Source organism: Roseibium hamelinense (assembly GCF_007830545.1).
GTDB lineage: Bacteria > Pseudomonadota > Alphaproteobacteria > Rhizobiales > Stappiaceae > Roseibium > Roseibium hamelinense.
On the sequence record NZ_VLLF01000007.1, the window covers coordinates 173,015 to 229,583 of the forward strand.

Genomic DNA, 56,569 nt, shown 5'->3' on the forward strand with positions numbered 1-56,569 from the left:
TTACCGATGAGACGCTGACACTGTCGAATGTGCCACGCTTACGCGATGTGGCCCAGCTCACCCATATCCTTTCCAACCACGGCGTCGACTATGCCGTGAACGGCAAACGCAACGGCCAGCACCAGCTGGAGGGCCAAACGGTCAACCTGACGGCGCGCGAGATCGTCGACACTACCGCGCCCTACGAACTGGTTTCGAAAATGCGCGCCAGTTTTTGGGTGATTGGTCCGCTCGTGGCGCGCATGCGCGAGGCGCGGGTGTCGTTGCCTGGTGGTTGCGCGATCGGAACGCGTCCAGTCGACTTTTTCATCGACGGCCTGTCGGCGCTGGGCGCGGATATCGAGATTGAGGGCGGCTATGTGGTTGTCAAAGCGCCAAGCGGTCTGAAAGGGGCGCGTATCGAGTTTCCCCGTGTGTCGGTCGGCGCAACGCATACCATCATGATGGCGGCCGCCCTCGCTCAGGGGGAAACCGAAATCGTCAATGCTGCCCGGGAGCCCGAAGTGGTGGATCTGGCAAAATGTCTGAAAGCCATGGGCGCCAAGATCGAGGGAGAGGGCACGTCGACAATCAGGATCCAGGGTGTGAAGCGCCTGCATGGCGCGCATCATGCGGTCGTCCCGGACCGCATCGAGACGGGCACTTACGCAATGGCGGTTGCCATGACAGGAGGTGATGTTCTGTTGCAGGGCGCCCGCGAAGACCTTTTAGACAAGGCCCTTGAAACATTGCGGCAGGCAGGGACGGAAATCACGCAAACCGATGCGGGCATCAAAGTTTATCGGAACGGCAATGGAATTCAGCCGGTTGATGTGACGACCGAGCCGTTTCCAGGGTTCCCCACAGATCTGCAAGCCCAGTTTATGGCGCTGATGACAAAAGCTGGCGGTTCCAGCCAGATCACCGAGACCATCTTTGAAAACCGGTTCATGCATGTTCAGGAGCTTGCGCGCCTCGGTGCCAAAATCCATGTCGACGGACGCACGGCCACGATTGACGGAGTTTCGGAGTTGCGCGGGGCTCCGGTCATGGCAACGGATCTGAGAGCATCCGTATCGCTGGTAATCGCCGGGCTTGCGGCAGAAGGCGAAACCACAGTCAGCCGGGTGTATCATCTCGATCGCGGATTTGAGCGGCTTGAAGACAAGTTGACCAATTGCGGCGCAATAATCGAGCGGATCAGCGCCTAAAGACCGCCCGAAGATCTGGGCTGTTCCTTTGACGGGCGCAGCCGTCTCATTGCAAAAATCTGAAATCCCGGCTAGGGGATCGCTCTTGGAAAAACAGACAAGAGCGCCGAAGGAGTTGGGCCATCTGGCCATATCCCGACGCCTTGAAACCAGTTTGGATTGGGGAATAGATCTTGACGGCTTCAGACCAGCTCAAACTAGCGGCACTTGACGCGGAAGACTTGCAAGTTCTCTCGGCTTATTTGCAAGATGCAGTGATGATGGTTGGCGACATCCGCTACCTTCCTGCTGAAAACAAGGCAGTTTTCATCATGAACCGTTTCGTTTGGGAACGGCCGGAAGACAAGCGGACGAAAACACATGAACGGCGGCGCACTGCGCTTGCCTTCACACAGGTCAATGCGATGAAAGCGGCTCAGATTCGGCAGGATGCCAAGGATGGCGTGCTCGAGCTGCTGGCCATCCGTTATGAAGCGGTGGACGAGCCGTCTGGCCATATTCAGTTGGATTTTGCTGGCGGCGGGTCAGTGCGCCTTGATGTAGAATGTATTGAGGCACAATTAGCAGACCTCGGCGCTGCGTGGTCCACGCCGAACAAGCCTGCGCATGACCTTGACTGATCGCCCGCCGCTTTCCGAGATGTTTGAATACTGTTAGGAGCTCGTTTTGTCCCGACGTCTGTCCACTCAAGATGCCGACTTTGATATCCGTTTTGCTGAACTTCTTGGTGCGAAGCGGGAGGTATCCGAAGACGTTGATCAGGTCGTGCGCGAAATCCTGGATAATGTGCGCATCCATGGTGACGGTGCGCTTGTCGAGTACACGAAGAAATTCGACCGGTTGGAAGCGTCCTCGGTTGATGACCTGGTTGTAACCGACCGAGAGATGGATGCAGCACTCGAGAAGGTGCCGCTCGATACCCTGAACGCGTTGAAGTTGGCGGCGGACCGGATTCGAGCGCACCATCAAAAACAGCTGCCAAAAAACGACCGGTATAAAGACCATTTGGGCGTAGAACTCGGTTCCAGGTGGACGGCGATTGAAGCCGCGGGTCTCTATGTTCCCGGCGGTTTGGCCAGTTACCCCAGCTCGGTTCTGATGAATGCAATTCCGGCGGTGGTTGCGGGCGTCGAGCGGATTGCCATGGTCGTGCCAAGTCCCGGCGGGATATTGAACCCGCAGGTCCTGGCAGCAGCCCACATCGCAGGTGTTTCCGAAATTTATCGGATCGGTGGCGCCCAGGCTGTTGCAGCTCTTGCGTATGGAACCCAGTCGATCGAGCCTGTGTCAAAAATTGTTGGACCGGGCAACGCCTATGTTGCGGCGGCGAAGCGCCGGGTGTTTGGTACCGTCGGCATCGATATGATTGCCGGACCGTCCGAAGTGCTGATCATCGCAGATGGCCACAGCAATCCTGACTGGGTTGCGGCCGACCTTCTGGCGCAGGCTGAACATGATCCGTCGGCTCAGTCCATCTTGATCACAAATGACGAGCCGCTTGCAGACGCGGTTGCTCAGGCCGTTGAACGCCAACTGACAACCCTGCCGCGCCAGGACGTAGCCCGGGCAAGCTGGCAGGATTTCGGTGCAATTATCTGCGTAAAAACCCTTGAAGAAGCCATGCCGCTTGCGAACCGGATAGCTGCCGAGCATTTGGAACTTGCAGTTGCCGACCCGGAAAAACTCCTTGAGAAGGTCAGAAATGCGGGGGCGGTGTTCCTGGGGCATCATACACCGGAAGCAATCGGCGACTACGTTGGTGGGTCGAACCACGTCTTGCCAACCGCTCGGTCTGCGAAATTTTCTTCGGGTCTATCGGTTCTCGATTTCATCAAAAGGACATCAATCCTCAAGTGTACACCTGACAGTCTTCGGGCTTTGGGCCCAGCGGCGATCACTCTTGGTGAAGCTGAGGGGTTGACGGCGCACGCACGATCAGTAGCGATAAGGCTCAATCTCTAAAGAGGGGTAGACGCCTGACATGGACGAGGTGCGCGACGAGACCACGCAAACTGCTGGCGGCAAATTGGTGGACGTCATTCTCGACGAGGCGTCGATTGCCCGATCCACACCGGATGTGGAGCATGACCGGGCCGTTGCGATCTATGATTTGATCGAGGAAAATCATTTCCAGCCGGTTGGCCATCCGGTTGCGGAATACGTGTTGCGTTTGTCGGTTATCGAAAAGAAGCTGGTGTTTGAAATCCGGGATGGTCGCGGCGAAGCCGTGGTCACACATGTTCTTTCCCTGTCGCCCTTGCGCAAGATCGTCAAGGACTACGACATGATCTGTCAAAGCTACTACGAAGCCATCCGTCACGCCACGCCCAGTCAGATCGAGGCAATCGATATGGGACGGCGCGGTGTGCACAATGAGGGATCAACGATCCTGATGGAGCGCTTGGACGGAAAAGTTACGGTCGATATGCCGACGGCCCGCAGGCTGTTTACCCTCGTCTACGCATTGCACTGGAAGGGCTGACGCGGGTGGCCGGGCCGGGCACACGTCCGACGGCGGTTCTTTTTGCTTGCGGCATGAATGCCGTGCGCTCTCCCATGGCTGCCGGTATCACAGAGAAGCTGTTTCCCGGACAGGTTTATGTGCGGTCTGCTGGAGTCAGGCAAGGAAAGCTGGATCCGTTCGTTGACGCCGTGATGGCTGAAATTGGCATAGACATGAGCAGTCACTATCCGAAAACTTTCGAAGAGCTGGATGAATCCGGTTTCGATCTGGTTGTTACACTCGCGCCGGAGGCTCACCACAAGGCGCTTGATTTGACCCGAACCGAAGCTGTGGACGTCGAATACTGGCCAACAATGGATCCAACGCTTGCCAGCGGCAGCAGGGAGCAAATTATGGATTCTTACCGGTCCATCCGGGATCAGTTGATGATGCGCATCAAAAAGCGATTGAACTGGACACCGCCGCCAAGCGGGTGATACGCGGTGCCGGTTTGAACCGGGAGTTGAAATGTCCGAGCCTGTAGCGCCAATCCGAACACAGCGGCTTTTGTTGCGTCCCTTTGTGCACAGCGACGCGGATGCCTTGTTTGATTACCAGTCGCTGGAGGAGGTGGCCCGCTATCACTACTGGGAACCGCGGACCAGGGAAGAGATCCATCGGAAGTTGGACGACTGGGTGGAGATGAACGCGCTCAGTGGCGAGGGAACGCTGGGGTTCGCCATTTGCCGTGCGGACGGGGGCGGTCTGATCGGCGATATCTCCTTGCGGATTACCAACGCCGAGGCCGGCCAGGCGGAAATCGGTTTCTCGCTGCATCCAGGCCGTCAGGGCAAGGGCTATGCATTTGAAGCCGCGTCCGCTTTCCTGGAATTCGGATTCGGAACCCTGAAGCTTTTTCGGTCGATGCGACGCGCGTAACAACGGCTCCTGGAAGTTGATGGAACGCCTGGGAATGCGGCGCGAAGCGCATTTTAAGGAACATGCTCTTTTCAAGGGCAGTTGGGATGAAGAGTACTATTACGCGCTCTTGGCGCGCGAATGGGCAGCGGGCAACTGTCAAACCGCGTTTTCGACTGCGGTTGCAGAGCCTGGAACGTCTTTCAAACAGCCCTAAGAGTTTTCTCGGATAGGTTTGAAAGAATGGTTCACTTTCGAAGTCTAATCCGTTAGGTTCCGCGGCACCCGCGGGTTAGCCCGCAATATTCAGGATAAAATATGGCCAAAGAAGAAGCTCTGGAGTTTCCGGGCGTCGTGACAGAACTGTTGCCGAACGCGACGTTTCGGGTGAAACTTGAAAACGATCACGAGATTATCGCACACACCGCCGGCCGCATGCGCAAAAACCGCATCCGCGTTCTCGCTGGCGACAAAGTCCTTGTCGAGATGACGCCATACGATCTCACCAAGGGCCGCATCACCTATCGCTTCAAATAGGATTGCAGGCAACGTGCGCGTTGACCGCTTGACCGAGACATGACTGACGTGCCGCCCCTCATTCTGGCCTCGGCATCGCCACGCCGTTTGGCTCTTTTGCAGCAAATCGGCCTTGATCCAGACCATTTGATGCCGACCAATATCGACGAAACACCGTCGAAGTTGGAGACACCGCGCGCTCTCGCTCTCCGCTTGGCACGTGAAAAGGCGCTCGCTGCCCGCGAAATCGCTGATGCCGATATTGAAATGCGCCCATCGCTCATCCTTTCAGCCGACACGGTTGTTTCGGTAGGGCGGCGCATTTTGCCGAAGACTGAGTTGACGGACCAGGCGCTTGCTTGCCTGTCTCTGCTGTCTGGGCGCGGGCACCGCGTTTTCACGGGGCTCGCACTCAGCGAGCCCGGCGGCAAAATCAGGTCGAAGGTGATTGAGACCCGGGTGCGGTTCAAGCGTTTGTCGCGCAAAGATATGGACGACTACATTGCCTCTGGCGAGTGGCGCGGCAAGGCCGGCGGCTATGCAATTCAGGGCCTCGCCGGAAGTTTCGTCATCAAATTGGTCGGTTCTTACACCAGTGTTGTCGGTCTGCCCGTTGCCGAAACTGCGGCAATGCTGGAGGGTGCCGGATATCCGGTGCGCCGGAAGTGGACGGAAGCTGTTGTCTGATCGGCATGACGCTCCTGGACAGCGTTTGAATGTGTGTATCGCGGGAAAAGACCGATGACTGAGAAGACCCCGCAACGGCGGATGCGGCCCTGTCCGATTTGTTCGAAATTATCGACGCCGGAGGACTATCCCTTCTGCTCGGACAGGTGCGCCAAAATTGACCTGAATCGCTGGTTCAATCAGGGCTATACAATCCCTGTCGTCGAAACAGACGATATAGAAGACATAGAAGACCCCAACGAATAACCACCTTTCTCCGCCCGGGGCGGTATTGCGCTTGCCAAGCAATCTTCATTGGATTGTACTGATGCCGGGCAAACGGTGCGTTGGAAATCGGGTGCGCTTATCGTCAGAATTGCGTATCGTAGTCAACGTTAAGTTTTAATTGTGCAATCTGCGCGCGCCAGGGGCTCCGAGGGTGGCGCGCCGGATCGCTATTGTACGGTGAGGAAGCATGAAAACAGGTGTATTGGGCGTCGCAGCGTTGGTGACTTCAACGTTTCTGACAACGGCCGCGATAGCCGACTACTCCATCACTATATTGCATATCAATGATCTGCATTCGCGCATTGAGCCAATCAACAAATATGATTCGACTTGCGGTGCCGAGGATGATGCAGAAGGCAAGTGCTTTGGTGGCATCGCGCGCATCAAGACGATGATCGACCAGCGACGTGATGCACTGTATGCGGAGGGCCGCAACACGATTGTGATGGACGCGGGGGATCAGTTCCAAGGATCGCTGTTTTACACAACCTATAAAGGCACTGCCGCGGTCGAGTTCATGAATGACATCGGCTTCGATGTCATGGCTGTCGGCAACCACGAGTTCGATGATGGGCCAAACGGCCTCGCGAATTTTGTCGATGCGGCTCAGTTTCCGGTTGTTTCCGGAAACATCGATGTTGAAAACGAGCCGTCTTTGAAAGGCAAGGTTTCAGGAGTTTTGATTCTCGAAAAGGGCGGCGAGAAAATCGGCATCGTGTCGGCCCTTGCCGAAGATACTGATGAAACATCGGCACCGGGAGATGGCGTGCGGTTCATTCAGGCCGAGGACTACCTGAAAGGTGCGGTCGAAGCACTTGAAGCGGCGGGCATCAACAAGATTATCGCCGTCAACCACACAGGTTTGAACCGCGACGTGAAAATCGCCACCAGTGTTCCAGGCATTGATGTAATCGTTGGCGGGCATTCCCACACACTGCTTTCCAACACGCAGGACCGTGCCTCTGGTCCGTACCCGGTCATGGTCGAAAATCCGCGCGGGCAAATGGTGCCGATCGTGCAGGCCTACGCCTATGGCAAGTTCTTGGGTGAACTGGAAGTCACCTTCGATGATGATGGCAATGTTGTTTCCGCGCAGGGTGAGCCGATTCTTCTTGATGCGTCAGTCGCAGCGAATGAAGCCTTCACTCAGCGCGTGGGGGAGCTTGGTGCGCCGATCGAAGTCCTTAAGGCAAAGGTCATCGGTTCAACAAATGCAGCGATTGACGGAGCGCGCACGAGTTGCAGGGCAGGGGAATGCCAAATGGGCAATCTGGTAGCCGACGCAATGCTTGATCGTGTCAGGGATCAGGGCATTCAGATTGCGATTCAAAATGGTGGTGGGCTCAGATCCTCAATCGACGCCGGGGACGTCACCATGGGCGAAGTTCTGACTGTTCTGCCATTCCAGAATACACTGTCGACCTTTCAGTTGAAGGGGGCGGACATCATTGCAGCACTTGAAAACGGTGTTTCCCAGGTGGAAGACGGTGCGGGACGGTTCCCGCAGGTCGCTGGTTTGAAATTCAGCTGGACCCGCAAAAAAACGGCTGGCGAAGGCCGTATTCTCGTTGTCGAGGTGATGGAAGATGGTGCGTGGGTAACTCTTGACCCTGAAAAAACCTACGGCGTTGTTTCAAACAACTATATGCGGTCCGGTGGCGACGGGTACGATGTTTTCGCCAGCAACGCGATCAGTGCTTATGACTTCGGTCCAGGGTTGGAAAAGGTTCTTGCCGACTATATCGCTTCACATCAAGGATACGCTCCCTACACGGACGGGCGGATATCAGAGCAATGACCTCCTGAGTTCGCTGATTTTGCGATCCGGAAAAGGCGCGCCGCCCGGGTGCGCTTTTTTGTTTCCATTCGGCAACAGATGGGAGCGCAAGTTACCTGCTGGTATGGTTGTACCTCGACAACCCTGCGATTCCCTTTTAACAATCTTGGGTTAACAGCCGTGAGGTTTTTCGTGAGGGTAGCGATCCGCCACATGAATCAGCGTTTTCGGACAAGGGTCGGGTTTGCAGGCTTTCTGCGCGGCGCAGTGCTGGGGCTCATCGCCTGCGCTGGCGGAGGCGCGTTACTTAACGTTGCCTATGCTCAAGACGGAACCGGTGAGCAACAGACCCTAACCGCCGACGCGCTTGAAGCCCGGCAAGCAGCCTTGCTTCAGGTCATGCTCGAGAACCCTGCCGATCTTGATACGGCCTTCGATTATGCCGCCATTGCCGCACAAAACGGCGACTTCGAAGCGGCTATCAGCACTTATGAACGCATGCTGATCTATGCACCCGGTCTGGCTCGGGTTCAGCTTGAACTTGGCGTGCTTTATTACCGCTTGGGATCCTTTGAGACAGCCCGAAACTATTTTTTTTCTGCGCTAAGCGCGCCGAACGTCCCGCCAGAAGTCCAGCAGCGCGTTGAGACCTATCTGGCCGCTATCGATCAGCAGGATCGCAGGGCTCAATTCCGGGCCACGGTGGTTGCCGGTGCGCGTTACCAAACCAATGCGAATGCTGCCCCGGGCAGCCGCCGGGTCGATCTGAATGGGGGGACATTCATACTGGATGAAACCTCTACAGGCCGGGCCGACTATAACGGGTTTCTGGCTGGAAATGCCTATGCGTCTTATGACCTTGGCGCTCAGGGCGACTTACTTGAGGCGGATCTGATTTTTTACGGCGCCCGGTATGCCGATATCTCCCGGCTAGACACCGGCCTTGCTGAATTTACTGTCGGGCCTTCATTGAATATGAAGCGGTTTCGGTTCGATAATGGCCGCCTCGGGATCTACGGGATTTTCTCGGGAATACGGCTCAACCACGCCAACTATTCTGGAGCATTGGGTGCTGGAACCCGTCTGGCTTACGCGTTCGATCCGCTGACGTTGTTCGACGGAAAGCTCGAGTATCGCCGCCGCTGGTACAATGACACGGCAGAGTATCCAACGGTTTCCGACCGCAACGGGTATCAGATCAAGACCGCTATAACGGTGACCCGGCAGCTTTCTGGCTCATTCACGGCAAGAACACTGCTACTGGCAGACTTCGAGGAAACCGAAAAAGCCTGGACGCAAAGCTGGGAGGTGGGAGTCGGCTTTGGTGGGACCTATCAGTTTGCTTCGCCAATTGAAGCGTTGCCGAACCGGTGGTCGATCGACGTCGAGGCTGGCTACATCTATCGGAGCTACGACGGGCCCGACCCCTTAATCGATCCGACCGAAAGTCAAACCGACAACGAAGGCTGGATGCGGGCGGTATTGGCCGTGCCGCTGCGCAATGACGTGACGTTGGGCCTTACGGGCGAATTGCGGCGTCAGCAAAGCAATTATGATTTGGCAACTTACAACAATGCGTCGGCCATGGTGACCATCGCAAAATCCTTTTAGGGTGTCTCATGCAAGCCGCTCTTAGTCCTTTCCGTTTGCTGATCGTGGCTGCCGTGTGCTCCGCCGCTTGGTCCGCCCCACACAGTGCCTCGGCCCAGGATGTGGGCGTTGCGGCTGCGGTGAACACACAGGCGACCGGGACCGCGCCGGGACGGAGGGCAGCCACCATCGTCCTCGGAGACAACATTATCTACCGGGAGCGGATTCGCACCTCGGCGTCGGGATTGGTGCAGGTGCTTTTGAATGACGGATCGACGTTCACTGTCGGCGCAAATTCAGATCTGGTGATCGACGAGTTTGTCTACGACCCCAATGCCGGCAGCGGCCGGCTGGTCATCAGTCTGAGCAAGGGGGTCGCCCGGTTTGTCGGCGGAAAGCTCTCGAAGAATCCCGATGGCGTGACAGTCAATACACCGGTTGGAACACTTGGAATTCGTGGCGGCATCGCCAATATCAACCTCGACGGCAATGAAGGCGTGTTTTCCCTGTTGTATGGGGATGAGATCGTTTTCACCGGACAGGACGGCACGCGAAAGAGGGTCTATGAACCCGGCTACTCCGTCAGCAGCAGTAACGGCCTTGAACACCGGATCCGGCGGACCAACCCGGCCGACATCGGGCGGGTGAACGATTCGATTGCCGGACGTGTGGGGCAATTCGGCGGTGCGCCGCGGGTGCCGAATAACCGGGATATCGCGCGTTCGCTATTGCCACGGGTGAATTCCGATCTTGGGGTCGCCCTGACAGCCCCTCCGCGTCCGCCCGAAGCCGTTCGGTCGACTCCTTTGCGCAATGTCGGACCTGCGCTTATTCAGCCGAACCGCCTGGAGCAACAGCGTCTTCGGAACGAATTGGAAGGTCCGCCGCCCGACATGCCTGACTACCCGGATCTTCCCGATGAACCGGAGGTCGTTCCACAATAGTGGGCAGGCTTTGGCGCTACGAAAGGGCTTTACTTAACCTAACGGCGGCTTAGTCTTGACGAGGCTCACACTTTAACAATCGGGCCCGCGCCTGAAGCCCGTAGCCAACGTGCCGGAGATGTCTATGCGCCCAGTCTTTCGAGACATGACGTGCTTGGTTCTTTTTACAGCTGTGTCCTCTGCCGTCATGAGCAATTCCGGTCAGGCTCAAGGTCGGGATGTTGGCGTAACAGCCGCAGTGAACCAGAATGCCTTCGGGACGGCCCCGGGGGCGGTTAGGCGAACCGTTGTGCTCGGCGAGAGCATTATCTTCAACCAACGGATTGAAACCTCGGGTTCTGGCCTGGTGCAGGTGCTTCTTCTTGACGGGTCGACATTTACCGTCGGCGCAAACTCGGATCTCGTAATTGACGAGTTCGTCTACGATCCAGGCGCCGGCAGTGGCAAGCTTGTAGCCTCTTTCGGCAAGGGTGTTGCCCGGTTTGTGGGCGGCAAACTAAGCAAACAGCGCGAGGGAGTTACGGTCAACACCGCGGTTGGAACGATCGGCATTCGCGGTGGAATTGCCAATCTAAATCTCTCGGGTGCGTCGGCAGCATTTTCCCTTTTGTTTGGCCAAGAGATTACCTTCACCGGCCTCAGCGGCAAGCGGGGCCGGGTGTATCAGGCAGGCTATACCCTCGAGATCGGGCCACGCGATGAACCGCGCATCCGAAAGTCACGGCAATCCGATTTGAGCGCTGTCCAAACGGCACTTTCCAGCCAGAGAGGCCAGCAGGGCGGAATTGCCCGGTCACCGACCGACACCCAAATAGCAAACGCGGCTTTGACAGCCGTCAATTCTGGTTTGGGGATTGTTTTCACGACGCCCAGGCCAAAGCCTGATGGCGTGGTGCGGTCCACAAAATTGGCAGATGTTGAGTTCGAATTGCTGGATGTGAACATCGTCACTCAGGATGCGACCAACAGTCTGATTGAAAAAGAAATCGCTGATGGGAGCGTGCCTCCCGGGGAGACGCCAGGAGATAATCCGGGTGAGACCCCTGGTGAGACCCCAGGTGAGACCCCAGGTGAGACCCCGGGCGAAACACCAGGAGAAACCCCCGGTGAGATGCCAGGTGGCGCGCCTGTCGATGGGCCGGTATCAGACACGGCGGATGTTCGGTTGTTTCGATCCGGCTCAGAATTCACTCCCTCGTTTTCGCCGGGACTCGCCATTTCTGCCCCCGGCACACAGGGGCTGATTGGCGGTCCGGGCGGCTTCAACGAGACTGTCGTATTCGGCATTGGAGAAGTGCTGGATGGCGGCGCAGACCGGATTTGGGTAGGGGATTTGGGAGAAGACACCGTCTACATTTTTGATCCGCAAACACCTGCATTCAAATATTTCTCTCAATCCATTACCGATGGTGGCTTCATCTACGAAGCGTCGGACTCTGGTGTTGTGCCCTCAGCGCCGGAGGTCACCGTACCAACCGATGGGAGCATCGTGGCGAATGCCCAGGGTGTTCTAGTGAACGATGTTGATTTTGCATCTTTTGCGTATTTTCCGTCGCTGACCGCGGGGCTTTCGCCAACCTACAATTACGGCGGCACGGACGTCATTCTCGGCATCTACGGAGAAGCCACTGACTATTCGAACTTGGGGAACGCCGAGGATCCGGAAACCGTGCGCGCTTACCGCCTTTACGGCGATCCGCTGACCGCTTTCCAGCTTGGAAACGGAACCGAGACCGGTGGGCTCGACCCCGCCTCTTCTGGCGCGTTGTTTCTAAATCCTCTGGCCGCCGCCGACCTTGGGGCTGACTTTGTTGGCAATGTTGTGTCTTCTGGTCTGTTGATGATTGAAAACGAACCAGACAGTCTTGATGGAGCTAAGTTTCTTGCGAGTTCGTTTTTGATTTCCGGTCAGGGCAATTCGCAAAAATCATTTGTTTCTCTCGGCGTTGGCGAAGTGGCCGACAATGGTGGCGGACCTCAGATCGACTTCGACCGCCGCGGCGGACACCGGTTGGAAGCGACAGACTTTGCTGGGTCTTATGAGGGACGGATACAAACGCTCGAAGGGGCGCAGGGCGGATCCTTTTTTGGGGACAATGCCAAGAACTTCGTTCTGTCTCCGGATCTGGCATCAAGTGATGCCTATCTGGACACTTATGCGGTTTTGCCGTCCGGCACGAGTGCCGCCGATCACATTAGCGCCACGCAGCATACAGCTGCGCTCCAGAGCGAAACCGCAGTCAGCGGCTTGGAGCGCACAGCCCATGACTATAGTGGCTTTGCTGCAGGTATGCTTGAGACGACGGCCTCCACATTCAGCACATCAAGCAATGCTGTCGCCTTTGCAAACAGCCACCCGGAAGACCTTACGCTTTCATTTGATCCGGACGGCAACAGCTTCAATGCGAAAATCAGCGTCGCAGATGTGTTCAGCCGCGACGATGAGGTAGAGTCCATCACGATCGGTTTTGGCACCACTATAGATGGGGGAGGGTATGACCGTTCCGTATTTATCGATGATGATACCTACGCCGCCCGCGACTCTTCTGAAGCGAACTCCGCATATCTGGCGCTGAGCAATGGTCAAACAGTGTCCCATGCAGGAAATGATGGCCCCAACAGCTATTTGATACCGAGTACTTTGGTTGAGAGTGGCGATGATGGGGTCTTTTCATCAACAGTTGAATGTGCCTGCGAGTTTTTGGAGTGGGGATACTGGGGAACTGCGATTGATGCGGAAGATGCAGCGCTGAGCGATGGCCGGCGGTTTGACAACATTCATCTTGGTACTTGGGTTGCAGGGGATGTGACGGATAGCATTGATTTGCCGAGAACGGGGAGTGCATCCTATGCCGGTCATGCGGTCGGCAATGTCGTGAATGGCAGCACCCAATATCTGGCGAGTGGCGCCTTTGGCATGAGTGTTGATTTCGCGGAACGGTCGGGGGTTGGAACGGTCACCGGCTTTGACGGGCGCAATTTCACTGCTGTCATGCTGGAGCAGCAGGTCGGGACTGGAAACTTGTTTTCAGGTCTTGTTGTCGGTGGCGGTGTGGGCGGCGATATGAACGCTTCGTTTGTTTCAGGGCCGGCCTCCAATCATCAGGGCGTTATTGGAAATTTCAACGTTCAGGAAACAGGTGTGTGGAGCGCAACCGGCATTCTTGCAGGCGAGAAAGTCTCACCTTAAGGGCTGCCCTGTTCGTCCGGTTCGCCCTATCGGTAAGGTGCGCGGCAGCTTCGGTGTACCCGGATCAAGTTCCAACCGGGCGAAATGCATAAATTTCAGTAGGTTATTCTAGTTATCCAAAGCCGGCCGGATTGTTCGAAAAACTTTGCCGGGGCGCTGGACAAGGGCCAAATCAGCTTCTATAAGGTCCCAACTTTCAGCGAGTGGGCGCTTGGCCCGCAACGCAAAAGCCCGGATAGCTCAGTTGGTAGAGCAGCGGATTGAAAATCCGCGTGTCGGTGGTTCGAATCCGCCTCCGGGCACCATAACTCTTCAAAATACTCCAGATCACCAAAGCGAACCACGATTACCTGGTGTGTTTGCGTGACGATTGTTCAATCCGGACCCTTGGCCTTGGCCATTGATCTTTGGGGCCACAGGACGGGAGGCGCTAACAGCGGTATTTACGCGAGCCATCTTCGGTGTCCGCTAAACTTCAGAATTTGTCCGGGACACCCTGTCGCTTGCTATCAGGCCGTCAGACCTGTTTTGTGCCGACAGTCATTGTCGTTTGGTGTTTTTTGCCCGCGCTTAAAATCCATGTGAACCGTTCAGCGTATCAGATCACTTGAAGGCCACAGCACAGTCCACCAGTTAACAAACGCTCGGGCAGCAAGAAAGCAGGGCGGCGCGTGAAAAACATAACAATTCTTGACGGCGGTATGGGCCAGGAGCTTGTTCATCGCACAGGACGCGCTCCAAGCGGTTTGTGGTCTGCTGCTCTGATGCGAGAGAACCCGGAACTGGTGAAGCAGATTCACAGTGATTTTTTTGCAGCCGGAGCCGAAATCGCAACAGCGAACACCTATACGCTTCATCGTGACCGCCTCCGGCCGGCCGGGCTTGAGCATGAATTTGAGCAATTGCACCGCTTGGCGTGTACTCTGGCATGTGAAGCCCGGGATGCACATGGGCAGGGTATTGTGGCCGGTGCTCTGGGGCCACTGGGTTGGTCCTACAGTCACGATGGCGCACCGCCCCCGGCTCAATGGGCAGAGCTCTACAATGAAATATGCGCCCTGCAGCTGCCGTATGTGGATCTCTTCCTGATTGAAACCATTGGCTCTATTTCACATGCACTCAGCGCTCTGCATGGCGCGTCGGGGCATGGAAAGCCCGTCTGGCTGGCCCTGACAGTCGACGATGCGGACGGAACAAAACTGCGGTCGGGTGAAAGCCTTGAAAAAGTGCTTGGGGCGCTTCAGGTGCAGCCACCGGATTGTTTGCTTCTCAATTGTTCTTCCCCCGAAGCCGTGACGCAGGGCCTGACGGTCTTGAACGGTTGCGCTGTTCCAACCGGGGGCTATGCAAATGGGTTCACCGGCATCGAACATTCTTTTTTGAGAAAGGGCAGCAGCGTTTCCGCGCTGTCCGCCCGGGAGGATCTGACCCCGGCCCTTTATGCCGATCAGGCTGAGCATTGGATCGCTTCAGGAGCCAAAGTCGTAGGAGGATGCTGCGAGATCGGGCCAGCGCATATTGCTGAGCTTTCGCGCCGGTTCGGCACCATGGCATCCAGCTCCAATCCCCACGATGCTTGAGGGCCAAACCTGCGTCGCCTTGGCTGTTTGACCAGCACATTGGTATCTTTCGGAAAAGGCCAACCCTAAAGAGTTCTTGTCCGCCTGGGTCACATCGCTCGGGCGCGGTCCATAGCTTCGCAAATTTAAAGGGCAGTTTAGGATTGGGCGCTGGTCCCAGCCCGGTCGACCGGAGGCCCGACTCAGTCTTTGACAGGCTGATGAAGGGCGAAAGCCAATTCATTCTGTAAAAGAGAACGTTTCTGTCATTTATATATATTTTTCTTTGAGAGTGCTGTGACTTAAACCCGTGCGACCCCGGAATGGAGAAGTCTCATGGTGTTTTCATTTTTATTTTTGGCTCCCCTTGTCCTGCTGGCAGCGGCGGGTGTTGCGTGGCGCCATCCCGGCCGTCGGCCCGACGGTGTGCCAATGATCGCCGAATATTCCGCCCTAGCTGCTCTTTTCTTGGCATTTTTGAGTGTAATCCAGTTTGTGCTCGGAGGACCGTCTAAACTGTCCATTTTTTCCGGCCCCGCCGTCTTGGTCCTTCAGGCGAATGCGGTCACAGTTGCGCTGGGGCTCCTCGTAGCGTTCATCGGCTGGGTCGTGACCCGCTATAGCCGCACCTATCTGGATGGCGAGGCGCAGGAAGGCCGGTTCCATGCGCTCATGCTCGCCACGCTGGCGGCCGTCTTGCTCTTTGTGCAATCGGGCAGCTTCGTTCTTCTCATCGTCTCCTCGGCGCTGGTCGGCCTCGGACTGAAACGTTTGCTGCTGTTTTACAGCAGCCGTCCGGAAGCCAGACGGGCGGCAACCAAATTTACACTCGTTTGGCACGGCGCGGACGCGGTGCTGGTCCTGGCTGCGGTGCTGCTGTTTGCAAGTTTCGGCACCGGTGACTTCAGCGTCATAACAACGGCCGCCTCCGAGGCCGGAACAACTTGGGTGTCGTCTCTTGCAATCGCGCTCGTTGTTGTCGGCGCCATCTTGAAAACGGCCGCGTTCCCGCTGCACGGCTGGCTGACCGAAGTCATGGAAGCCCCGACCCCTGTTTCTGCCCTTCTTCATGCTGGTATCATCAACTCTGGCGGGGTTCTGCTGATCGCGCTGTCAGGTCTTGTGCAGCTGAGCCCGGGCGCGATGGCAGCGCTTGTCATGATTGGTGGGTTGACTGCGATTTTCGGCGCGGCCGTGATGTTGACCCAAAGTGCGGTCAAGACCTCCCTTGCCTGGTCGACAGTGTCTCAAATGGGCTTTCTGCTCTTGCAATGCGGGCTCGGGCTTTGGGCGCTGGCCCTTCTGCACATCATCGCCCATTCGCTCTATAAGGCGCATGCGTTCCTGTCATCCGGAGGGGCTGTGCAAGCGGTTGCGGGCCTGCGCCGTCCGGGGCCGATCGCGGTGCCAAGCGTTGCAGCGGTGCTCAAGTCCTTTGCGCTGGCGCTTGTCCTTTATGCGGTGATTGCAACACTCTTCACAGTGGTCATCGGGCCCAAGACGGCACAGGCTCTCGCCCTTGGTACGATCCTGATCTTCGGGGTCGCCTATCTGGTTGCCCAAGGCCTGGCGGACCTTGCTCCGGCCGACCTGACCAAGCGCACCGCATTGGCCTCGCTTGGCGCGGCCGTTGCGTACTTCGCTTTCCAGGCGCTCGCGCATGGCATCTGGGGGCCGTCGGTGCCGGCCGCCCCTGTGCCCGGTCCGCTGGAATGGGCGCTGATTGTACTCGCGGTCGCGTCCTTCGGACTGGTGGCGTTTGCGCAGGCATTGTTTCCGCTCTGGGCACATCATCCGTCAACTGCGGGCCTTCGGGTTCACCTCGCCAACGGCTTTTATCTGAATGCCCTGCTGGATCGCGCCATTGGCGGCTTCCGCATCGCGAAAATCGACTGAGATCATGGAGACAGATATGTTTATCAACCACGCGCAGATCGCACCTGCTCTCATGTCGGCCGTCTTGAAGGCCGCGGAACGGGCGGCACGGCGGATCCCGCCCGCATTCCCGCTGGAGGCAACCGTTGCCGTCAATCCGTTCCTCGGGCAAACCGGCGAAGACCTTGCCAGCGCGTCCGCGCGGCTGCAGAGGGTTGCAGGTGTCCGGGCAACACGGTCCCGTTCTGACTATGCGGCCGCCATTGCCGCCGGTCACATCACCGATGCAGATCTGCAAGCCGCCCTTACAGCGTCCGTGTCGCCGCTCAAGCCGCAGGACATTGCCGCGCTCAAGGCATTTGCAGCTGCGGCAGACGACAAAGAACCGGCGGCCCTCCCGACTGTTGCGGACCTTGCGGCGGAGGCGACCGGCACAGATTGGCCCTCGGTCATTGAAAAGACCTTTGGCGTCTGGGCAGCGGGCCAGTTCGACCGGGGACAAGCGCTGTGGTCTCCCGCGCCAGGGGCTCAGGCCTTTGCATCCTGGCGCGCCTGGGCCACCCATGACCTGACGCCCGAGATTGCCGGTCTCAGCGGGTTTTGCGCCCATGTTGCCGCCGCACCAGACACCTCAGAGCGTGCGATTTTCAGGACCGCCGAAGCCCTCGGTCTGAACGAGGCCGCTGCGGAGACCATCTTCCACCGCCTTTATATGGATCTTGGAGGCTGGCCGCAGCATGCACGCTGGCTGCTGTGGCAGGCAGAACTGGACGGCAAGACCGACCAGACCCTCACCGATCTTCTGGCGATCCGGCTCATCTGGGAAGAGGTGCTGCTGGCGCATGTGCCCGGGATTGCGGACAAGTGGGCCGAAACCGTCGTGGCGCATGCAGCCCCTGTCACGCCATCGCGAGAAGATATTGCCCTGGGCATTCTTCAAGACGCTCTGGAGCGCAACCATCAAGTAAAACTGTCCGGCCTGCTGGACGGGAAGAAAGAAACGGGTACGCGTCCGGCGCTGCAGGCCGCGTTTTGCATTGACGTTCGCTCCGAAGTGTTCCGGCGGGCACTAGAAAGTGTCGATCCTGCAATCGAGACGATCGGGTTTGCCGGTTTCTTCGGCCTTCCTCTGGCCCACAAGGGGCATGGATCGGATACCGTTGAGGCGCATTTGCCCGTGCTTTTGAAGCCGGGATTGGAAACCACCAGCCATGGCGATCCCAAGGACGAGCAGAAAACGCGGATCGCCGCGCGCACGGCCCGGGCATGGGGGCGCTTCCGTCAGGCGGCCGTATCGTCATTCGCCTTTGTCGAGGCAGCCGGCCCTCTTTATGCAGGCAAGCTGCTGCGCGATGCCTTGGGCCTTGGTGCCAAGCCGTCAGATCACGCCCCTGCGCCACATGTGGCAGGTGGGCTGGATGCCAAGACCAAAGCGGACACGGGTGCTGCCGTTTTAGGTGCCATGAGCCTGACCGATACGTTTGGAAAGGTCGTTCTGCTCCTCGGTCACGGCGGTCAGGTGACGAACAATCCGCATGAAAGCGCCTATCATTGCGGGGCCTGCGGCGGATATACAGGCGAGGTTTCAGCCCGGCTTCTCGCCACCTTGTTGAACGATCCTGAAACGAGGCAAGGGCTTGCCGAACGCGGGATCGATGTTCCGGAGGATACTGTCTTCGTTGCCGGTCTTCATGACACTACTGTCGATGAGATCACGCTGTACGATGATGTTCTGCCGGCAGGCGCAAACAAAGACATTGATCGCGTTAGAGACTGGCTAAAGCAGGCCGGTCAGATCGCGCTGGCCGAACGGGCTCCCGCCTTGCCCGGTGCAACACCGCAGACGGTTCCTGACCGTGCCCTCAATTGGGCCGAGGTGCGGCCCGAGTGGGGTCTGGCCGGATGCGCGGCCTTCATCGCCGCTCCCCGCAGTGCAACGGCGGGCAAGGACCTCGGGGGGCGCAGCTTCCTGCACAGCTATGATTGGCAGAAGGACAAGGGCTTCGGAACGCTTGAGCTGATCATCACCGCGCCCGTTGTCGTGGCGAGCTGGATCAGCCTTCAATACTACGGCTCCTCAGTGATGCCGGAGGTTTTCGGAGGCGGCAACAAGCTCATTCACAATGTGGTCGGCGGGATCAGCGTGATCGAAGGCAACTCAGGCCGCCTGCGGCCGGGCTTGCCATGGCAGGCGGTTCATGACGGCGAGCACCTGATGCACCAGCCGCTGCGTCTTTCCGTCATGATCGAAGCGCCGCGCGAGGCCATCCTGGATGTTCTGGAGCGTCATCCCCAGGTCCGGGAGCTCTTCGACAACGGCTGGCTGCATCTTTTCACGCTGCAAGACGGCAAGGTCGACGCACGTTACAAGCCCGGCCTGGCTTGGATGGAGGCGCCGTCATCTCTGGCCGCCTGATCCGGCACCACGTTCGGCTGGGCAACGAATGAAGAGCCAAGAGGCGGTAACTTTTCCGCCTCTTGCGCAACATGATGCTGGCTATACCCTGCGCCGGGCTGAGATTGCCCAATGAACCGGCGTGATGAAAATGTCCTGAGCGCTTTGCAATGCTGAAGTTCCTACCGTGCGCGTGGTTCGCCTGACCGCACCACCTCGGCCCCGAATTGTGTTGCGCTTTCGGTCAAGAGTTCCCAGATTGAAGCAGCAAAGCTGCGTGGCAAAAGCAGATTGAAGCCCTCCTGACTACGCCACAGTGTTATTCCGATATGGTGGATGGCGCTGGAGGCAACAGATCCAGTTGGAAAGGTCTTGCCGGACAGGTTGAGCGGCAAGAAACGGTTCAACAGGCCTTCCGCGTCTGGGCCGCTGACACGGATCCAGGTCCTTGAAGATGAAAGATCGAGCTCCGCCCCGAGTTCATTCGGCAGGCCGGCCTGCTCCGCTGGCATAGTGGGAGCAATCAACCACCATTTGAGCGGCTCGACTCGCATCAAGGTTCCGCCGGCGCCCTCGACACACTGGCCGGGACCTGGAAAAGTCTCGCAGTTTCCGAGACGTGCCGCATACTGGCCTGCTGCTTCCAGCTGTTCCGGCCAGGCAGAAATCTGGGTCAGCGAAAAGCCCCCAACCTCCGACAGGGTCACGCCGATGACACCGCTCGTGCCGAAACGCCCCAGCGATAGATGGCTTTCTAGGGCGGATGTCCATTCAGCCATGCACTCTCACTCCTTCCGGGTCGACCATATGCGGCGACACGATTTCAACCTCGACATCACCAGACCGGGTCGGATCGGATGCAATAACCGGAAGTCCGCGCCAGGCTTCCACTCCGCCTGAAATATAACCGATGCCGATCCAGTGGCCCAAGGCTGGCGAGTGGGTCACTGCGGTGATCCAGCCGTCGCCAAACCCGGAGGTCCCGTCCGGCGCGCACAAGATCGAACCTCCCTTAAACCGCTGGCTTTTGTCCTTTGGGAAGATCCCAATCAGCTGCGGGCGGTCTTGCCGGAGAAGCTCCGGCCGCTGTCGCAGGGCGCTGCCGATGAAAGCCTTTTTGGTCGAGGCCATCTTGCCAAGGCCGGCATCGTCGATGGTCACCCTCCCGTCCAGCTCGGCCCCGGTAACATGGCCTTTCTCGATCCTGAGGGTCCCGAGCGCCTCCATGCCATAGAGGCAGCCGCCAAGCGCCTTTGCAGATGGCCAGAGCAGATCCATCATTGCTTCGCCGAAGCCCGCCGGGACATAGAGTTCATAGGCTCTTTCGCCGGAAAAGCTGATCCGCGCGATCAACGCGTGAATGTTACCCTTGAGAGTTACACCGGCAACACCCATGAACGGCAACGCCTCATTGGATATGTCCGTACCGTCCTGGAGTATTGCAGAAATCGCCTCGCGGGACTTCGGGCCGGCAATAGATACGCCCGCCCAGTGATCCGAAACAGAACTGACATGGACCTTCAGATCCGGCCAGCGGGTTTGCAACAGTTCTTCAAACCAGACCATGACCTTGCCGGCGTGAGCGGTCGTGGTCGTCGTCAAGAAATCTGTCTCCCCAAGGCGCCAGGTTGTGCCGTCATCCATGACCATACCGTCGTCGCGCAGCATAATGCCGTAGCGCGCCTTGCCGACGGGGAGCTTTGCGAACCCGTTTGAGTAGACCCGGTTGAGAAATTCGGCCGCATCCGGCCCCTGAACAGCAATTTTCCCAAGCGAGCTGACATCGCAGATCCCCACGGTTTCGCGAACAGTGGCGGCCTCACGAACATAAGCCTCGTCGATGGTTTCGCCGTCTTGCGCGAAGTACCATGGCCGGTGCCACAAGCCCGCTTCGGTCATGGTCGCACCATGGCGCAAGTTCCAGTCATGCAGCGGTGTGCGGCGCAGCGCCTTGAAATGACCGGCAACATTGCGGCCCGCCAGCGCTCCGATTGCTACAGGCGTGTATGGCGGGCGGAACCGCGTCGTTCCCACATCCGGTATGTCCTTACCCAGCGCATCGGCCATCAGTGCCAGGCCGATGACATTGCCCATCCTACCTTGATCCGTGGCCATGCCGAGCGTCGTGTAGCGCTTCAGATGCTCAACAGAAACAAAGCCTTCCTGATGAGCAAGACGTATATCGTCACCGGTAACATCGTGCTGGAAATCGACAAAGGCTTTGGACACACGGTCTGAAGCGCGGACCTCATACACCGGCTTGATGGTCCTGGCCCAGCCACCGGGTGCGATGGTTTGAAAGGCTTCCCCCGTGGCCCTTTGGGCTGCGGCAACGCCGGACGTTTCACAGGCCTCCCGAGGCCAAATTCCCGCGGCTGATCCTGCATGAAATATCGGTTCTTTGGTTTGTCCGGGCAGGAAGCAGGCCTGTTCGGCATTCCAAGCCGGCTTGGCTCCGCGGTGCGAGGACAGGTTGACCACTGGCGACCAACCACCGGAGATCAAAAGCAAATCGCAGCCCTGTTTGCCCGCGGGTTTCCATCCGTTCCCCGTGTCTGCCGCCAGCTCGACACCCGTAATGTTTGGGCGCCCGAGCGCTTCAAGAGGGGCAAGGCCATATTGGATCGACACCCTTTCAGATGTGCCGGCGTTCTGTTCCGCCCGGCTGTCAATGACGGTAACCTGAGCGCCGGCAGCTTCAAGGTCCACGGCCGTGCCGTATGCGCTGTCATTGTTCGTTGCGATCAGGATCCGGGTGCCGGGCAAGACCCCGTAGCGGTTGAGATAGACCCGTGCTGCGGCTGCGGTCATGACACCGGGACGGTCGTTGTTTTCAAAGGCAATTGACCTTTCCAAGGCGCCAGTTGCCAAAATTGTCGCCCCGGCACGCACTGTCCAGAAACGTTGGCGTGGCAGGCTTGGGTCCGGATTCCTAAGATGATCCGTCACCTTCTCCAAAAGCCCGGCCGTGCCATCGTCGTACAGACCGAAGGCTGTCGTGCGGGTCAAAATGTGCACGCCCGCATTGCGAACGGCCGTCACCAGTTCGGCGCGTTTCGGCTCAGCGGCAGGATCGTTCAGATAATCGCCGCCCAGTTCAAAATCCTGTTCCACCAGAAGTACGTCGCGGCCTGCTTCGGCGGCCGTAAGCGCGGCGTTGAGCCCTGCAGGCCCCGCTCCGACAACCAACACATCGCAAAAGCCATGAGCATGATCGTAGTGATCTGGATCCGGTGCGCGCGACGCTGTGCCCATGCCTGCTGCGCGGCGGATCAGCTTCTCATACTGCATCCATAGACCTGTGCCGCTCCCCCATTCGAATGGAGGCAGGCCCATGAAGGTCTTGTAGTAGAAGCCGGCGGCGAAAAATCTTGAAAACAGGCCATTTACCGCTCCCAGATCGAAACGCACATTCGGCCAGGCGTTCTGTCCGGTTGCGGTAAGGCCGTCATAGAGTTCTTGCATGGTGGCCTTGACGTTCGGCTCCCGGCGTGTGTCCTTTCCAACCGTGACGATGGCACCAGATTCCTCGACACCCGCTGACATGATTCCGCGTGGCCGGTGATACTTGAAACTTCGGCCCAGAACCGTCTCGCCGTTTGCCATCAACGCGGAGGCCAGGGTATCGCCTGCAAACCCGGACAGCGCCTTGCCATCCCAGTCGAATGTGACTTTCTGATTGCGGTCGATCCGCCCGCCGCTTTCCAGACGCCGCGCGGTCATGTACCGGCTCCCTCTTTAGAGTGAAGAGCCGCAGCGATACCTGGATGGGCCGGCCGGACCGAATGGATCTCGTGGGTCAGCGTGTCGCGTTCGATCGTGAGCCAAATGCGGCAACCGTGAACATGCTGCCAGGTTTCAAGCTGCACCCCGCAAATGTTCTCCCTGAGGAAGACCGCGTCATGCCATGCTTCTCGCGGCGCTTCGAGTTCCGGATAGACAATCGATCCGTCGCCGCCATATGTGAATTCGCTGTGGTCGCGTGGCCCGCAGAACGGGCAATTGATTCTGATCATTGGACTTATCCGTGCAGCTTCGGGTCGGGACCGGCACCCCGTTCATCGATCTGGAGTCCGCGCTCGAACCGTTTCAGGTCAAAACTCCGGATGCGCTCGTGAGGTCTGTCATTGGCGATCAGGTCAGCAAAATACCAGCCTGAAGCAGGGGTCGCCTTGAAGCCGCCGTAATTCCAGCCGGCATTCAGGTAGAGATTGTCGAGCGGGGTCTTGCAGATGAAATGTGTGCCGTCCATCGACATGTCGACGAGCCCGGACCAATGGCGCAACAGCTTCACTCTGCCCAGACAGGGCAAGATGGACATCGCCGCTTCCGCGCAATCTTGCACGATGGGAAGATTGCCACGCTGGGAATAGGATTTGTACCAGTCCAGGTCGCCACCAAAGACCATTCCGCCCTTGTCGGACTGCGAGATGTAAAAATGCGCCCCGCCAATGCCAAACACCACGACCTGGTCGAGCAGGGGTTTGAGGGGCTCGGATACGAACGCTTGCAGCAAGTGCGATTCAATCGGCAGTTTTCCGAGCCCTGCCATGGTCCAGAGCCGCGAGGTGCTGCCGGCGACTGCAAAGGCGACTTTTCCAGCCCGTATCGTGCCGCGTGAGGTTTGCAGTGCGCTGACGCTGCCGCCTTCGCGGACAATTCCCTGGACTTCGCATTGCTGCAAAATATCCACACCGCGGGCATCCGCCGCGCGGGCATAACCCCAGGCCACCGCGTCATGCCGGGCTGTGCCCGCGCGCTTTTGAACCGCCGCACCCACAATCGGGAAACGTGCGGTCTTGCTATAGTTCAAATGCGGCACCGCCCGCTTGAGTGTTTCAAGGTCCCAGATTTCTGCATCCGGCGTCCCGGTCCGGCGCATGATGTTGTAGTTGCGTGCGGCGGCATCGACGGCCCCGGGACTGTGTAACAAAGAAATGTGAGATCGCTGGCTGAACATGACATTGTAGTTCAGCTCATGGCTCAGGTTTTCCCAAAGCGTCAGGGAGTGCTCGTAAAATTCACGGTTGCCCGGACGGGCGTAGTTAGACCGCACGATTGTCGTGTTGCGTCCTGCATTGCCGCCGCCAAGCCAACCTTTTTCGAGAATGGCGATGTCTTTCAGTCCGTGATTGGCAGCAAGATAGTAGGCTGTTGCAAGACCATGCAAACCACCGCCAACTATAACGATATCATAATGGGGCTTCGGCTCGGGATCGCGCCATTGGCGGTCCCATCCTTTCTGGCCCGTTAGGCCGTTTTTGATGACACTCCAGGCAGAAAATCGCGTCATTGTTTTTTCAGTGTCCTCAAATCAGGCAAGGGGATCGCGAACTTGTCATTGCGCTCAATCGCGCGCGAGGCGCGCAAGACAAGGGCTTCTTCGAAGTATCGGCCGACAAGCTGAACGGAAACCGGCAAACCTTCGGAGTGCATGCCGCAGGGCACACTGACCGCAGGATTGCCGGTCATGTTGAAGAACGTGGAATATCGGGTTACGGCGTTGCCCGTGGGTTCGCTGACCCCGTCTACCATCACGTGAGATTGACCAAGTTTCGGGGCGATAATCGGAGTCGCGGGTGTCAACACCAGATCCACATCTTTGAAGATACGGCTGGTCTCCTGGCGGTAACGTGCTATGAAGCGCTTTGCCCGGATGTATTGCTCGGCAAGGATGCATTGGCCTACGGCGAGGCCGGCGCGGAAATCCTCGCCATAAAGGTCGCCGCGATCTCGCAGATGAGTAGAGTGGGCGCTGAGCGCTTCAGGCATCTGAATTGTTAAAGAGACTGTACGGGTTTGCGACATGTCTGGGAAGGTCACCGGCACAAGCTTAGCACCCTCGTCCTCAAGGAAGCGCTTGACCGCTTCGACATGTGAGAGAATTTCCGCATCGCAGCGCTCGTAGAAAAAGGCCCTGGGAATTCCGATGCGCAAACCCGAGACACCTTCTTCAAGCCCGGCCGCGTAATTTTCTTCTGGCACGTTGACCGATCCGGGATCTTCCGCGTCAAAGCCGGCAATGACGGAGAGAATGTCGGCCGCATCGGTGACTGTCCGGGCCATGATCCCGACGTGATCCAGTGTCCAGCAATACGGCACCACACCGGTGGTCGGCACAAGGCCGGCCGTAGGTTTCAGGCCGACCTGACCGCAAAAGGCGGCCGGCACACGGACAGAACCGCCGGTGTCCGTGCCGAGGGTGAAGGCTGCAAGACCGAAAGCCAGCGCCGCCGCGCTGCCGCTGGAAGAGCCTCCGGCAATGCGAGTCGGGTCATAGGCGTTGGCGCAGGTGCCAAAATGCGGGTTTTCTCCTGTCGCGCCATAGGCAAATTCATGTGCATTCAGTTTGCCAAGGCTCACTGCCCCCGCCTTTCGCAGGCGGGCAACGCAGGTGCTGTCCCGATCTGCAATACGATCGTAAAAGACCCTGGATCCGGCCGTGGTTGGAACGCCTTTGACGTCAAAGAGGTCCTTGGAGGCAAAAGGGATCCCGCCAAACAGGGCCTCAGTGCCTTCCAACGCATCTGCCTCACGCTCGGCCAGAGCCGATGTATCGGTGATGTAGGCCTTCGAAACGTCATTGTGTGCAGAAATGCGTTCGGCGAACAGGGAAACGAGTTCCCGCGGCCCGATTGCACTGTTCTTCAGCAAATGGCGCAGATGCCGGACAGACGCATAGGCCAAGTCTTCATGCATGGTCAGACCGTGTCCTTTTGAACGGCACCCGCTGGCGGCAAGGTGCCAAGGTCGATCTTGCCAAGCGCATCGAGTTCCTCCAGTAGATCCTGAAACCCGGTAATGACGCCCAGTTTGGGGTCAGTCAGCTCGCTTATCTCGGCCTCTTTCCAGAGCTGAGACGTCATCTGCGTGCAGATCCCCGTTACCGTTGATTTGGTCAGTCGTTCCATAAAGTCACCTTTGGACTGCGAACCGGCGGCCGCTACCGGATGATAAGGTCGTCTGGCGTTTCGGCGGTAAGCACCGCACCGCCCTTTTCTGTCACCAAAACGGTATTTGAGATGAAGTAGTCGGGAATGGCGGTGTTGGTGAACCAGGAATGTGCATGGATGACCATGCCGACCTCGATCGTCCTTTCGGAATGCGGAAAGAGGCTGGTGACCATCGATCCGCCGGTCCAGCTGGGCGGAAAGCCGATGCCGACAAGGTAGCCACAATGATGGCGATGATAGTCGTTCAGCCCGGCAGAGCAGGCAACCTCGCGCCATGCATCGTAGGCGTCTCCGGCTTTCGCACCGGGTTGAAGGGCATGACAAATGGCGTTCATCCCTGCTTTCGCGGTTTCGACCGACTTTTCGATGCCCGGCGGAACACTGCCCACATAAACAAGGCGGCCCATGGGCGCCTGATACTTCCGGTAAGCGGCGCAAGTCTCCAGAAACACGGCATCGCCATTTTTGAAGGTTTCGCCGCGCCAGGTGGTGTGTTCCTCTCCCAGCCGCGTAGTGGGCCGGATAAAGGGGCCAAACCCGGGATATTCGCTGCCCTCCAAGATTGAGGCCCGCATATATTCTGCGGCAACCTCATAGTCTGTCGCCCCATCGCGCAATGCATTGATGCACGCAATCGTTCCCAGATCCGCGGCACGTGCTGCCTTGCGCGTGTAGTCCATTTCGAGCTCTGATTTGACGAGACGCAGATCGTCAATCACGCCAGATGCATCCAGCCAAGTGGTCTTGGCGTCGGCCATGATGTTTTCGCCGTGATGAATATGCAAAAAGAGGCTGCGCTTCTCGATGCCGACCCTGCCACCCGTCAGGCCAAGGTCGCGCATCGCGGCATGAACATAATCCGCGAGTTCTTCATGGTCCTTGTGGCCGTAAAAGCGCGCGTTGGAGACTTGATTGTCGAAGGTGATGCGCTCCATCGCGCGGCAACACAAAGCCATTTCGCCATTGCGGTTCATGACCAGGACATGGGCGGCAAAAAACCCCCAGTGGTCCATGCCGGTCAAATAATAGATGCTTTCGGGCACAGAAATCAGGATGCCGTCGAGATCGCTCCCGGCAAGCGCATCGCAAGCCTTAGCGACACGCCGGTCGAGTTCCTCTTTGGGGAAGGCGGGAGCATTGGTCATGCGTTGATCCCTTCTTGGTCTCTTATGGGGAGAGGGGTAAAATAATTAGGTATACCATTAAATGTAAGAATTCATATTTCAGCAAGAGATTAAATCTATATCCTGCAAAAAAAATCCAAAATTGGCGAATTTTGGCAAAAAAACCGAGGATCGACCCAGGTTGATATGGGTTCATTTTGCGGACTTGATATAAAGGTGTACCATTTATTGATTATCTGCGAACGAGAGGAGACACTCGCATGCAAATCGGTATCGCGGGCACGGGCGCGGTCGGGCTGAAGGTTGCCGAGGCTCTCGCGCAGAATGTTATTCCCGGATGTGAGCTCTCCGGGATCGCAGCCCGAACTCCGGAGCGTGAAAGGGAAACGGCTGCAGTGCTGTCTGCTCCGGTCCGTTTTATGTCTTTTGATGATCTGGCCGACCGGTGCGAACTTGTTGTCGAGGCGTTGCCGCCTGCGCTGTTCGAGGCTCTGGCCCGGCCGGTTTTGAAAAAAGGCAAGCTGCTTGTGGTTCTGTCCGCCAGCTAGCTGCTTGGCAGGGAGGACCTGATCGACCTCGCGCAGCGCAGCGGCGGGCGCGTTTTGGTTCCGTCCGGGGCCATGCTGGGTCTTGATGCTATCAAAGCGGTTGGGGTCGGGGCCATAAACACGATCACCATCGAAACACGAAAACCGGTCGCCGGCCTTCTTGGTGCGCCGTACCTTCAAAAGGCGGGTCTGGACCTGAGCGGATTGGACGAAGCGGTTTGCATCCTGGCCGGATCGGTCACAGAGGTTGCCCGGGAGTTTCCCGCAAATGTGAATGTCGCCGCCGCTCTCAGTCTTGCCGGGATCGGCGCCGATCGCACTCGTATGGAGGTTTGGGCGGACCCGGCTCTTCAGCGCAACCTGCATACGGTCCGCGTCACATCCGACAGTTCCGACTTCACGATGCAGATCCAGAATCGTCCGAGCGCGGAAAATCCGGCAACCGGCAAGATCACGCCGCAAAGTGTAATCGCGCTTTTGAAAGACTTGTCCACTGTCTTGCGCGTTGGCACGTGAGGCGCCGGGCGGTTATTTGGACCTGAGCGCCATTCGGCGATAAACACGGGCCAACAACAGTGAACAACCGGAGAGCAATGACCAAAGAGGACATATATGAGCAGCTGCGCATGCGCATCTGCCTGTTGGATCTTGCGCCGGGGGCCAAGTTGAATGAGCGTGATTTGGCGGCGGAATTCGGCATCAGCCGGACGCCGATGCGCGCTGTTCTGCAACGATTGGAATATGACGGGTTGATCGACAGCCAGCATGGCCGCGGCACAACGGTCACCAGCATCGATCTCAATGGCATGCGCGATATCTACCGGGTACGAATGCATCTGATGGATGCTCTTGCGGAATCCGAGCCTGCGCCTGTGACAGATCAAATGCTGGATGAACTCGACCAGCTGTTGATAGAATGCGCGGATCTGACCGAGGCCCGCGACAAACGACGGTTTGCGCAGATCAATATTCGGTTGCACCGCATCATTCATGGGCTGGCACCCAATGACGTTTTGCGCGGCTTCAACGAGGTGCTTTTCTTCCAGTCCGCGCGCTTTTGGTTCCTGCTGCTGGACGACCTCGATTTTGCCGAACAGGCAGGTGCGCTTGCCGATGAGGTCCGCATGGTCCGCCGGGCTCTTGCGCTGAAAGACGTCAAGCTGGTTGCCTCAATCCATAAAGCCCAACTCGCCATGGTTCTGTCGTCTATCACCCGTCACGATCGGCTCTTCGAAGAGCAGCTTGAACGGCTGGTTTGAAAGACAACACTTAGACGCTTGGGGAGGCGGGTTGGTGCCGCGTGTCAAAAAGAAGGTGACAGCGTCTTTCCCACTTCAGGCCAGTGTTCCAGCAAATGATCGGTGGCAACAGCTGAGACCCAGATGCCGATCAGGGTCAGCCAAGCCGTTACCGCGAACAGCGAAGCCCCGGTTATACCCGCACCGACTGCGCAGCCGCCGGCAAGCATCCCGCCAAATCCCATGAGCGCCGCGCCACTGAGATATCGCGCCATGGACGGTCCGCTTTCAAAGCCCTGAAGCAGCAATTGCCGGGTGATCATGGCTGCCATGAAAGAGCCCAGAAAGACGCCAGGAACCAGCCCGGTGTTGAAGTCGATTGTTTCAAGGGGCGCATTTAAAAATAGCATCAACATGTCGGCTGAGGGGCCTGTGAAGGTGACCCCGTCAATTGATACCGGATCAAAGGCTTGCCGGGACATGGATGTGGTGAACCATAGCGCAAGCGGAATGGTCAACCCGACGCCAACAGCTGTTGCCGTGTGCCGGATGGAACTCCTGTTTCGAACGGCAAATGCCATTCCGGCGATGAACCATAAACCGCCAAATAGAAAGACCGCAGCCTCTGTCATTCCAAGAAAGGAAGTCAGATCATTGCTGCCGATATCGGTCGTTGTCCACAAGCCGGACAGCCAGTCGCGCATGGGTTTTAAGATGCCATGCAAGCTGGCCTGAGCAACCACGGCAAACACAAGGCCGGACAACAAGGCTCTTAGGTTTCCGGTTGCGGACAGAACCAGAAGACGGCTGGCACAACCGCGGGCCAGAACCATCCCGATGCCAAACATTGAACCGCCGATCAAAGCGCCGGAAAGGCTTTGCGGCGATGCCAGCTGCCGGGTTTCCTGCACATCGATTTGTCCGGATTGCGCGAGAAGCTGCGTTGCCAGAACGGCGCTTGAAAAGGCCAGCAGCCAGATCGGCAGGCGGTCTGACGGTTTGCGCCGGGAAAACTCCAGCGCCGCCGCCCGCAAGCAGAACCGGCTCTGCTGCGCCAGGGCGCCGAACAGGACGCCAACAGTCAGACCGCCAAAAACAAGCAGTGTGGGTTCAGACAGTCGGTCAAGAAGCGTAGTCAAGTCCATAGTCGATCCGATCCGGAGGGCTGTGCGGACAGCGATTGCAGATCACGGGACTGTGCCAACAGGCTGATTGCCACCGCATTGACCGATCTCAAGGTTAGATCAAAAAATGCGAAAATATGAATGTGTTTTTCGCTAACACCTACATTTGTGCTTGGACCGCCACGCAACCAGATTATTCGGCCTGAACGAGGCTCAGGATCCCATTGTGCCATCAGCTCGTTGGGCTTTGGCACCCTGACAGCACGGGTTGGCCGGGTGGCAACGCAGATATTGGCAAGCAAGGTTATTACCAGTGCGTTGATTGAACACGGCCGGTGAAGCGATTGATATATCGAGGGCCGGGGCTGGGTGAAAGGCCAAGCTGCCACCCGTTAATTGGCAGCGCCACCTCGTCAAAATGCGGCTGGTCATTCGGCTCGGCTCGGTGCCGGCGAATGCAGACCTTGGAAGGTTTGCCAAGCCGATTGGCTCAATTTCGGGCCGTCTTCCGTTTGAACAAGCCGCCACGGCCAAAAGTTTTCCGGCGTTGCCTACGCCTCTGTTGAACCAAAAATACGCCTAAACGGCAAAAGCAATTTCTTTGAGCGCAGAACGGAAGGTTTTGGATCCTGATGGCCTCTGCCAGCCCAAAATGCTGACGAGCGCAAGCACACCAAGGCAACTTGGCAATGGCGTCATCGGCCTATGCGATTTTTCGTGATTTGCACAAACTATGCGAGCATTATCGCATTTTTCACCTTGTCATTTTTGAACGGTTATGCATCTGATTGTATATCAGCAAGATGCAACTTTATAGTGTTTTGCTGAAAAACGAAAAGAAAAGGATATTGATATGAAATTCAAACCCGTAACTTGCGGTCGCCCTGAAATTGTCAAGGGCCGTCCTGTTAAAAACAACTCCGGTCAAGCTAATAAATAAATAAAATTTGTAATCGGTCTGAAGAACACCCAGGCCGATTACTTCAAATAATGAGGCGGAGCGTTGAAATTCAATCAGATTTTTCAAAACTGTCCGGAAATTCGTAAAGCGGATGGCAGCGCCATGGGGACACTGCCAACCCGCGCGCATCAGTATTGCGAAGGCGTGACGACCGCCTCACGACAGGGGTGGTATGTGTTTCCACCGACCCGCTTCGATCTCATGTGGACCGGGAACGAGGTCGTATTCAAGATCGGCGACTCGCAGGACTGGACCGTTCTGGACCGCTTCTATCTGCAGGACAGTGTAGAGAGCTTCTTGGCGCATGCTCCTGAGAGTGTGCATGACTGCTACCCATCGTTTTTAGACGTGTTTCCGGAAGGCAATATTGTACAGATCTGTAGTGGGTATGCGCTGCAGAGCGACCCAGGCGTCTGCTACATGGTGCGCGGGCCGATCAACGTTCCGATGTCCGGAAACATTCAACACTATGAAGCGATTATCGACAGCAGTTGGCATCTCTCTCCGCTGATCATTAACATACGCATTCTGCAACAGAACAAGCCCATCCATTTCCCGCTTCATCAGCCAATCATGCAGGTTGTACCGCTGCCGACGAGCGTATTGGCGAAAGAGCAATTGCAGGCTGAAAGCTTTCAGCTGGACGAGCTGCAAGCCGATTTCTGGGATGCCTGGAAGCGCAGCTACGATGATCGCAATGCCGGACAACCGGGCAGCTACGCCCGGAAGCAGCGCACAATCGCTCGCAGTTACTGTCCGATCATGGCCGGATAATCCAGCCAACACAGTCATCGAATTTTGCCAGTAAACCCTGCCTGTCTGAGGGGGCGGTTTCCGGACGGCAAAGTGGGCGTCAAGTGAGAGTACGGGTGCGAACCATGCTGATCAAAAATGAAGACATTCAAAAACCGATCGAGCACTATCATCATTCAAATGCGCTCTTGCGTGCCTATAACGGCGACGCCCGGTATCATGACAATCTCAGCGACAAAGAGATCGAAAGGTTGATCCTGACGGGATCGGACTACGTGCTGTCGGGGACGGCTCGAGAAGCCGAAGGTCTGCTTACCCTGCACCGCTGGCTCAGGGATCAACAGGGGTTTGTCCTTGAGGAGATCGCCAAGGCTGTCTCTGGGCACTACACGATTGTGATTGCGCAATCTCTGGCATGGGGGCTGCTCGATCCGGGCGCGCGGCTAAACGGTTTCAAATGCGACGTGGACATCCTGCTGGAGCGGGAAAACACAGAGAGGATGATCCGGGACCTTGCGGCAGCCGGCCATCCGCGCCGTGTCATCGACGCTGAAACCGCGGCCCTGATCGAAGTTCCGGAACGCAGTGCTGGAGACCGCGACAAATCCTTTGTCGGAAGTGTCTACATTCCTTTTTCCCTGTCGGACTTTGACGGCCGAACCCGGAAGTACATTCGCCAGCTGGCAGGAAGCCATCAGCCTCTTAACATCCCGCAGGAAGGTGATCCCTATCTGCTGTACGGGATTGATGCGATCCACGCCTATGGTGGCCGCGAGACCGACCTGGCCGCCTGCAGTCGCCCACATGGCGCTCTGCGCGTGCAGAAGCCTGATGACAATGTGTCGACGTCGCTGGTGCGCCTCTACCACGCGTTGAGGCTCGGTTATCTGAAAACAAACCTGCTGCTGCTGCTCGCCCGCATGATGCGGGCAGCGGATCCGGTCTTGGTCACGTCTCAGCTTGCGGAGCAGAACCTGCTCCCGTTTCTGAGAGCCTATACGGATTACCACCGGCATATTATCGGCGAAGACGTTCACGCTTCATATGCCGCAGCTCTCGCCGAGCGGAGTCACTTTGCCCACTTCGAGGAATTCGGTTTCCACGAAGTATATGAGTCCATGGAAGCTTTTTTGGTGGGTCATGAATACTAAACTCTCGGCCGCAACCATACTTCTCATCATATCAATGGCGGTTGAATACATCGCAATTGATACCGTTAAAATCTATATGGCACTGAATTACGCGGTAAACGATGCAGTTCTGTTTCCGATCATGCTGGTTCCGGCCGTGGCACTTATCGGACCGGTTTTTCTGGGGCCGATCGCCGGCGTCGTGACGGACCGCATTTCGACGCGCGTCTACATCGTCCCTTTGATTGCAGTGTGCATCTGGACGCCGGCGGTGGCCGTCGTGGCAGCGATGTCGAACGGGTTCCAGTTGCCGGCCCTGATCATTCTATCTTTGCTGGCATATCTGTCCGCCAATATCAGGATTGCCAGTTCCAAGTTTCTGGTGCCGAAAGACGAGTACACGCCATATCACGGAGCGGTTGTCTGGATTTTGCAGATCGTTCCTGTATTCGCGCCGCTTCTGGCCGGTGTCCTGATTGCCAGCCCGCTCAACTCCTGGGTGCTATACGGGGGTGGCATAGCGATCCTGCTGATCGGAAGTGCCCTTTTCCTGCTCGCTCAGCGCTCGGGGAGCGCAGAAGTCTCAGCCAAATCCGCACAGGGCTTCAAGGGCATGGGCGTCGACATGAGAGCCGCAGCCACGTTCATCATCTCCGATAGACCGCTCAGTCATTCGGTTGTTGTGGCAGCCCTCGTAAATGTTGCTGTTTTTACAAGCGGATATGCGGGTGTCGCTGCATTAAAATCCGGCACCCTTACGGTCTTTGGCACCGAGATCGCTCTCCACGGCGCCCCCCTGATCGCGTTAGGTCTCGGTGCATTGGTGGGATCAACGATAGCGGGCAGGGTCAAGGCCAGATACGCGCCGTGCCAGGCGCTTGAAGCAACCATGGTGGCCAGCATTCTGCTTCTGCTTTTGCAGATTGCTGTAATGTCGCATCCGCTGTCGTTGCTCGCTACAACCGGTATTGGCATAGCCGGCAGCATTACCTCTGTCCTTGCTTGGGATGTTCGCTTGCAGAGAAGCCGGTCGGACAACATCGGCACGATCGCCGGCCTCACCGGTTCAGCCTACAAAATTCCTTCACTGTTTTTTCTGCCGGCAATCGGCTGGCTGGCGGCGATAGCCGGTATTCAGCTGGCAAGCGTCGCGGCAACTGCAAGTCTTGCGCTGCTCTATCTGGTGAGCCGCCGGTCGGCAGTGTTCCGGCCGCAAAAGGGGGGAGGTGCTCTTTGAACGTACAGGAAATCACTCTTATGAGTACGGCTCACAATGCGCGGACGCTTGGTGGGGTTGAGCTTGAGAGCGCTTCGGACTGCCTGGATGCGATCGGAAGCGGCTATTCCATCCAGGCCGTCAAATTCACTTTGAGAAAACCGGAGTTCATGCTCAGCGACCTGGCCAATCCGTCCCGGCCGGTTTCCATGTTGTCCTCGGCAGACATTCAACTCTATCACGAGCTTGTTCGCCGGGCGCTGGATGCAGAAGGACAAGAACTGCGGTCCCGGCTCATCACCGGCGCCGGACTAAACACAGAAATCGCACTCTACGGAGAAGACCGCGAGAGCCTTCTCACCGAAGGACGGCGGATTCAGGAACGGGCGCTCCACATGTTCGGGCTCGAACAACGGCTCCAGATCCACAATCCGTTCTACGCTCGAGGCATTGGCAAAACGCGGTTACTTGAGACCCTTTATGCTCAAACCAGGGCAGAATACCAGGCTCTTCGCGAAGAACTGTCGCCGTACTACATCAGCGAATTTCAGAAATACGTGAACGTTTTCAACCTGAAATGCGTCTATGCCAATCACGCGATATGGCAGCAGCTCAGGCAGTTGGGCGAGAATTTCGTTTTCATTCTGAACTCTGGCGCCGCCATCTACCTGAGTATGGTGAATGCCACCCGTCCGATGCCCGCGTTGTTTTTGGAGATTCACCGTCAGAACGATGCCTATGAACTGTTTCGCCGGAAGAATGTAGATCTACTGGTTCGCGGCGAACCGGATCCGGCGAAATCTTTCGTGATCATAGATATCGCCTATACGGGTGGCTCGCTGCTTGCGGCGAGAGAGTCGATCCGGGAGCACTTCGGAGCCCATGCAGACGTCAAGACTGTCGGCCTCTTCCCGAAATCCTATGAAGCCGTCAAGCGCCTCGACTACTGCGTTTATGCTGGGCGGTTGATTGGCGTTTCCGAGCGCAGTTTCACACCTTTGAACTGGCACAACGAGCTCCTTTTCGAGCACGGGGTCGACGATGATTGAATTGCCGGTCGCGGATTGCGCGGAGTCACAGTCAGTATTGAAAATTGCGCAATCCGTCCTGGGGACCTGGCACCAGGTAAAGGACGAGACAGACGCGCGCATCGAGCGGCACCTGTTTGATATCATTCGTGCAGACTGTCCCGGGGCCAAATGTTTCGGTGAAGAAACAACCGGTCCATTCGAGCTTGCCGCCGATGGCCCCTCTTTTCTCGTCGATCCCATCGATGGCAGTCACAATCGGGAGCGCGGACTACCGTATTTTGCGGTCAGCATCGCGATGTACAGCCGCGGACGGGTCCTTGCGTCCCTTGTCTTCGCTCCTGAATGGTCGGTTGTCTTCCTCGGAGTTTCTGGAAAAGCCTACAAGTCGACGCCGTTTGGTGTGCAGCGCTTGAAGGTTCGTGGGCCGGCGCCGAGGCACAACCGCGCCATCGCGCTTTTCAAGCGCCAGCTCGTTTCTGGCCAATCCTTTCCGGAAAAGGTTCGGACCATCTCCTGCTCTTCGATTGAAGTGTGTCTGGTCGCGCAGGGCGCGCTGGATGGCTTCGTCGACAGCACTGGATACGAGAAACAGTGCGATATTGCCGCGGCTCTCCACATTCTCCACGTCGCCGGGGGGCACTTTCAATACGATTGCCCGGTGGACCCTCTCACCAGCGCCGACCCTCAGTGGCTTCGTCCACGTCGGCTGCTTGCTGTCTCGCAGAAGGAATATCTGAATGATTACGGCTGGGCTTGAAGACATTATTGAACTCAAAATCCAAAGCCTTGCTGCTGGTGTGCGTTACGAGGGAGCCTTTCTGGAGCACTACGCTGCAAACCGGAATGCGATCGGCAAGCGCCGGGCCTACGGCAACAGCGACCGGCTCCCCGAAAGCCTGAGAAGCCACAAGGTCCCGCCTGAATTCTCTATTGGACCGTTTGCATATGCTGTGAACTACTCCGAACAGGGGCAGGTGCGCCTGGTCGTTGAGGGCAATCGCTATCTGGCGGTTGCTGCCGATGGCCGCGAGTTTGAGATCAGCTTTACCGAAACCCCGCGCTTCTACGAAGCGCACATGTCCAGCGGTCAGCCGATCCGCAACTATGCCACTGTCTACGGCCGCTCGACACTCGGTTTTTTCACCCCCGGTGTTTGCTACTATTTCGCCGCTGGAAGTGAGTGCCATTTTTGCTCGCTCAAAGACACGCGGCGCACAATGAAAAAGGATATTTCGCACTTCATCAATCCGGAGGATGTGCGAGAGGCGATCGAACGGATCTCTGACCTCGATCCGGGTGCGTTCAACAAAGTGATGCTGAACGGCGGCAACTTGAAGGATCATGACAAGGGCTTTCTCCGGCACTTGCGGATCGCCGAGGAAATCCGCGAGACCTGTGACCGCCTGAACCTGACAATCCACCTGATTACTATGCCGCCGTCGACCACGGCCATGATTGATCACGCCAAGGGACTGGTCGACAAAATCGTGTTTGACCCTGAAATCTACGACGAGAAGCTCATGGCACTGATTTGCCCAGGGAAAGCGGGAGATTTCGGACGCGCCGGTTATGAAAGCGCATTTCTCAGGGCGACCGCCGTGCTCGGCGTCGGTAAGGTCCACGCCGGCTTGATCGCTGGTTTTGAAAGTATCGACAGCCTTGCCCGTGGGTTTGAATACTACGGCGACATGGGGGTTGTTCCTGCTGTTAATATTTTCCACCCGGATCCCGGGACAGCGCTTGAAAACTTCGTGCGGCCCGGGGCTGGCTTCATACGCACAGCGCTCTCTGAACTGATGAAAGTCTACCTGCGCATTCCCGAAGCCACGCCGTTTCTGCCGAACTCCGGGCGCAATGCAATCGACACTGAAGCTTTCGAAGCGGCAAGACATCAAACAGCGACAGTCGGGGAAATGTGATCCAATGAAACTGAAACCGGTTTTTGTGAACATCGAGGGAATTGACGGGTCCGGCAAATCGACGCTTGCTGCGGCGCTTTTCGATGCAGCGCACCACGCAGGATACGCGACCACTCTTCTGGAAAAGAGAAAACTTCAGGGCCTGAGCCCCTACAAGGAGCATCACCTCTCATCGATCAAAAACATTCTGTGGGATTATTCGGACGACGACCCAATAGAGAGCCTCGGTGATCATCACTGGTACCATTTGATCTGTAGCTGGTTTCACGCCATTTCCGAGGAAATCAGAAATTGCGAGGCGCAGATCGTTCTTTCTGATGGCTACTATTACAAGTATCTCGCCCGTTTCGCGCTCAAGGACGGAGCAGATCTTGAGTATCTGCGCGCGGCTTACTGGCCGATCCTGCAGCCCGATCTGAACATTTTTCTTCATATCGATCCAGCTGTCGGTTACCAGCGCAAAAACACGCTCCGCCGGTCGGAAAGCGGTGCACTGAACGGCTATGTCGAACAGGACGTCAGGACGTCTTTTATCGACTACCAGAACAGGGTCTCCGAGATTCTCGAACGTGAAATGATCCGGTCGGCGGACGTGTTAAAGGTCGACGGAGGCGGTGATATCGACAGCATTGTCTCTGATGTTTGGCAGCGAATTCGGGATCGCCTCGGCGAGGTGTCCGGCTCTCCCAACTTTGCACCCTCGCTGGTCTAAGCCGGGCCGCGTCGTCGTGGAACCCTGTGCCACTTTGGACCAGGGTTCAAAAAAGTGATGTTTCTGTTCGTTAAAACTGAATAGTGGTCTTCCTGTTTGTGAACCGAACGCCGGAAGCCGATGGTGGGGCGGCCCGAATGGATCTGAAATTCATGCTGCAGGCCGGTGATCCCCATACCATTGGTGATGGCGCTGCAGGTCACCCAAGCCGCATTATTCGGCCGGTACGAAGCCCGTGATGAGTTGTTTCAGCCCGATCGCGGCACCAGCGAAGATTGCCAGAAAGGTGACCGGTGCACTGTAGGCAAGGACAGAGAATGCAGATATGCCCTGGCCCACGCTGCAGCCGATTGCCAGGATCGCGCCGGGCCCCATGATAGCTGCGCCTGTGATCTGACGGCGCAGTTCGCGCGGATCCTCGCAGGCTTCCCACCGAAAATGCCCTTTCGAGAATGAGGCGAGGAAGGCCCCGATCACAACCCCAACCACGGACCCGACACTGAACGACAGCGTGTTTCCAGAAGCACTCATGCTGTAATAGATCGTATCACCAATCGGCGCAGCAAAGGTGTGGGTTTCGATCGGCTCGGCTTCGAACCCAGTCATAGCGACCCAGTAGGTTCCGACCCAGCCGGATACGATGGCAAGGCCGACGACGCAGCCCCAGAAAACAAGGGCCGGTGACCTGCGGAAGGCTGAGCTGCTCAATGCAAAAGCGACGATCATTCCCCCAATGACCAGGCCAGTTACCAAAGGGGAAATGCCGAATTGGGCATCAAAAAGCTGGCTCAAGCCCTGTGGGGCTTCGGCGCCGGTTTCGACCGGAAAAAGCCAGACGCGGGCGTGGGCGAGCGGGCCGGACATGACAAAATAAGCTGACAAGCCCATTACCAGTACGATGACAAAGGCGCGGAGATCGCCGCCGCCGAGACGGGCAAGCGCGCCGTAACCACAATTGCCGCTGAGCGCCATGCCATAGCCGAACATGAGGCCGCCAACTATAGAGCCAACCGGGTTCCACACACGATCCAGATAGGCTGTGCTTGCGCCATCCAGCAATTCCGCCGATATGGCCACATGTGTGCCGATGATGGCTACACCGATCGCCAACCCCCACATCCTCAAACGCCGGTCATCTGCGCCGTAGAGCATGTCTTCAATGGCGCCCAACGTGCAAAATCGGCCAACACGCGCAGCCAATCCGAGGGCGATACCACCGATCAGCCCGATCAGCGCAACGGTGTTGGCTTCTCCAAGAGCCTCAAGCATAGCCGGTTCCTCCCAAAAAACCGGATCCCGCCGAGACCGCACATGGTTGATTATGTGTCGTTAGTCCTCACGGCAGAACAAGTCATAGACGACCTCCATGATTTGCTTGGGGCGGTCATCTGTCAAGCTGTAGTAAATAGCCTTGCCATCACGCCGAGGGGTCACCAGACCTTCAAGGCGGAGACGGGTGAGCTGTTGGGAGACCGCGGCTTGCCGTGCGGACAGGAGGCTTTCCAGCTCGGCCACGGATTTTTCGCCGGATGCCAGATGACACAGGATCATCAGGCGCCCTTCGTGGCTGATGGCTTTTAGGAAATTCGATGCCCGCTGCGCATTTTTCATCATCCTGTCCATGTCTTCTGCGCACATGTCAGCATCGAACACGGGCAACCGGGACTGGCCGTCCTGCAGAGTTTCAGATGTCGTCGGCGCATTTCCAGTCATGGTTGATTAACCCGTCTGATCCAGCGGAATGTTTGCCCGCTTGAACATCATGGTGAGCAAACTCCAGAAAAAGTCTTCGCCGGGATACCCTTCGATGCGGCCGACTTCCACCCCATTCTGCACAAGAACGAAGGTCGGCGTGAATCGTACCCTGTTTTTGAAGGTAACGTCCGGTGTTTCGCTGAAAAGGTCAAATCGTTTCAAAGGCGCCGTTTTTCCTTCAGCCGTCTTCGGATAGATGTGTGCGATCTCATCATCCCATTTTGCGCACCAAGAGCATCCGTCCTCCTCGGCCATGTAGAGATAGGTGTCTGCTGCTGCCGGATAAGGCGCGAGCGCGATCAAAAGCACGGTCAGCGTCTTTAACAGGGCCACGATGTATCCTCGATTGACGAAGCTTCACACTTAATCATAATCTAATTTATGAATATAACAAGCTGAGAAGCAGCCCAGCCCATGTTCGAAATAACCTTCTTCGGCGCCTTGGCAGCAGGTCTGCTTTCGTTCCTGTCGCCTTGTATCTTGCCGATCGTGCCGTTTTATCTGAGCTATCTTGCTGGCGTCGGGCTTAACCAGGTCGACGCAGGCGGAACGATAACGGGCGCTGTCAGGTTACGGGCTTTTTTGTCCGCATGTTGTTTTGCCCTCGGAGTCATCACGGTTTTTATGGGCCTGGGCGCTGCTGCGACCGCCTTTGGCCAGCTTGTACGTGAGTATTTTGATGTCCTGCGCTGGATAGCCGCGCTGATTATCATCGCTATGGGGCTGCATTTCCTCGGCATCATCCGGATCGGGATATTGTATCGCCAGCTGAGGGTAGACACCAGCGAGTCGACCGGTGCCGGGTTGGTTGGCGCTTTTGTAGTCGGCCTGGCATTTGCTTTTGGCTGGACACCCTGTGTCGGACCGGTTCTCGCCGCTATCCTGTTTACCGCGGCCGGTCAGGAAACGGCCGGGCAGGGGGCGATGCTGCTGTTCGTCTATGGGCTTGGCATGACTTTGCCGTTTGTTGCGGCGGCTTTGTTCATCGGCCCGTTCATGTCTTGGATGGCCCGGTTTCGCAAACATCTGGGCACCATCGAAAAGCTCATGGGAGGGCTTTTGATCGTATTTGGGATCCTGATAGCAACCAATTCTATCAATCTGATTGCCCAATGGATGCTGGAGACGATTCCTTGGTTCAGCGCCATCGGCTAGTCCGGGAGGAAGTTCAATGAAACGTCTGTTTGCTGTGCTGTGCGCATTGGTCTTTGCTTGTCAGGTTCATGCAGCGGAACTGGGGGATGACGGTCTGCACAAGCCCGACTGGCTGCGTGACACATTCAAGGATCTGTCCGAAGACCTTGAGGAAGCCAATTCCGAAGGCAAACGCCTGATGGTGATTATCGAGCAGCGCGGCTGCATTTACTGCAAGCGCATGCACGAAAAGGTGTTCATCGTTCCGGAGATAAAGCAGTACATCGAAGACAACTACTTCGTCGTGCAGATCAACATGTTCGGAGACGTTGAGGTTACCGATTTTGATGGCACAGCGCTGCCGGAAAAGGACATGGTGAAACGCTGGGGCGCGCTGTTTACACCAAACATCTACTTTTTTCCGTCCGAAGTGTCCGACGATCTAACGGCGCCAGAGGCGGCGGTGGCGAACATGCCCGGCGCATTCGAGCGGGGGACGACCTTGAACCTCCTGACCTGGGTGGTGGAAGAGGGCTACAATAGCGACGAGCCTTTTCAGAAATACAACGCCCGAAAACTTGGAAATCAATAAAATTAGTCATTTACCGCAATGCGGGACTAATTTTTACAAAAAATGCTGCATAAGCGAACAGATCGATAAATTCAGTTAATTGAATTTGTTATTGCGTAAACCTGAATATGTGATGTATCGTCGCTTTCAAGACCTATAAGAATCGTCTTTGGGAGGGAGCATGAGACACGCATTGTTTGGCCTGGCAGCTTGTGTCGCCGCATCGTCGGCTTTCGCTGCTGATGTTCAGCCGACAGATGTCGTATTCGTTGACGGAGCGATCGAGGCATCGCTTTCCGGGGCAGCAGGAGATCCTGCATCCGGCGCTGAAATCATGAACAAGGGAGCCGGTAACTGTATTGCCTGCCACCAGGTTTCAGCTTTGAGCCACTTGTCGTTTCATGGCGAAATCGGACCGCCGCTCGACGGCGTCGCCGACCGCTGGTCCGAGGCGGAAATCCGCGGCATCGTGGCTAACGCCAAGGTCATGTTTGAAGGCAGCATGATGCCTTCTTTCTACAAAACACAGGGGTTCGTCCGCCTCGGAGACGCCTATACCGGCGAGGCTCACGCGGACGGCGAAGTGCATCCCCTTTTGACTGCTCAGCAGGTCGAAGACGTGGTTGCGTTTCTCATGACCCTCAACGAGCAGTGAGCTTCCTGAATGGAGATCAAAATGGAACTAACACGGCGAAAACTACTCGCAATCGGCTCAAGCACGTTCGCTCTGGCGAGTTTGTCGAGCCTGCCAGCGTTTGCCAGCCTGACCGATGACGCAATTGCCACGCTGACCGGCGGTGCAGATCTCGGTGAAGGGGCAATCACACTCACGGCCCCGGAAATTGCGGAAAACGGCAACACGGTTCCGATTGAATTTGATGCGCCGGGCGCAGCAGAGGTCACTTTGTTTGCGGACGGAAATCCCGTTCCGAGTGTCGCGACTTTCAAGTTTGGCCCGCTCAGCGGTTCACGCAGCGCCTCAACCCGCATCCGGCTTGCTGGTACGCAAAACGTGGTTGCGATCGCGAAGATGGAAGACGGGTCCTTTCAGATGGCGAAGGCGAACGTGAAAGTGACCATCGGCGGCTGCGGCGGCTGATCCTAAAAGTATCAGGAGACTAATCATGGCATCTGGTGTGAAACCACGGGTAAAGGTCCCGAAAAAAGCGTCTGTTGGCGAAACCATTACCATCAAGACGCTGATCAGCCACAAGATGGAAAGCGGCCAGCGCAAGGACGATGACGGCAACATCATTCCGCGCTCGATCATCAACCGGTTTACCGCGGACTTTAACGGCCAGAACGTTGTGGACGTGACCCTCGAGCCTGCAATCTCGACCAATCCGTATTTCCAGTTCGAAGCGGTTGTTCCCGAATCCGGGGAGTTCAAGTTCACTTGGTACGACGACGACGGATCGGTCTACGACACGTCTAAAAAAATCACGGTCGGCTAAGCAGCAAGCCAACGAACGTCTTGGAGAGGGAGGCAGGCGTGAAAATAACGAAAATGGCAATCGGTTCCGTTGCAGCTTTGGTCGGCATGACTGGGCTTTCATTTGCGGACCCGGACGAGGACAGCCTCACCATCAATGGTGACATCTCGATCGTGACAGAGACCGCTGCGCCCGCACATGCAGAAAACCTCTCCACGATCTACTCCGGCTGGCGTTTCCGCTCTGACGAGACCCAGGCCTTCCAAATGGACGATTTCGACAATCCGGGCATGATCGGCGTTGAGAACGCCACCGTTGATTGGGAAACGGTTGACGGCTCTGCCGGAAAATCCTGTTCAAGCTGCCATGGTACGCCGGAGGACATGGCCGGGTTGCGCGCTGAATATCCGAAGTGGAACGAGGAAAAAAGCCAGGTGACCACCCTTGAGATGGAGGTCAACAACTGCCGTGAAAACCGCATGGGCGCGGAAAAATGGAAGTACACCGGCGGAAAAATGACCGACATGATCGCGTTGATCTCATCCGTATCCCGCGGCATGCCGGTAAACGTGGCGATTGACGGTCCTGCCAAGGAAACTTGGGAGCAGGGCAAGCAGCTCTACTACACACGCTTCGGTCAGCTGGAACTGTCCTGTGCGAATTGCCACGAAGACAGCTATGGCATGATGATCAGAGCCGACCACCTGAGCCAGGGCCAGATCAATGGCTTTCCGACATACCGGCTCAAAAATACCAAGCTGAACTCTGTGCATGCCCGCTTCAAGGGCTGTGTCCGGGATACGCGTGCAGAAACGTTCAAGCCTGGTTCGCCTGAGTTCGTCGCACTTCAACTATATGTCGCCTCGCGCGGGAATGGTTTGAGCGTCGAAGGTCCGTCTGTCCGCAACTAGTGCGCTTTTGAGGGCCCTGGCGAACCGCCTGGGCCTTTTTAGGTAAAATAATATTCAGTTATTCGAATGTGTTAATGGAGCGGTTGGAGTTATGATTTCGCGTCGCGATTTTCTTCAGGTTGGGATGGCTGCGTCTGCGATCGTCGGCGCCTCAGGGTTCGGTAAATGGGCCCGCCTTGCTGCGCAGCAGGCCCTGACGCAAGATCAGTTGCTTGAGTTTGAAACATTCGGGAATATCTCCCTCATTCACGTCACAGACATTCACGCCCAGCTGAAGCCAATCTATTTCCGGGAGCCGTCCGAGAACATAGGCGTCGGCGGAAATAAAGGCGCAGTTCCACACGTAACTGGCGCTCAGTTCCGCAAACTCTATGGCATCGAAGACGGAAGCCCGAGCCATTATGCCTTGAGCTCCGGCGACTTTGCGTCTCTGGCAAAAGGCTACGGCCAGGTCGGCGGTCTGGATCGTGTTGCAACCGTGATCAAGGCCATCCGGGCCGACCGTCCCGATGCCATTCTGCTTGACGGAGGCGACACTTGGCACGGATCCTATACCTGCCACAAGACGCAAGGCCAGGACATGGTCAACGTCATGAACGCGCTCAACCCGGATGCCATGACGTTCCATTGGGAATTCACGCTGGGAAGCGACCGTGTCACCGAAATCGTTGAAAATCTGCCGTTTGCGGCGCTTGGGCAGAACATCTTCGATGTTGAGTGGGACGAGCCGACAGAGCTGTTTCCACCCTATAAGATGTTCGAGCGCGGCGGCACCAAGATCGCCGTGATAGGCCAGGCGTTCCCTTACATGCCGATTGCCAACCCGGGTTGGATGTTCCCTGAGTTCGCCTTCGGGATCCGCGATGAAAATATGCAGGCCATGGTGGACGAAGTCCGGGCTGAGGGCGCGCAATGCGTGGTCGTGTTGAGCCACAATGGTTTCGACGTGGACAAGAAAATGGCCACCGTTGTCAGTGGTATCGACGTCATTTTGTCCGGCCATACCCATGATGCCTTGCCCGAACCGGTTCTGTCGGGAAAAACGATCATTGTTCCGTCGGGGTCGAACGGCAAGTTTGTCAGCCGGATCGATCTGGACGTGCGGAACGGTCAGATGATGGGCTACCGCCACAAGCTGATCCCGGTGTTTTCCGATGTGATCACGCCCGATGCCGAAGTTGCGGCGCTAATTGACGAGCAACGTGCTCCCTATCTTTCGGAGCTCACGGAAGTGATCGGAAAGACCGACAGCCTGTTGTATCGCCGGGGCAATTTCAACGGGACCTGGGATGACCTGATTTGTGACGCCTTGCTCTCTGAACGGGATGCGGAAATTGCCTTGAGCCCGGGTGTGCGCTGGGGTCCGTCGCTGGTTCCCGGACAGGACATTACCCGGGAAGACATCTTCAACGTGACTTCCATGACTTATGGCAAGGCGTACCGGACTGAAATGACGGGCGAATTCCTGAAGGTCGTTCTGGAAGATGTTGCGGACAATATTTTCAATCCAGATCCCTACTACCAGCAGGGCGGCGACATGGTGCGCACGGGTGGCCTTGGCTATCGCATCGATATCGGACAGCCGCAGGGCAGCCGGATCTCGAACATGACCCTCCTGAAGACTGGCGAAGCCATTGACCCGGCGCGGTCTTACGTCATCGCCGGCTGGGCGAGTGTGAACGAGGGCACGGAAGGCCCGCAGATCTGGGACGTTGTTGAAGACCATATCCGCAAGCTCGGCACGGTCACGACGCAGCCCAACAACAGCGTTGAAGTTATTGGTGCATAGGTGAGGCAGGGAGCCGGATTGATGGACAACAACACGAAAACCTCCCGCAGGTCCTTTCTCAAGGGAAGCGTGGCTCTGGCAGGGGCCTCGGTCGCGGCGGGCGCTGCGAGTGCAAAGGAAGCCGATCCGCTGATCACAGAGGTTCAGGAATGGGCCTCGCTTACAGGCGCCGGAGTGGATGAGACACCGTACGGCTTGCCGATCAGCTTCGAGAAAGACGTCGTGCGCCGGAATGTTGAATGGTTGACGGCGTCACCGATCTCCTCGATCAATTTTACACCCATCCATGCCCTGGACGGCACGATCACGCCCCAAGGCTGCGCCTTTGAGCGGCACCACTCGGGGGCCATCGAGCTGCGCAAGGAAGACTACCGTTTGATGATCAACGGGTTGGTCGACCGGCCGCTTGTGTTTAACTATCCCGATCTTGAGCGGTTTCCCCGCGAGAACCACGTCTATTTCTGCGAATGCGCGGCGAATACAGGCATGGAATGGGCAGGTGCCCAGCTGAACGGTGCGCAATTCACGCATGGCATGATCCACAACATGGAATACACCGGCGTTCCCCTGCGCACATTGCTGAAAGAGGCCGGGCTGGATGCCGCTGGAGACCTGAAGAACAAGTGGGTCTATGTGGAAGGGGCCGATGCCTCCTCAAATGGCCGGTCGATCCCCATGGAAAAGGCCCTTGATGACGTTCTGGTCGCCTTCAAGGCGAACGGCGAAGCCCTGCGCATGGAGCACGGCTATCCGGTTCGCCTGGTCGTTCCCGGCTGGGAGGGCAACATGTGGGTCAAGTGGCTGCGCCGGATCGAAGTCACGGACATGGCCGTCGAAAGCCGCGAGGAAACCTCCAAATACACTGACGTTTACGAGGACGGGACTGCGCGCAAATGGACGTGGGTGATGGACGCCAAGTCTGTGATCACCTCGCCAAGTCCGCAAATGCCAATCACGCATGGGCAGGGCCCACTTGTGATTTCAGGTCTCGCGTGGTCTGGCCATGGCAAGATTACCCGAGTGGATGTATCGAAGGACGGCGGCATCACCTGGGAAACCGCACGCCTTGGAAAACAGGGCGACAGCAAGGCGCTCACCCGGTTCTACCTGGACACGGACTGGGACGGAAATCCCATGCTCTTGCAATCGCGCGCGATGGACGAGACCGGCTACGTGCAGCCAACGAAAAACCAGCTGCGTGAGGTGCGTGGCGAGAACGCCGTCTATCACAACAACTGTATCCAAACCTGGTTTGTGAACGAAAATGGGGTCGCCGAGAATGTCGAAGTCTCTTAAGGAAATCGTCCTCCCGGTCGCTGGCGGCACCGCTCTGGCCCTTTCCGCCGCCTTGCTGATCGCAAACATGGATTACGGGCAGAAAAAGATTGCCTCTCTTGAAAGCAAGGTTGAACAAGTCTCCCTGCAGGCGGAAGACGCAGCCCAGCGGGCAAGCCAGGAGGCGCAAACTGTTTCCGAACTGCGTCAGAAGGTTGCCGAGATCCAGGTCCTTTCCGAACAGCGCGCAGCTGCCGGCAGCGACATGACAGAACCGGCCCTGCCGAAGGAAGGCGCTTTCGGCCTTGGACGCGAAGCGATGCCTGAAGAAGTGGCGGCCTGGGATGTGGACGTCCTGCCCGACGGCCGCGGACTGCCGGAAGGCCGTGGAGATGTTTTCACCGGCGATGAAGTGTTCGCGGAAAAATGCGCATCTTGTCACGGCGACTTTGCTGAAGGTGTCGACAACTGGCCGGTCCTGGCAGGTGGCTTTGACACGCTGGGTGACAAAGACCCAGTAAAGACCGTCGGCTCGTACTGGCCTTATTTGTCGACCGTGTGGGATTATGTCCATCGGTCAATGCCATTTGGCGAGGCTCAGACCCTCACCGCGGACGAAACCTATGCGATCGTTGCCTACATTCTTTACTCCAACGATCTCGTGGATGACGACTTCGAACTCAGCCACGAGAACTTTGCCGAGTTCGAAATGTACAATACGGATGGTTTTGTGATCGATGACCGTCCGGAGCTCGAGTATTCCAAGTGGCGCACCGAACCTTGCATGGAAAACTGCAAGCCAAGCGTCGAGATCACAATGCGCGCAACATTTCTGGACGTGACGCCGGAAGGTGGCGGCGAATCGGTCATGAACGACGCCAGTGCAGAGGATACGCCTACCTTCGTGGCGAATGCTCCGGCAAGCAACACACCAAGCGATACAGCCAGCGGGACGGAAAGCGTTGCCGTTTTGAGCGCAGATATCGATCCCAAGCTTATCGCATCCGGACAGAAGGTTTTCCGCAAATGCCAAGCCTGTCATGACGTCGGCGCAGGGGCGAAAAACAAGTCCGGGCCGCAGCTGAACGGCCTGATCGGCCGCCCAATGGGCTCAGTCGAAAGCTTTAACTATTCGAAGGTGTTCAAGACCGCTCATGAAGAAGGCAGGGTTTGGGACGAAGCTGCGTTGGCCGAATTTCTGGCCAAGCCCAAGTCCTTCATGAAAGGCACGAAAATGGCGTTCTCCGGTCTCCGGAAGGAACAGGATCTGGATGCCATCACCGCCTATCTGAAGTCGGTTGGAGACTAGATCGATATGCGGCTCTTCGGGATCATCTTTGTCATAGCTGCGGTGGCAATCTCTTCTGCCGCCGTTGCCGATGACTTTGGAGACCCGGCTGCCGGGGAGCAAGTTTACCGGCAATGCAAGAGCTGTCACCAGGTTGGCGATGGCGCAAAGCATCGGATTGGCCCGCATCTCAACGGAATATTCGGGCGTCAGGCTGCAAGCCATGACGGCTTTAGGTACTCCAAGGCTCTGAGCCGAGCGGGCACCAGCGGATTGGAATGGCATGCCGACACCCTGGATGCGTTCTTGGAAAATCCGAAAGCCATTGCCAGCGGAACGCGGATGAGTTTCCCCGGCCTCAAAAAACCCAAAGACAGGCTGGATCTGATCGCGTATCTGCGCGCCTTTTCCGACAACCCGGCCAATATACCAGAGGCTGATCCGACTGCATCGCCGACCGATCATGACATCGACCCAGCCATTCTCGCGCTGAAGGGTGATCCGGAATACGGAGAATATCTGAGCAGCGAATGCACCACATGCCATCAAACAAGTGGTGGTGATGACGGCATCCCGTCCATCGTGTTGTGGCCTGAGGAAGACTTCGTGCTCGCAATGCACGCCTACAAAAACAAGAAAAGGTCTCATCCTGTCATGCAGATGATGGCAGGACGGCTGAACGCGGAGGAGATAGCGGCGCTGGCTGCCTATTTTGCCGGGCTCGAGGAATAACAACAGTGCATTTATGGAGGAAGAAATGACACTGAACAGACGGCAGTTTATCGGAACTTCGGCCGCGATGGCGACGGTCCTTTCGGCGCCAATGGTCAAGGCACAAGGCAAACCGCGTGTGGTTGTCGTAGGTGGCGGCGCGGGCGGGGCGACGGCGGCCCGCTATCTGGCCAAAGATAGCAAAGGGGGCATTGATGTCACCCTGGTCGAGCCGACGCGGAAGTACTACACCTGCTTCTTTTCCAACCTTTATCTCGGCGGTTTCAAAGAAATCGAAGATATTGGCCACACCTACGGCGGCTTGGCGGCTGGTGGTGTGAATGTGGTCCATGATTGGGCCGTTGGTGTGGACCGGGCAGCCAAAACAGTCTCGCTGGCCGGTGGCGTTTCTGTTCCATACGACAAGCTGATTCTGAGCCCGGGCATCGACTTTGTGGATGGCGCTGTCGACGGGTGGGGGCTCAGCGCGCAAAACGCAATGCCCCATGCCTACAAGGCAGGATCTCAGTCCGAGCTCCTGAAGGCTCAGCTTCAGGCCATGCCGGAAGGCGGCGTGTTTGCAATGGTCGCTCCGCCCAACCCGTATCGTTGCCCGCCAGGCCCCTATGAGCGTGTGTCGATGGTGGCGCATTTCCTCAAGCAGAACAATCCGACGGCCAAAATTATCGTCGCGGATCCGAAACCGAAATTCTCCAAGATGTCCTTGTTCCAGGAAGGCTGGGCGAACCACTATGAAGGCATGGTCGACTGGATTGGCGAGGACTTCGGCGGGGGGAATGTGTCCGTCGATCCGGCCGCAATGACCGTGACCATCGACGGCGAAGAAACCAAAGTGGATGTCTGCAACGTGATCCCCGCCATGAAGGCAGGCCGGATTGCAGAGCTTGCAGGCGTCACCGATGGCAATTGGGCACCGGTGAACGCGGCGGACATGTCAACGAAAGCAGATGCGGACGTCTATGTGCTTGGCGACGCCGCAAGCCAGGGAGACATGCCCAAGTCAGGCTATTCCGCGAACTCTCAAGCCAAGGTTTGCGCCAACGCAGTCCGCGGTGCTCTTACAGGCTCAAAGGTGTTCCCGGCGAAGTTTGCCAACACCTGCTGGTCGCTTATCGCCTCGAACGATGGGGTCAAGGTTGGCGCAACCTATGAAGCAACGCCGGAAAAAATCGCCAAGGTTGACGGGTTTATTTCCCAAACAGGAGAAAGCGCCGACCTGCGCAAGGCGACCTACGAGGAATCCGAAGGGTGGTACACGGGCATCACCACCGACATGCTCGGATGATTAGAGATTGCGGCGCACCTGAGGTTTTTCAAACCTAAAAACCACGGGGCGCCGCAGTTCGAAGCTTGCCCGGCCACAAGGAGGCACAAGCTATGAAAAGCTTTATACTTGCTGCAGCGATGAGCATCGGCTTCATGGCTTCTGCGCAGGCAGAAGAGCCGTTTACCTATGCTTTCGATGGATCCTTTGAAGACGCCACCTTTGCTGTCGAGAACGCGATCGTCGGCCAGGGGCTCGTCATCGATTACGTCAGCCATGTGGGCGACATGCTGAACCGCACCGGTGAGGATGTCGGGAGCGAGGCGATGATATTCAAAAACGCCGATATTTTCTTGTTTTGCTCTGCGGTCATTTCCCGGCAGGTGATGGAAAAAGACCCCATGAACATCACCCATTGTCCCTACGGGATCTTCGTTATGGAGACCGACAATGGCGTCACCATCGGTCATAGGGACTATCCGGATGGATCCATGCAGGCAGTCGAGAACCTGATGCAGCAAATCGTTGCGGAGGCCGTGGGGAATTGATGGACTACAACGGCTTTTTTCGCGCAGAGCTCGACACTCTGCGAGAGGACGGGAATTACCGGACCTTCGCAGAACTTGAGCGCCACTGCGGCAACTTCCCCAATGCCAGCTGGCACAACGGTGCTGGGGACGTGAAGATCTGGTGTTCAAATGACTACCTCGGTATGGGCCAGCACCCCACTGTGCTGGCCGCTATGCATGAGGCCCTCGACCGGTGCGGCGCCGGGGCGGGAGGCACGCGCAACATTTCCGGCAACACGCATGATCATGCGCTTTTGGAGGCTGAGATTGCCGATCTGCACAACAAGGACGCCGCGCTTTTGTTCACCTCCGGGTATGTGGCGAACTGGTCGGCACTTGGAACGTTGGCCGCGCGCATTCCGGACTGCGTAGTCCTGTCTGATGCGCTCAATCATGCCTCTATGATTGAGGGGATCCGGCATAGCCGCGCCGGAAAGGTGATTTGGAAACACAACGACCTTGAGGATCTGGAGAGAAAGCTCGCCGAGCTCCCGGACGGGCAGCCAAAACTGATCGCGTTCGAGAGCGTTTATTCGATGGATGGCGACATCGCACCAATTCGCGAGATCTGTGACTTGGCGGATCGCTACGGGGCGATGACCTATCTTGATGAGGTGCACGCGGTCGGGCTTTATGGCGCGCGCGGTGCCGGTATCGCCGAGCGGGACGGGGTCATGGACCGCATTACCGTGGTTGAAGGCACTCTTGGAAAGGCGTTCGGAGTTGTGGGCGGTTACATCGCCGCATCGGCCGAGCTTTGCGACTTTGTGCGTTCATTTGCCAGCGGGTTCATATTCACCACAGCCCTACCGCCATCAGTTGCCGCGGGTGCAGCAGCTTCGATCCGGCATTTAAAGTGCAGCAGTGAAGAGCGCCGCCGGCAGCAGGAGAATGTTGCTGCAGTCCGCCGACGTCTTGATGAAATCGGTCTGCCGCATCTGGACAATCCGAGCCATATCATCCCGGTCATGGTAGGCGATCCGGTGAAGTGTAAATTCATTTCGGACGTTTTGTTGAAAGACCACGGGATCTACATCCAGCCCATCAATTATCCGACGGTTCCGAAGGGGAGCGAACGCCTCCGCATCACACCGTCTCCGGTTCATTCCCAAGAGGACATCGCGCACCTGGTGACCGCGCTGGAGAGCCTATGGACCCGGTGCGAACTGGCACGCCGGCCGGTCGCAGCGTAACGCTGCGGCCTCACTCAAATTCCATTTGTTCATAGACCCGGCCGGCATTTTTGGTCGCAAGTTCTTCGAACGTGTCGAGATGCGCATAGGGGGACTGGTCGACATAGTAGGCGTCGGCAAGGTCGCCGCCATCGTCCAGATGCTCGCCGATTTTTTTCCGTAGATAGGCAAGGTAGTCGCGCGTGTACCGGCGCACCTGCGCCATGTTGGTCGGGTGGCCATGGCCCGGAATGACATAGGTTGCGTTCAGGGCCTCAAAGCCGGTCTCCCATGTCTCCAGCCAGTCCGCGACAATTGTATCTTCGAAAATCGGCAGCATGCGTTCGTGAAACGCCATGTCGCCTGCGATCACAAGGCTCTGTTCCGGTAGCCAGACCTGGGTATCGCCGGGGCCGTGGGCCGGGCCGAGGTGCAGCACCTCGATCCGGAAATCTCCCATCTCGATGACATGCTTGTCTTGAAATGTTTCGGTCGGTGGAGCAACAAACGTGCCCTCGGCCTTGTCCCTGTTATAGCGTTTCATGACTTCCAGAATCTGGTTGCCGCGCTCTTCGATTTCGCGGGCGGCGTCGACATGGGCCAGGATCGGAACACCCTGTTCAGCCCAATAGGAATTGCCGAGCATTGCGTGCCCTTGGCCATTCTCATCGATGACTAGTCGCACGGGCTGGTCGGTATTGGCCTTGATCTCGTCGTGCAGTGCCTTAGCAAGGACATATGCCGCGCCGCCATTGATCACGATGACGCCATCCCCGGTGACGATGAAACTGAGATTGTTGTTGTGCCCGGAGTTTTCGTAGGTCGGCGGCGCGGTGGCGCCGATCGCCGACCAGACATGCGGAATGACCTCCACCGGCTTTGAATACAGCGGCGAGCCCGGGTATTGGTCGGCAATGTCCTCACTGGCATGCGCCGCGGACACCGCCAGAACGGCGGACAAAAGCACTCCAAGAACGCGCATCACGAAGCCTCCGGGACAAAGCGGAATTCGGAGTCGTTGCGCTCCACATGACCAATCCCGCCTTTGGGCAAATGGAAACCTGCGATCTTCAGATCGTCGGCGACGATCCGGTCGAAAAGGGCCGCGCGGGTTTTTGCGCCCAGATCGCTGTCTTGATCCGAACCGCTCGGCCATTCCGGCCGCATAAACGCAACATGATGATTGCCGATTGCGTCGCCGATCACCAGCGCCGCTTCGGAGCCTTGACGCACCTCGAAACTCATATGTCCCGGCGTGTGGCCGGGTGTTGAGACGGCTTGTATACCGGGCAGCACTTCGTCTCCGCCGTTAAAGAACTCAACCGCGTCCTCGATCGCCTCCAGCCGCCGTTTCGCACCGACGGCCATGGACGCACGGGCTTCTCCGATCGTGTTTACGGTCTCCGGGTTCATCCAATAGTCCCATTCCGCCCGGCCAATCATGTAGGTCGCATCGTAAAACAGCGGATCGTCAAACTCGTCAAGCAGGCCCCAAATGTGGTCAGGGTGGCCATGGGTGAAGACCACGTGGGTGACGTCTTCAGGTGCAACATCTACTTTGCCCAAGGCATCAAGCAGTTTTCCGGCCGAAGGCTGAAAGTCAGGTCCGGCTCCCACATCGAACAGCACGGTATTGGTTCCGTCCCGATAAAGAGAGACATTGCAGTCTGGTGTCAGCGTCGTCTTGGAGATCCCGGCCTGGCTCAAAAGCGGCGCCAGATCGTCCTGCGGCATGGGCTCGAAGATGAAGCTGCCAGGCAGGGTAAGATGCCCGTCGCTGAGGGTCGTGAGCGTGCCGTTGCCGATGGTCGTTTCCGCCACGGCGAACCGGGCAAGAGGCACACAAAACGGCATCGCGGCGCAGCCGGACAGAAAGGCACGGCGGGACAAAGACATGGCGTTCCCTTTCTTTAAATTCTTATATTTGAATATGTATGAAGAGAATACCCGGCACAAGCTCTTAAATGGACAATTTTCATCACTCACAGACCGGAGCCAAACCCGACGGCGGTGTAGGCTCTTTGGGACGGTATCAGGCCGTCAGCCCAGCACAAGGCGCGGGAAGTAAAACGACACGACCCAGTTTGGCGCGTCGACGATCTCCGAAATGCGCAGGTCGCCGCAGACCGAACACAGCATGTAGGAATCTTCGGCCGACATCTGGGTCATGCCGGTCAAAAGGTCGATCATCGAACTGACGCTGTCGCCGGCGGCCTGCATCAAATCAGGACCAACACCGGTTGTCACAGCATAGCCTTTGGCATCCAGATGGCGGGTGACGGGGCCTTCTGTGATGAAGCGCGGGGTCTTGGGCGCGGCGTTCTTGACCACTTCGACCGAAACAACAACATCCATTGCGCTTTCGATCGCTGTGCCGCAGACCTCACCATCGCCTTGTGCGGCGTGCGTGTCGCCGATTGAGAGCAGCGCGCCCGGCACTTCGACCGGAAGATAGAGCGTTGTTCCTGCGCACAGGTCGCGGATGTCCATGTTGCCGCCGACCCGGCGCGGGGGGATGACCGAGTGCCGGCCGGGAGCCGCGGGTGCAACGCCGATTGTCCCGATAAACGGTTTCAGCGGCACTCCCGCCTCGGAGGAGAACACGGCCGGCAGCTGCGCCGCCGTATCATAGGACCACAACTTGAGCGCCGGGTCGGTGAACTGGTCCGCCAGCAGCCCGAAACCGGGTATGATGGCCGACCAGCCGAAACCGGAGGGGTTGAACTCCTCAATCACGATCTTGAGGGCATCGCCGGGCCCGGCGTCTTCAATGAAGACCGGCCCTGTGACGGGATTTGCAAGGTCCGGGTTCATCCGGCCGACGTCTTCTGCCGTGCTTTCGGCGTTGAAGTGCCCTCCGGCTGCGTCCTTGCATTCAAACAGAAGCCTATCGCCGCTTTGTGCCGTGCGCACCGGCTCAATCGTCCGGTCCCAGCCCAGATGCGTCGAGTGCTTGTGGATCGTATGCGCAAGGTGCAGGTGCTGGCTCATATGGACACGTCCCCGGTTCTGGCCGTCGTTGGTTCTTCCGCGCTCCGGCCGCGCATGGCCGCGCGTTCGAGCATGAATTTCTCCGCCTCGATCATGTGGCCGCGCATGATCATCCGGCACAGTTCCGCGTCCCCCACCTTGATCGCTCTGAGCAATCGAACCTGATAGTGCAGCCCGGTCTCCCGCAGCGACGGGTTTTTCTCCCAATAGATAGACCGGCAGACCGTCATGTCCCGAAGCAGGCTGAGGAGGAAGGAACAGGTGAACGCGAGAATGGGGTTCGGGCAATGGCGCGTCAGCTCTTCGTGGAAGTCGAGCTCGGCAAGGCGCTGGGCATACTCCTGTTCGGCCGTCTCCGGTTCGTCCTCGTAAAGCCGGATGCAAGACTGCAGCGACTGGAACGCCGTTTCGGTCAAATGGCCCGCAACTGAGGCCGCAAGCTCGGGCTCCAGCTGCTTGCGCAGGGTGTAAATGTCGGAAATGGAGGGCGGCTTGAACAGGAACAGGTTGTCGAGCAGGCGGATTGCCTCGCCCGGTTCAACGGCAGCGACGAACACGCCGCCACCGGGGCCGCTGCGGCTGGTGATCAGCCCCTGGAATTCCAGCACCTTGAGCGCTTCTCGAAGCGTTCCCCGGGATACCTTGACCATCTCCGGTGCGAGCCAATCGTTGGGCAGGCGGTCGCCCGGCTTCAAGCCGGCTTCGACGATCTGTTCGCGGATCTTTCGCGCCAGCGCATCGGGCCTGCGCAGGCGTTTGCGGGTCTTGACGTCTGGTGAGCCGTCTGATGCAGTCATGTGGTGTCCGGTGCAACATTCGCTTTGACCGCTTCTGCCGGTGCGAGCGGATGATGGCAAGCTGCAAAATGAGCGTCGTCTGTCCCCTTTGCAGCATCGGGGGCCGGTTTTTCTGCAAGGCAAAGCGAGGTTGCCTGGCCGCATCTGGCCGCGAAGGCGCAGCCCTTCGGCGGATTATAGGGATCAGGCAACTCGGCGGCCGCGTCCTCCGACATCAGGTTGTGACGGCCGGGCGCCGGGGCCGAGCGCATCAACAGATCCGTGTAAGGATGGAGCGGCGCGCGGAAAACCTCACGGGCCGGGCCGACTTCCGCCAGACGGCCGAAATACATCACCGCCACCCGGTCGCTGACGCTCTCGACGACGGACAGGTCGTGGCTGATGAAGATGTAGGTCAGCCCGAACTGGGCCTTCAGGTCATCCAGAAGATTGAGAACCTGGGCCTGCACAGAGACATCCAGCGCCGAGACCGGTTCATCCAGAACAATCAGCTCCGGCTTGGCGGCAAGAGCGCGGGCAATGCCGATCCGCTGCGCCTGGCCGCCGGAAAACTCGTGCGGATAGCGCTCCAGAAACTCGGGCGAAAGGTTCACCGCCTGAAGCATGTCCGCCAGCCGCTTTTCCCGGCCGTCTGCGTCAAGGCGGGTCAGGTGCTTCAAGGGCGCTTCCAAAATGGAGCGGATGGTCTTGCGCGGATTGAGCGAGGCGACCGGATCCTGGAACACATACTGGACCTTGCTGGCCAGCGCCTTGCGGTCCTTCCGCGACAGGGCGCCAAGATCCTGGCCTTCAAAGGTGATCGTTCCAGCCGTTGGATGATCAAGGCCG

The 56,569-nt window shown here is 57.5% G+C and carries 56 protein-coding genes and 1 tRNA gene (2 of these 57 cut by a window edge); 41 read left to right on the forward strand and 16 right to left on the reverse strand.

Annotated elements, in window-relative coordinates:
* The 18 genes from murA to JM93_RS14870 form a co-directional block, all read left to right on the forward strand.
* On the forward strand, positions 1-1,190 hold the 3' portion of the coding sequence (murA, locus tag JM93_RS14790) for a UDP-N-acetylglucosamine 1-carboxyvinyltransferase (RefSeq protein ID WP_145344858.1). The gene continues 100 nt to the left of window position 1, outside the view; the window shows 1,190 of its 1,290 coding nt (coding positions 101-1,290); its start codon lies beyond the left edge, outside the window; its stop codon occupies positions 1,188-1,190.
* 173 nt (positions 1,191-1,363) lie between these two features.
* Positions 1,364-1,810 (forward strand): DUF2948 family protein, encoded by a 447-nt coding sequence (locus JM93_RS14795; RefSeq protein ID WP_145344861.1) that lies wholly within the window; start codon positions 1,364-1,366, stop codon positions 1,808-1,810.
* Between the two features lie 46 nt (positions 1,811-1,856).
* Positions 1,857-3,152 (forward strand): histidinol dehydrogenase, encoded by a 1,296-nt coding sequence (gene hisD / locus JM93_RS14800; RefSeq protein ID WP_145344864.1) that lies wholly within the window; start codon positions 1,857-1,859, stop codon positions 3,150-3,152.
* A 19-nt stretch (positions 3,153-3,171) separates the two neighbouring features.
* Entirely contained in the window at positions 3,172-3,672 is a 501-nt protein-coding gene (locus tag JM93_RS14805; protein ID WP_145344867.1) for a UPF0262 family protein, read from the forward strand.
* A 5-nt stretch (positions 3,673-3,677) separates the two neighbouring features.
* Positions 3,678-4,130, forward strand: a complete 453-nt coding sequence (locus JM93_RS14810) for an arsenate-mycothiol transferase ArsC (protein WP_145344870.1) — start codon at positions 3,678-3,680, stop codon at positions 4,128-4,130.
* Positions 4,131-4,161: 31 nt separating this feature from the next.
* Positions 4,162-4,572 carry a GNAT family N-acetyltransferase gene (locus JM93_RS14815; protein ID WP_244300851.1) on the forward strand — a complete coding sequence of 137 codons (411 nt, stop codon included), beginning with the start codon at positions 4,162-4,164 and terminating at the stop codon, positions 4,570-4,572.
* A 34-nt stretch (positions 4,573-4,606) separates the two neighbouring features.
* Entirely contained in the window at positions 4,607-4,768 is a 162-nt protein-coding gene (locus tag JM93_RS22170; protein ID WP_244300852.1) for a hypothetical protein, read from the forward strand.
* Between the two features lie 101 nt (positions 4,769-4,869).
* Positions 4,870-5,088 (forward strand): translation initiation factor IF-1, encoded by a 219-nt coding sequence (infA, locus tag JM93_RS14820; RefSeq protein ID WP_006939340.1) that lies wholly within the window; start codon positions 4,870-4,872, stop codon positions 5,086-5,088.
* Between the two features lie 39 nt (positions 5,089-5,127).
* Positions 5,128-5,754 carry a Maf family nucleotide pyrophosphatase gene (locus tag JM93_RS14825; protein WP_145344873.1) on the forward strand — a complete coding sequence of 209 codons (627 nt, stop codon included), beginning with the start codon at positions 5,128-5,130 and terminating at the stop codon, positions 5,752-5,754.
* Between the two features lie 54 nt (positions 5,755-5,808).
* Positions 5,809-6,000 (forward strand): DNA gyrase inhibitor YacG, encoded by a 192-nt coding sequence (gene yacG, locus JM93_RS14830; RefSeq protein ID WP_145344875.1) that lies wholly within the window; start codon positions 5,809-5,811, stop codon positions 5,998-6,000.
* 208 nt (positions 6,001-6,208) lie between these two features.
* Positions 6,209-7,819 carry a bifunctional metallophosphatase/5'-nucleotidase gene (locus JM93_RS14835; RefSeq protein ID WP_145344878.1) on the forward strand — a complete coding sequence of 537 codons (1,611 nt, stop codon included), beginning with the start codon at positions 6,209-6,211 and terminating at the stop codon, positions 7,817-7,819.
* A 192-nt stretch (positions 7,820-8,011) separates the two neighbouring features.
* Positions 8,012-9,409, forward strand: a complete 1,398-nt coding sequence (locus tag JM93_RS14840) for a tetratricopeptide repeat protein (RefSeq protein ID WP_145344881.1) — start codon at positions 8,012-8,014, stop codon at positions 9,407-9,409.
* A gap of 8 nt (positions 9,410-9,417) precedes the next feature.
* Positions 9,418-10,332: a FecR family protein gene (locus JM93_RS14845; protein WP_145344884.1), complete on the forward strand. Its 915-nt coding sequence runs from the start codon at positions 9,418-9,420 to the stop codon at positions 10,330-10,332.
* Positions 10,333-10,456: 124 nt separating this feature from the next.
* Positions 10,457-13,522: a FecR domain-containing protein gene (locus JM93_RS14850; RefSeq protein ID WP_170230674.1), complete on the forward strand. Its 3,066-nt coding sequence runs from the start codon at positions 10,457-10,459 to the stop codon at positions 13,520-13,522.
* A gap of 229 nt (positions 13,523-13,751) precedes the next feature.
* Positions 13,752-13,827, forward strand: a tRNA-Phe gene (locus tag JM93_RS14855).
* Positions 13,828-14,193: 366 nt separating this feature from the next.
* A complete protein-coding gene (locus JM93_RS14860) occupies positions 14,194-15,102 on the forward strand; it encodes a homocysteine S-methyltransferase family protein (RefSeq protein WP_208995196.1) in 909 nt (302 codons plus the stop codon).
* A 315-nt stretch (positions 15,103-15,417) separates the two neighbouring features.
* Positions 15,418-16,977: a proton-conducting transporter transmembrane domain-containing protein gene (locus JM93_RS14865; RefSeq protein WP_145344890.1), complete on the forward strand. Its 1,560-nt coding sequence runs from the start codon at positions 15,418-15,420 to the stop codon at positions 16,975-16,977.
* A gap of 16 nt (positions 16,978-16,993) precedes the next feature.
* Positions 16,994-19,372, forward strand: coding sequence for a YbcC family protein (locus JM93_RS14870; protein WP_145344893.1), 2,379 nt, complete (start codon positions 16,994-16,996; stop codon positions 19,370-19,372).
* A gap of 161 nt (positions 19,373-19,533) precedes the next feature.
* Here JM93_RS14870 and JM93_RS14875 read toward each other — a convergent pair whose 3' ends face one another.
* Genes JM93_RS14875 through JM93_RS14905 form a run of 7 tightly spaced genes read right to left on the reverse strand, consistent with a single transcriptional unit; the run spans position 19,534 to position 27,449 of the window.
* Entirely contained in the window at positions 19,534-20,130 is a 597-nt protein-coding gene (locus JM93_RS14875) for a sarcosine oxidase subunit gamma (protein ID WP_145344896.1), read from the reverse strand.
* On the reverse strand, positions 20,123-23,074 hold the full coding sequence (locus JM93_RS14880) for a sarcosine oxidase subunit alpha family protein (protein ID WP_145344899.1): 2,952 nt from the start codon (positions 23,072-23,074) through the stop codon (positions 20,123-20,125). The genes JM93_RS14875 and JM93_RS14880 overlap by 8 nt, the downstream gene beginning before the upstream one ends.
* Positions 23,071-23,367, reverse strand: coding sequence for a sarcosine oxidase subunit delta (locus JM93_RS14885; protein WP_145344901.1), 297 nt, complete (start codon positions 23,365-23,367; stop codon positions 23,071-23,073). The genes JM93_RS14880 and JM93_RS14885 overlap by 4 nt, the downstream gene beginning before the upstream one ends.
* Before the next feature lie 5 nt (positions 23,368-23,372).
* Positions 23,373-24,644, reverse strand: coding sequence for a sarcosine oxidase subunit beta family protein (locus JM93_RS14890; RefSeq protein ID WP_145344904.1), 1,272 nt, complete (start codon positions 24,642-24,644; stop codon positions 23,373-23,375).
* On the reverse strand, positions 24,641-26,050 hold the full coding sequence (locus tag JM93_RS14895; protein WP_145344906.1) for an amidase: 1,410 nt from the start codon (positions 26,048-26,050) through the stop codon (positions 24,641-24,643). The genes JM93_RS14890 and JM93_RS14895 overlap by 4 nt, the downstream gene beginning before the upstream one ends.
* A gap of 2 nt (positions 26,051-26,052) precedes the next feature.
* On the reverse strand, positions 26,053-26,262 hold the full coding sequence (locus JM93_RS14900; RefSeq protein ID WP_145344909.1) for a hypothetical protein: 210 nt from the start codon (positions 26,260-26,262) through the stop codon (positions 26,053-26,055).
* Between the two features lie 32 nt (positions 26,263-26,294).
* On the reverse strand, positions 26,295-27,449 hold the full coding sequence (locus tag JM93_RS14905; RefSeq protein ID WP_145344912.1) for a M24 family metallopeptidase: 1,155 nt from the start codon (positions 27,447-27,449) through the stop codon (positions 26,295-26,297).
* Positions 27,450-27,688: 239 nt separating this feature from the next.
* Here JM93_RS14905 and JM93_RS21975 point away from each other — a divergent pair, with 239 nt between their 5' ends.
* The 3 genes from JM93_RS21975 to JM93_RS14915 all read left to right on the forward strand — a co-directional run bounded on the left by JM93_RS21975 (position 27,689) and on the right by JM93_RS14915 (position 29,235).
* Complete coding sequence (locus JM93_RS21975) at positions 27,689-27,976, forward strand: NAD(P)-binding domain-containing protein (protein ID WP_208995197.1); 288 nt, start codon at positions 27,689-27,691, stop codon at positions 27,974-27,976.
* Between the two features lie 54 nt (positions 27,977-28,030).
* Complete coding sequence (locus tag JM93_RS21980) at positions 28,031-28,492, forward strand: aspartate dehydrogenase domain-containing protein (RefSeq protein ID WP_208995198.1); 462 nt, start codon at positions 28,031-28,033, stop codon at positions 28,490-28,492.
* 77 nt (positions 28,493-28,569) lie between these two features.
* A complete protein-coding gene (locus tag JM93_RS14915; protein ID WP_145344915.1) occupies positions 28,570-29,235 on the forward strand; it encodes a GntR family transcriptional regulator in 666 nt (221 codons plus the stop codon).
* Positions 29,236-29,279: 44 nt separating this feature from the next.
* Here JM93_RS14915 and JM93_RS14920 read toward each other — a convergent pair whose 3' ends face one another.
* Positions 29,280-30,359 carry a YeeE/YedE family protein gene (locus JM93_RS14920; RefSeq protein ID WP_145344918.1) on the reverse strand — a complete coding sequence of 360 codons (1,080 nt, stop codon included), beginning with the start codon at positions 30,357-30,359 and terminating at the stop codon, positions 29,280-29,282.
* A 1,042-nt stretch (positions 30,360-31,401) separates the two neighbouring features.
* Here JM93_RS14920 and JM93_RS14925 point away from each other — a divergent pair.
* The 7 genes from JM93_RS14925 to JM93_RS14955 all read left to right on the forward strand — a co-directional run bounded on the left by JM93_RS14925 (position 31,402) and on the right by JM93_RS14955 (position 38,060).
* Positions 31,402-32,073: a DUF6065 family protein gene (locus JM93_RS14925; protein WP_155197520.1), complete on the forward strand. Its 672-nt coding sequence runs from the start codon at positions 31,402-31,404 to the stop codon at positions 32,071-32,073.
* A gap of 104 nt (positions 32,074-32,177) precedes the next feature.
* The gene (locus tag JM93_RS14930) at positions 32,178-33,203 is read left to right on the forward strand and encodes a hypothetical protein (RefSeq protein ID WP_145344921.1); all 1,026 of its coding nucleotides are present in this window, start codon (positions 32,178-32,180) and stop codon (positions 33,201-33,203) included.
* Entirely contained in the window at positions 33,193-34,419 is a 1,227-nt protein-coding gene (locus JM93_RS14935; protein WP_170230676.1) for an MFS transporter, read from the forward strand. Before JM93_RS14930 ends, JM93_RS14935 begins: the two co-directional genes overlap by 11 nt.
* Positions 34,416-35,447, forward strand: coding sequence for a phosphoribosyltransferase (locus tag JM93_RS14940; protein WP_145344927.1), 1,032 nt, complete (start codon positions 34,416-34,418; stop codon positions 35,445-35,447). Before JM93_RS14935 ends, JM93_RS14940 begins: the two co-directional genes overlap by 4 nt.
* A complete protein-coding gene (locus JM93_RS14945) occupies positions 35,440-36,186 on the forward strand; it encodes an inositol monophosphatase family protein (protein WP_145344930.1) in 747 nt (248 codons plus the stop codon). Before JM93_RS14940 ends, JM93_RS14945 begins: the two co-directional genes overlap by 8 nt.
* The gene (locus JM93_RS14950) at positions 36,167-37,348 is read left to right on the forward strand and encodes a radical SAM protein (protein ID WP_145344933.1); all 1,182 of its coding nucleotides are present in this window, start codon (positions 36,167-36,169) and stop codon (positions 37,346-37,348) included. The genes JM93_RS14945 and JM93_RS14950 overlap by 20 nt, the downstream gene beginning before the upstream one ends.
* Before the next feature lie 4 nt (positions 37,349-37,352).
* Positions 37,353-38,060, forward strand: a complete 708-nt coding sequence (locus JM93_RS14955; protein WP_145344936.1) for a dTMP kinase — start codon at positions 37,353-37,355, stop codon at positions 38,058-38,060.
* A 213-nt stretch (positions 38,061-38,273) separates the two neighbouring features.
* Here JM93_RS14955 and JM93_RS14960 read toward each other — a convergent pair whose 3' ends face one another.
* Genes JM93_RS14960 through JM93_RS14970 form a run of 3 tightly spaced genes read right to left on the reverse strand, consistent with a single transcriptional unit; the run spans position 38,274 to position 40,148 of the window.
* Positions 38,274-39,329 carry a YeeE/YedE family protein gene (locus JM93_RS14960; RefSeq protein ID WP_145344939.1) on the reverse strand — a complete coding sequence of 352 codons (1,056 nt, stop codon included), beginning with the start codon at positions 39,327-39,329 and terminating at the stop codon, positions 38,274-38,276.
* Between the two features lie 60 nt (positions 39,330-39,389).
* Entirely contained in the window at positions 39,390-39,773 is a 384-nt protein-coding gene (locus tag JM93_RS14965) for an ArsR/SmtB family transcription factor (protein ID WP_145344942.1), read from the reverse strand.
* Positions 39,774-39,779: 6 nt separating this feature from the next.
* The gene (locus JM93_RS14970; RefSeq protein WP_145344945.1) at positions 39,780-40,148 is read right to left on the reverse strand and encodes a thioredoxin domain-containing protein; all 369 of its coding nucleotides are present in this window, start codon (positions 40,146-40,148) and stop codon (positions 39,780-39,782) included.
* Between the two features lie 81 nt (positions 40,149-40,229).
* Between JM93_RS14970 and JM93_RS14975 the strand changes: the two genes are divergently transcribed.
* The 13 genes from JM93_RS14975 to hemA all read left to right on the forward strand — a co-directional run bounded on the left by JM93_RS14975 (position 40,230) and on the right by hemA (position 51,974).
* Positions 40,230-40,970: a cytochrome c biogenesis CcdA family protein gene (locus tag JM93_RS14975; protein ID WP_145344948.1), complete on the forward strand. Its 741-nt coding sequence runs from the start codon at positions 40,230-40,232 to the stop codon at positions 40,968-40,970.
* A 16-nt stretch (positions 40,971-40,986) separates the two neighbouring features.
* Positions 40,987-41,541 carry a thioredoxin family protein gene (locus tag JM93_RS14980; RefSeq protein ID WP_145344951.1) on the forward strand — a complete coding sequence of 185 codons (555 nt, stop codon included), beginning with the start codon at positions 40,987-40,989 and terminating at the stop codon, positions 41,539-41,541.
* A gap of 160 nt (positions 41,542-41,701) precedes the next feature.
* Complete coding sequence (gene soxX, locus JM93_RS14985; RefSeq protein WP_145344955.1) at positions 41,702-42,175, forward strand: sulfur oxidation c-type cytochrome SoxX; 474 nt, start codon at positions 41,702-41,704, stop codon at positions 42,173-42,175.
* Positions 42,176-42,196: 21 nt separating this feature from the next.
* Positions 42,197-42,619: a thiosulfate oxidation carrier protein SoxY gene (gene soxY, locus JM93_RS14990; protein ID WP_145344958.1), complete on the forward strand. Its 423-nt coding sequence runs from the start codon at positions 42,197-42,199 to the stop codon at positions 42,617-42,619.
* Positions 42,620-42,644: 25 nt separating this feature from the next.
* Positions 42,645-42,974: a thiosulfate oxidation carrier complex protein SoxZ gene (gene soxZ / locus JM93_RS14995; RefSeq protein ID WP_145344961.1), complete on the forward strand. Its 330-nt coding sequence runs from the start codon at positions 42,645-42,647 to the stop codon at positions 42,972-42,974.
* Between the two features lie 38 nt (positions 42,975-43,012).
* Positions 43,013-43,864: a sulfur oxidation c-type cytochrome SoxA gene (soxA, locus tag JM93_RS15000; RefSeq protein WP_244300853.1), complete on the forward strand. Its 852-nt coding sequence runs from the start codon at positions 43,013-43,015 to the stop codon at positions 43,862-43,864.
* Between the two features lie 91 nt (positions 43,865-43,955).
* Entirely contained in the window at positions 43,956-45,653 is a 1,698-nt protein-coding gene (soxB, locus tag JM93_RS15005; RefSeq protein ID WP_145344964.1) for a thiosulfohydrolase SoxB, read from the forward strand.
* A gap of 21 nt (positions 45,654-45,674) precedes the next feature.
* Positions 45,675-46,949 (forward strand): sulfite dehydrogenase, encoded by a 1,275-nt coding sequence (soxC, locus tag JM93_RS15010; RefSeq protein ID WP_196220713.1) that lies wholly within the window; start codon positions 45,675-45,677, stop codon positions 46,947-46,949.
* Positions 46,933-48,237, forward strand: a complete 1,305-nt coding sequence (locus JM93_RS15015; protein ID WP_145344970.1) for a c-type cytochrome — start codon at positions 46,933-46,935, stop codon at positions 48,235-48,237. Before soxC ends, JM93_RS15015 begins: the two co-directional genes overlap by 17 nt.
* Before the next feature lie 6 nt (positions 48,238-48,243).
* Positions 48,244-48,948, forward strand: coding sequence for a c-type cytochrome (locus JM93_RS15020; RefSeq protein WP_145344973.1), 705 nt, complete (start codon positions 48,244-48,246; stop codon positions 48,946-48,948).
* A 25-nt stretch (positions 48,949-48,973) separates the two neighbouring features.
* A complete protein-coding gene (locus tag JM93_RS15025; RefSeq protein ID WP_145344976.1) occupies positions 48,974-50,233 on the forward strand; it encodes an NAD(P)/FAD-dependent oxidoreductase in 1,260 nt (419 codons plus the stop codon).
* Between the two features lie 92 nt (positions 50,234-50,325).
* Positions 50,326-50,760: a DUF302 domain-containing protein gene (locus tag JM93_RS15030; RefSeq protein ID WP_145344980.1), complete on the forward strand. Its 435-nt coding sequence runs from the start codon at positions 50,326-50,328 to the stop codon at positions 50,758-50,760.
* Entirely contained in the window at positions 50,760-51,974 is a 1,215-nt protein-coding gene (hemA, locus tag JM93_RS15035; RefSeq protein WP_145344983.1) for a 5-aminolevulinate synthase, read from the forward strand. Before JM93_RS15030 ends, hemA begins: the two co-directional genes overlap by 1 nt.
* A 10-nt stretch (positions 51,975-51,984) precedes the next feature.
* Here hemA and JM93_RS15040 read toward each other — a convergent pair whose 3' ends face one another.
* The 5 genes from JM93_RS15040 to JM93_RS15060 all read right to left on the reverse strand — a co-directional run.
* On the reverse strand, positions 51,985-52,935 hold the full coding sequence (locus JM93_RS15040; protein ID WP_145344986.1) for an MBL fold metallo-hydrolase: 951 nt from the start codon (positions 52,933-52,935) through the stop codon (positions 51,985-51,987).
* On the reverse strand, positions 52,935-53,849 hold the full coding sequence (locus tag JM93_RS15045) for an MBL fold metallo-hydrolase (RefSeq protein WP_145344989.1): 915 nt from the start codon (positions 53,847-53,849) through the stop codon (positions 52,935-52,937). Before JM93_RS15045 ends, JM93_RS15040 begins: the two co-directional genes overlap by 1 nt.
* A 144-nt stretch (positions 53,850-53,993) precedes the next feature.
* Positions 53,994-54,944, reverse strand: a complete 951-nt coding sequence (locus JM93_RS15050; RefSeq protein WP_145344992.1) for an acetamidase/formamidase family protein — start codon at positions 54,942-54,944, stop codon at positions 53,994-53,996.
* A complete protein-coding gene (locus JM93_RS15055; protein WP_145344995.1) occupies positions 54,941-55,741 on the reverse strand; it encodes a FadR/GntR family transcriptional regulator in 801 nt (266 codons plus the stop codon). The genes JM93_RS15050 and JM93_RS15055 overlap by 4 nt, the downstream gene beginning before the upstream one ends.
* A protein-coding gene (locus JM93_RS15060) for an ABC transporter ATP-binding protein (protein WP_145344998.1) crosses the window boundary here: on the reverse strand, positions 55,738-56,569 show its 3' portion. The gene runs 215 nt beyond the window's last position; the window shows 832 of its 1,047 coding nt (coding positions 216-1,047); the start codon falls outside the window, past its right edge — the gene reads right to left on this strand; its stop codon occupies positions 55,738-55,740. Before JM93_RS15060 ends, JM93_RS15055 begins: the two co-directional genes overlap by 4 nt.

Excerpts from the sequence above, each read along its gene's own strand:
- JM93_RS15030 (WP_145344980.1), top strand. The coding sequence starts at position 50,326 with ATGAAAAGCTTTATACTTGCTGCAGCGATGAGCATCGGCTTCATGGCT.
- JM93_RS22170 (WP_244300852.1), top strand. The coding sequence starts at position 4,607 with ATGCGGCGCGAAGCGCATTTTAAGGAACATGCTCTTTTCAAGGGCAGT.
- soxX (WP_145344955.1), top strand. The coding sequence starts at position 41,702 with ATGAGACACGCATTGTTTGGCCTGGCAGCTTGTGTCGCCGCATCGTCG.
- JM93_RS14890 (WP_145344904.1), bottom strand. The coding sequence starts at position 24,644 with ATGACGCGATTTTCTGCCTGGAGTGTCATCAAAAACGGCCTAACGGGC.
- soxC (WP_196220713.1), top strand. The coding sequence starts at position 45,675 with ATGGACAACAACACGAAAACCTCCCGCAGGTCCTTTCTCAAGGGAAGC.
- JM93_RS14870 (WP_145344893.1), top strand. The coding sequence starts at position 16,994 with ATGTTTATCAACCACGCGCAGATCGCACCTGCTCTCATGTCGGCCGTC.
- JM93_RS15020 (WP_145344973.1), top strand. The coding sequence starts at position 48,244 with ATGCGGCTCTTCGGGATCATCTTTGTCATAGCTGCGGTGGCAATCTCT.
- JM93_RS14865 (WP_145344890.1), top strand. The coding sequence starts at position 15,418 with ATGGTGTTTTCATTTTTATTTTTGGCTCCCCTTGTCCTGCTGGCAGCG.
- JM93_RS14975 (WP_145344948.1), top strand. The coding sequence starts at position 40,230 with ATGTTCGAAATAACCTTCTTCGGCGCCTTGGCAGCAGGTCTGCTTTCG.
- JM93_RS14895 (WP_145344906.1), bottom strand. The coding sequence starts at position 26,050 with ATGCATGAAGACTTGGCCTATGCGTCTGTCCGGCATCTGCGCCATTTG.
- JM93_RS14885 (WP_145344901.1), bottom strand. The coding sequence starts at position 23,367 with ATGATCAGAATCAATTGCCCGTTCTGCGGGCCACGCGACCACAGCGAA.
- JM93_RS14915 (WP_145344915.1), top strand. The coding sequence starts at position 28,570 with ATGACCAAAGAGGACATATATGAGCAGCTGCGCATGCGCATCTGCCTG.
- JM93_RS14900 (WP_145344909.1), bottom strand. The coding sequence starts at position 26,262 with ATGGAACGACTGACCAAATCAACGGTAACGGGGATCTGCACGCAGATG.
- soxZ (WP_145344961.1), top strand. The coding sequence starts at position 42,645 with ATGGCATCTGGTGTGAAACCACGGGTAAAGGTCCCGAAAAAAGCGTCT.
- JM93_RS15025 (WP_145344976.1), top strand. The coding sequence starts at position 48,974 with ATGACACTGAACAGACGGCAGTTTATCGGAACTTCGGCCGCGATGGCG.
- JM93_RS14925 (WP_155197520.1), top strand. The coding sequence starts at position 31,402 with ATGGGGACACTGCCAACCCGCGCGCATCAGTATTGCGAAGGCGTGACG.
- JM93_RS14930 (WP_145344921.1), top strand. The coding sequence starts at position 32,178 with ATGCTGATCAAAAATGAAGACATTCAAAAACCGATCGAGCACTATCAT.
- JM93_RS14920 (WP_145344918.1), bottom strand. The coding sequence starts at position 30,359 with ATGGACTTGACTACGCTTCTTGACCGACTGTCTGAACCCACACTGCTT.
- JM93_RS14850 (WP_170230674.1), top strand. The coding sequence starts at position 10,457 with ATGCGCCCAGTCTTTCGAGACATGACGTGCTTGGTTCTTTTTACAGCT.
- JM93_RS14935 (WP_170230676.1), top strand. The coding sequence starts at position 33,193 with ATGAATACTAAACTCTCGGCCGCAACCATACTTCTCATCATATCAATG.
- JM93_RS14835 (WP_145344878.1), top strand. The coding sequence starts at position 6,209 with ATGAAAACAGGTGTATTGGGCGTCGCAGCGTTGGTGACTTCAACGTTT.
- JM93_RS14965 (WP_145344942.1), bottom strand. The coding sequence starts at position 39,773 with ATGACTGGAAATGCGCCGACGACATCTGAAACTCTGCAGGACGGCCAG.
- JM93_RS14955 (WP_145344936.1), top strand. The coding sequence starts at position 37,353 with ATGAAACTGAAACCGGTTTTTGTGAACATCGAGGGAATTGACGGGTCC.
- JM93_RS14805 (WP_145344867.1), top strand. The coding sequence starts at position 3,172 with ATGGACGAGGTGCGCGACGAGACCACGCAAACTGCTGGCGGCAAATTG.
- hemA (WP_145344983.1), top strand. The coding sequence starts at position 50,760 with ATGGACTACAACGGCTTTTTTCGCGCAGAGCTCGACACTCTGCGAGAG.
- JM93_RS14825 (WP_145344873.1), top strand. The coding sequence starts at position 5,128 with ATGACTGACGTGCCGCCCCTCATTCTGGCCTCGGCATCGCCACGCCGT.
- JM93_RS15050 (WP_145344992.1), bottom strand. The coding sequence starts at position 54,944 with ATGAGCCAGCACCTGCACCTTGCGCATACGATCCACAAGCACTCGACG.
- JM93_RS15040 (WP_145344986.1), bottom strand. The coding sequence starts at position 52,935 with ATGCGCGTTCTTGGAGTGCTTTTGTCCGCCGTTCTGGCGGTGTCCGCG.
- JM93_RS14840 (WP_145344881.1), top strand. The coding sequence starts at position 8,012 with ATGAATCAGCGTTTTCGGACAAGGGTCGGGTTTGCAGGCTTTCTGCGC.
- JM93_RS14950 (WP_145344933.1), top strand. The coding sequence starts at position 36,167 with ATGATTACGGCTGGGCTTGAAGACATTATTGAACTCAAAATCCAAAGC.
- JM93_RS15055 (WP_145344995.1), bottom strand. The coding sequence starts at position 55,741 with ATGACTGCATCAGACGGCTCACCAGACGTCAAGACCCGCAAACGCCTG.
- JM93_RS15045 (WP_145344989.1), bottom strand. The coding sequence starts at position 53,849 with ATGTCTTTGTCCCGCCGTGCCTTTCTGTCCGGCTGCGCCGCGATGCCG.
- JM93_RS14880 (WP_145344899.1), bottom strand. The coding sequence starts at position 23,074 with ATGACCGCGCGGCGTCTGGAAAGCGGCGGGCGGATCGACCGCAATCAG.
- JM93_RS14815 (WP_244300851.1), top strand. The coding sequence starts at position 4,162 with ATGTCCGAGCCTGTAGCGCCAATCCGAACACAGCGGCTTTTGTTGCGT.
- soxY (WP_145344958.1), top strand. The coding sequence starts at position 42,197 with ATGGAACTAACACGGCGAAAACTACTCGCAATCGGCTCAAGCACGTTC.
- JM93_RS14875 (WP_145344896.1), bottom strand. The coding sequence starts at position 20,130 with ATGGCTGAATGGACATCCGCCCTAGAAAGCCATCTATCGCTGGGGCGT.
- JM93_RS14945 (WP_145344930.1), top strand. The coding sequence starts at position 35,440 with ATGATTGAATTGCCGGTCGCGGATTGCGCGGAGTCACAGTCAGTATTG.
- JM93_RS14845 (WP_145344884.1), top strand. The coding sequence starts at position 9,418 with ATGCAAGCCGCTCTTAGTCCTTTCCGTTTGCTGATCGTGGCTGCCGTG.
- JM93_RS14960 (WP_145344939.1), bottom strand. The coding sequence starts at position 39,329 with ATGCTTGAGGCTCTTGGAGAAGCCAACACCGTTGCGCTGATCGGGCTG.
- JM93_RS21975 (WP_208995197.1), top strand. The coding sequence starts at position 27,689 with ATGCAAATCGGTATCGCGGGCACGGGCGCGGTCGGGCTGAAGGTTGCC.
- yacG (WP_145344875.1), top strand. The coding sequence starts at position 5,809 with ATGACTGAGAAGACCCCGCAACGGCGGATGCGGCCCTGTCCGATTTGT.
- JM93_RS14980 (WP_145344951.1), top strand. The coding sequence starts at position 40,987 with ATGAAACGTCTGTTTGCTGTGCTGTGCGCATTGGTCTTTGCTTGTCAG.
- JM93_RS14905 (WP_145344912.1), bottom strand. The coding sequence starts at position 27,449 with ATGACCAATGCTCCCGCCTTCCCCAAAGAGGAACTCGACCGGCGTGTC.
- JM93_RS15015 (WP_145344970.1), top strand. The coding sequence starts at position 46,933 with ATGTCGAAGTCTCTTAAGGAAATCGTCCTCCCGGTCGCTGGCGGCACC.
- soxB (WP_145344964.1), top strand. The coding sequence starts at position 43,956 with ATGATTTCGCGTCGCGATTTTCTTCAGGTTGGGATGGCTGCGTCTGCG.
- infA (WP_006939340.1), top strand. The coding sequence starts at position 4,870 with ATGGCCAAAGAAGAAGCTCTGGAGTTTCCGGGCGTCGTGACAGAACTG.